Source organism: Rhodococcus sp. OS5, assembly GCF_056837585.1.
The window spans coordinates 6302532-6360202 of record NZ_CM166368.1; the positions used below are offsets into that span (position 1 = coordinate 6302532).

Genomic DNA, 57671 nt, shown 5'->3' on the forward strand with positions numbered 1-57671 from the left:
AGTCGACCTTTTCGAGGGTTACCTCGAGCCTGCGGCCTGATCGTCCAACATTCCGGGCGGCGGTCACGCGATCACAGCGTTTCGCGTGACCGCCGCCTGATCACAGCAATTCTCTCATTCGGAAGGACACTGGAAATCATGGTCGACACACGACTTCCGGTCACGGTGCTGTCAGGTTTCCTGGGCGCCGGGAAGACGACACTACTCAACGAGATCCTGCGAAATCGAGAGGGTCGGCGGGTCGCGGTGATCGTCAACGACATGAGCGAAATCAACATCGACAGTGCAGAAGTCGAGCGTGAGATCTCGCTCAGTCGCTCCGAGGAGAAACTGGTCGAGATGACCAACGGCTGCATCTGCTGCACTCTGCGAGAGGATCTTCTTTCCGAGATCAGTGCCTTGGCCGCCGATGGCCGATTCGACTACCTACTCATCGAATCTTCGGGCATCTCCGAACCGCTGCCTGTCGCAGAGACGTTCACATTCATCGATACCGACGGCCACGCCCTCGCCGACGTCGCCCGACTCGACACCATGGTCACCGTCGTCGACGGCCACAGTTTTCTGCGCGACTACACGGCTGGTGGCCGCGTCGAAGCCGATGCCCCGGAAGACGAACGAGACATCGCGGATCTGCTTGTCGATCAGATCGAATTTGCCGACGTCATCCTGGTGAGCAAGGCCGATCTCGTCTCGCACCAGCACCTGGTCGAATTGACCGCAGTCCTGCGCTCTTTGAACGCATCCGCTGCGATAGTTCCGATGACGCTCGGTCGCATCCCACTCGACACGATTCTCGACACCGGTTTGTTCTCACTCGAAAAGGCTGCACAGGCCCCCGGATGGTTACAAGAACTCCAAGGTGAACACATCCCCGAAACCGAAGAGTACGGAATCAGTTCGGTGGTGTACCGCGAGCGCGCACCCTTCCACCCCCAACGGCTGCATGATTTCCTCAGCAGCGAGTGGACCAACGGAAAGTTACTTCGGGCCAAGGGCTACTACTGGAATGCCGGCCGGTTCACCGAGATCGGGAGTATTTCTCAGGCCGGTCATCTCATTCGCCACGGATACGTCGGCCGTTGGTGGAAGTTTCTACCCCGTGACGAGTGGCCGGCCGACGATTACCGTCGTGACGGAATCCTCGACAAGTGGGAAGAACCCGTCGGAGACTGCCGACAAGAACTCGTCTTCATCGGCCAAGCCATCGACCCGTCTCGACTGCACCGAGAACTCGACGCGTGTCTACTCACCACAGCCGAGATCGAACTCGGGCCAGACGTCTGGACCACCTGGAGCGACCCCCTGGGCGTCGGCTATACCGACCAGACCGTTTGATATTGGGCCGGTTTGCCGTAAGTTGTGCGCAATGGGGGTATCACGCAACCGAACTCGGGCGTTGTTGATCGTCGCGGCGATCGCAGCCGGGACCGTGGCCGCGGTGACGCCGGCGGGGGCCACCTGGACAACCGCGCCGATGTGCGGCGAGTGGCGGGTCGAAACCGTAGCGCAAGGGTTGGAACAGCTCGAAAACCTCGAGCCCGATGACAACGGCGGGTTCTACCTCTCCGGCGAGTCGAAGATCTATCACGTCGACGCCGCAGGACAGGTACGAACTGTCCTCGACGACATGGCTGCCCCTGGCGGTTTGCAACTCGACGGTTCGAGGCTGTCCTTCCTCACCAGACAGGACGGCAAGCTGTGGCACCTGGACACCTCGACGGATCAGCTGTCCGCACCCGTCGACTTCGCGGGCAACGGCCTGCTCCGGCTTCCCGACGGCGATCTGCTGACCACGTGGGTCGGAACAGAAGGAGGTCCGCCAAAGGGCGTCTCGCGCTATCTGCACGACTCCGGAGCCGTCGTGCCCAATTGGTCGACAGTGCCGCGTTCGGAGGGACTCGCGCTCAGTCCGGATCATCGAGCCGTGTACACCGATGACCTGTTCACCGGTCAGATCATTCGAGTGCCCTTGGATACCCCTGACGCGTGGACAGTTGTAGCGACGGTCCCGAGCCTGATACCCGGACTCGACGATCTGACCATGTCGCAGGATGGAATGCTCTACGCCGCTGCTCACGTCGAAGGCTCGATCTATCGCGTACACCCTGAAACCGGCACTTCCTGCGTCGTCGCTTCGGGTCTGTCGAATGGGTGGAACGGGCCGAGTTCAGTGCGTATAGGACAGGACGGCGACGGCTGGGCGCTCTACGTCACCGGCTTCGACGGAACGCTGCGTCGCCTGGTACCTCCGTCGGGCGTCGAACTCGCACCCGTCCGCTGACGCCGATCTCTTCGGCACGAGATTCCCCGACCTGGCGATACTTAAAATCACGCTGATTTGAAGGCATGCCCGCAGCGCAACGGCCCCTTGTCCGAAAACTGTCAACAGTTCTACACGGAGAAATGGCTACCCTTAGGTTTACGCTGCACGCATGTTTTCTTCCGTCGCAGCGAAGATCCGCCTGGTGGTGGCACTGCTCCTCACTGCCCTCCTGGCGCTGACTCTGTCATCGTGCTCGAGTGGCTCGGATTCGTCGGCAGCCCCCACAGACCTGTGTGCACCTCCAGGAGTGGGAGCTGCAACCGCGGCGCCCACCAATCTGGACGCGGCAGCGGGTGCGGGCGCCGAAGACCGCTACACCACGGCCACCGTCACCCCGGTCGATCAGATCGACACCTCGAAGCTGAATCTGATCAAACCCGGGGTCATCACGGTCGGCACGCTCGGTGACGCGCCCCCGAGCATCTGCGTCAACTCCGAGAATCAGTACACCGGATACGACAACGAGCTGCTGAAGGCCGTCGCGGACAAGCTGGGCCTGAAGGTCGAGTTCGTCGGCACCGAGTTCGCCGGGCTTCTCGCCCAGGTTGCCGGTCGACGCTTCGACGTCGGCTCGTCGTCCATCACCACCACGGACGACCGTCGCAACACCGTCGGCTTCACCAACGGTTACGACTTCGGATACTTCTCCCTCGTCGTGCCTAACGGCAGCCCGATCACCGGCTTCGGAGACCTGGACGCATCAAAGCGCATCGGCGTCGTACAGGGAACCGTGCAGGACGACTACGTCGTGAACACGCTCAAGCTCGATCCCGTGAAGTTTCCCGACTACGCCACGGCGTACGCGAACCTCAAGTCCGGACAGATCGACGCCTGGGTAGCTCCGTCTCAGCAGGCCGAAGGTGCAATCGCTCCCGGTGATCCGACCTCGATCATCCAGAACACCTTCTCGGTCAACAACTTCGTCGGCTGGGCGGTGAACAAGGAAAACCAGCCGCTGATCGACGCCCTCAACTCCGGCCTCGACGCAGTCATCGACGACGGAACCTGGTCTCAGCTGTACGCCGACTGGGTACCGCGCCAACTCCCTGAAGGCTGGAAGCCCGGATCCAAGGCCGCGGCCACTCCGGAACTGCCCGACTTCGCAGCCATTGCCGCGGAAAACGCAGCGAACGGCGACGGTGGCGATACCGCGTCGTACCAACCGAAGTCGACGCTCGAACAGCTCAAGGACACGTTCTTCGACTGGGATCTGTACAAGAAGGCATTCCCCGATCTCCTCAAGACCGGTCTTCCCAACACCCTGATCCTTGCGCTCGCGTCCGGCATCATCGGCACGATCCTCGGCATGCTGCTCGCTGTCGCCGGTATCTCGCGCACCCGTTGGCTGCGCTGGCCGGCCCGCGTCTACACCGACATCTTCCGTGGCCTACCCGCAGTCGTCATCATCTTGATCATCGGGCTCGGCGTCGGACCGATCGTCAAGGGAATCACCGGTAGCAATCCGTACTGGCTCGGTGTCGCGGCGCTGTCACTGCTCGCGTCGGCATACATCGGTGAGATCTTCAGATCCGGAATCCAGAGCGTCGAGTCCGGGCAGCTCGAGGCTTCACGTGCCCTCGGTTTCAGCTACCGAAAGTCCATGTCGCTGGTCGTCATCCCGCAGGGTGTACGACGCGTTCTGCCGGCGTTGATGAACCAGTTCATCTCGCTGATCAAGGACTCGTCGCTGATCTACTTCCTCGGTCTGCTCGTCACCCAGCGGGAACTCTTTGCCGTCGGACGTGATCTCAACGCCCAGACCGGCAGCCTGTCCCCGCTCGTTGCGGCAGGCTTGTTCTACCTTGCTCTGACCATCCCGCTGACGCACCTCGTCAACTACATCGACAACCGACTCCGGACCGGACGCGCCGACACTTCAGGCACGTTGGATCCGCTCGAGCAGGCCATCGTCGTGGAAAGGGGCTGAGGACATGACCACCAGCTCTGAACTGAAGTCCGTATCGCTCACCGGCAAGGACCTGCATCTGTCCTTCGGTACCAACAAGGTGCTTCGCGGCGTCAACCTGCACGTCGACGCCGGAAACACCGTCACCGTCATCGGGCCCTCCGGTTCGGGCAAGTCGACGCTCCTGCGCGTGCTGAACCGCTTGCACGAGCCCGAGCAGGGTGACGTGCTGCTCGACGGGAAGTCCGTCCTGAAGGACAACCCCGACGAGCTACGCCAGCGGATCGGCATGGTGTTCCAGCACTTCAACCTGTTCCCACACAAGACCGTCGCCGAGAACATCGCACTCGGGCCGAACAAGCTCAAGGGTTTGTCGAAGGAACAAGCTCGGGCGCTCGCGCTCGAGCAGCTGGATCTGGTGGGGCTCAGGGAGAAGGCCGACTCGCGGCCCGGCAACCTTTCGGGTGGTCAGCAGCAGCGCGTCGCCATTGCCCGCGCCCTGGCGATGAAGCCCGAGGTCATGTTCTTCGACGAGGCGACGTCAGCTCTCGACCCCGAACTGGTCAAGGGTGTTCTGGCATTGATGGCCGATCTCGCGAAGTCCGGCATGACTATGGTCGTCGTGACGCACGAAATGGGTTTCGCGCGTTCCGTTTCCGACAAGGTGCTGTTCATGGATCGCGGTGCCGTTGTCGAAACCGGTACTCCGGAACAGCTTTTCGACGATCCCGAAACAGATCGACTGCAAGCGTTCCTCTCACAGGTTCTCTGACTCAGGGGCGCTTGCAGGAGATCGACGGGCGTTGATCCTGGACGCCTGAAGCATCAGATGGTCGCGTTCGGCGAGGTTGGATGCCTTGTGCGCTGCATCGGCATACAACCTCGCCGCCGACTCGAGGTCTCCGTCGCGTTCACGCAGATAGGCCTCGACTGCGGCATGGCGTGGAAGTGAATCGTCCAGCGCTGCAAGAGCTGCCAATCCGGCGCGTGGTCCGTCTGCCTCGCCGACGGCCACCGCTCGGTTGAGCCGGACAATCGGGCTGTCGGTCAAGGCTGCGAGTTCGTCGTACCACTCCACGATCTGCACCCAGTCGGTCTCGTCTGCTGTGAGAGCGTCGGCATGGAGTGCAGCAATGGCGGCCTGGGCCTGGAACTCACCGAGCCGGTCGCGGGCGAGAGCTGACTGGAGGATTGCGACTCCTTCGGCAATCGAATCGGTGTCCCACCGGCTGCGATCCTGCTCGGCTAGCGGAACCAGACGGCCGTCCGCGGCAGTTCGCGCGGCTCGACGAGCGTGATGGAGCAGCATCAGTGCGAGCAACCCTGCGACTTCGGGGTGATCGATCGCGGCCGCCAACTGCCGGGTGAGCCGGATGGCCTCGGCAGCCAGGTCGACGTCGCCGGAGTACCCCTCGTTGAAGACCAGATAGAGGACACGCAGGACGGTGGCGACATCGCCGGGTTGCTCGAACCGGACGCCGGAGACCGTGCGCTTGGCTCGGCTGATGCGCTGAGCCATAGTCGCCTCGGGCACCAGGTAGGCCTGCGCAATCTGGCGGGTGGTCAGCCCGCCGACAGCGCGCAGCGTGAGTGCGACGGCGGACGACGGCGTCAACGACGGGTGCGCGCACAAAAAGTAGAGCTGGAGTGTGTCGTCCACGCCCGGCACCGACCCGCTGACCGGCCGCTCGCCTGGCTGCTCGTCAGCCAGAAACTCCCGCTTACGGCGAGCCGCATCCGACCGGATCCCGTCGAGGAATCGCCGCCAGGCCACCGTGACCAGCCAGCCCTTCGGGTCCCGCGGCGGGTTGTCCGGCCAGACCCTGACCGCCTCGAGCAGAGCGTCCTGCACGGCGTCCTCGGCCGACGCGAAATCTGCTCCGCGGCGGACGAGGATGCCGAGCACGCTCGGAGTCAGACTCCGAAGCAGGGCGTCGTCCATGACAGGTTTCAGTCCGTGATGGTCGGCGGCTCGGTCAGGAACGGGCGCAGTTCGAGCCATTCGTGAATCGGCTTCCCGCCTGCGCCGGGCGCGGCCGAGAGCTCGCCGGCCAATTGGACGGCACGGTCGTAGTTGTCGACGTCGATCACCATCCAGCCGGCAATGAGGTCCTTGGTTTCCGCGAACGGACCGTCGGTGACCGGCGGGCGACCCTCACCGTCGTACCGGACAAAGGTGCCCTCAGGAGCGAGAGCCTGACCGTCGACGAACTCGCCCGCCTTCTCGAGCCGATCCGCGAAGTCCTGCATGTACTTCACGTGGGCAGTGATCTCGTCCGGCGTCCACTGGTCCATCGGCACGTCGTTGACTGCAGCCGGAGCGCCGCGGTAGTGCTTGAGCAGCAAGTACTTGGCCATCGTGAATCTCCTCTGTGTCGGTGCCACCCATTCTGGTCGCACTTCACTACAGGGACGAAGCAAGTCGGGGATTCTCGACATCGCAGGGCCTTCGGCCCTGTGCGCCTTTTTGGTAGTGCCCGCAACCAGAAAGGCGCACGGGGCCGGAGGCCCTAAATCCACCCCTGCCGGCGGGCGATCACCGCTGCTTCGTGCCGGTTGGCAGCACCGAGTTTGGTGACAGCTGACGACAGATAGTTCCGGGTGGTTCCTGCCGAGAGGTGTGCCCGGGAAGCGATCTGCTCGATGGATGCTCCGTCGGCCGCGTACTCGAGTACGTCCGCTTCGCGCGGAGTAAGTGGTGAGTCGCCGGCGCCGATTGCCTCGGCAGCCAACGACGGATCGACGTACCGCCCGCCCGCGTGGACGCTGCGGACCACCTCGGCGAGCGTCGCCGCAGGCGTCGTCTTCGGCAGAAATCCTCGGACGCCTGCTGACAGTGCCTTCTTCAGATACCCGGGACGCCCGTGGCTCGTCACGATGATCGAGACGCACCCCGAGACCGTCTGCGCAATCTGTTGCGCCGTCTCGATGCCGTCGATACCTGCCATTTGAAGGTCGAGCACGGCTACATCAGGTTGATGTTTTGCAGCAGCGACCACGGCATCCTCGCCGGATTCGGCTTCCGCGACGACAACGATGTCGTCCTCGAGCGACAACATCATGGCCAGAGCCGAGCGAATCAGGTTCTCGTCGTCGGCCAGCAAAACCTTGATCGGCTCGGTCACCGAGACTCCTTCGTTCGGGACGGAAATTGGGCGGTGAGGGTGAAGCGATCTTCGTCCTGCACGGTTTCGACAATTCCTCCGACGGCGCCGACGCGCTCGCGCAATCCGTTCAGGCCGGTTCCGTTGTTCGGCTCTGCGATCCGTGCGCCGTCGTTGGCGATCACGACGCCGTCCGCGAACACTTCGATGCTGCAATTCTCGGCACTGGAGTGCCGGAGAATGTTGGTGACGCCTTCACGGACGACCCAGGCGGCAGCTTCGGCCAGTTCCACCGGCAGCTGATCTGCCGATCCACGTATCGCGGTGGAGATTCCGGCGGCCTCGAGCAGAGACTGCGCACCGGCCAGCTCGGACGCCAAGGCGATGGACCGGTATCCCCGAACCAACTCGCGCGCTTCGTCGAGTGAATCTTGCGCAAGTTCGCGTACTTCGTCCATCTGCGCGGCGGCACGATCGTCGCCGCGTCGTGAAAGAGTAGCTGCAAGTTCACTTTTCACCGCAATTGCAGACAGTGCCCGCCCGACGACGTCATGGAGGTCGCGTGAAAATCGCAACCGTTCCTCGGCGACGGACAGAGCGGCAGCGGCTCCGCGTGCCTCGTCCAATTCGGTGACCATCCGCAGCAGCCACACCGACATGTAGACGGTCAGCCCCATGAAGGCGGCGACGATTCCGACGGACACGCCGCTTTCCGGACCCGCAAGCAGTCCCAGTACAACCCCGGCGGCCACCGAGCCCATGATCAGCCAGCGCAACGACGTCAACCCCGCAAGGGGCACGACAAGGATTGCCGCCAGCCAGAAGTACGGGCCGTTCTCGCCATTGCTTCCCAAGGCAATTCCCGCCGAGCAGAACGCCGACAACGTCATCACGGCAAGAGGAATCTGGACGGGCTTGGCCACGACTCCGCCCAGATCAGGCATCCGAGACACGGCGATGACGCACGCAACGGCACTGATTCCGAGGAAGACACCCGACAGGTACCGAACCGCAACTATCTCGGTGACCGCACCGAAGCCACCGAAAACCACTGCGACCATGATGAACGATTGCCGCGTGTAGAGGCGAACCTTGTCGACGTTCGACGCGGTTCGCCACGTCCGTCTCGGATTCCAGCGTCCGAAGTTCTGCGCGATCATGCCCACTACCTTCTCAGAGTTCTACGAACGCGGTTCCCAGCGGAAGTGGACGTTCGCGATCAGAACCGAACCGACGATCCACGCCAGCATGACCAACAGCGGTTGCGCAGCCGAACCGAAGGTGTCGACAAATCCCGCTGCCGCACCGGGCGCATCGCCCAGATCAGCCAGTTCGCCAGTGGTCCGCCCCAGCCATCCGAGATTGAGAAGGTCCACTACTGCGGCCAGCGGAGTGAAATCGAGAATGCGAGCAACGTTGTCCGGCACGACATTCCTGATCGAGGACATACCTGCCGTCGCCAGAATCAGAATCGGCATGCAGGTGATCTGCGCCGCCTCTGCATTTCGCGTGACAGCCGAAGTGATCAACGCCAGCGCCGTGAAGAGCGCGGCGCCGCCGATCACCGCGACCAGCACCAGGACCGGATTGACCGGAGCACTACCGCCCAGAACCATCACGGCGATTCCGATCACCACCGTCAACAGGCCGGTGAGAACCCACGACGGCACTGCCGGGCCCGCGAGGATCTCGGCGTCGCTGCATTCCCCTGTCCGTAGTCGCTTGAGAACCAACTCGTCACGACGCGTCGCGTACACCGACAGGAGGTTGTAGAAGACTACGAACACGAGCAGGAAGAGTGCAAACACCTCGAGGCCTGCCGACACCGACTTGTCGGACAACCCGCCATCGCGCGACAGGTACAGCATCCCCACGGGAAAGATCAACGGGAGGACGATTGCGTTGAAGAGCAACAGTCGATTTCGTCCCAGGAGCGTGAACTCCGAACGAGACAGGGTTGCTATGCGGTTCATGCCGACGCTCCTTCGAGAGTTGCGTGATGATCGAATTGGTCTGCAATGGAGAGGAATACGGTCTCCAGGGATGCCGCGCGGGCATCCAGGCCGGTCAGCAGGATGTTGTTGTGCTGTGCCCACAGCAGCAGTTCCGTCAGCGTCTCCTGCACTGTGCGAGTGGTGATCACCACCAGATCGTTTTCGACGCGTACCTCGGCGCCGGCCAGCGCTGGGAGCGGAAGACCTGGGCGGTGCAGTTTGATCTGGGCAGGATGATCCGCGACGACGTCCGCCACGGTTCCGCTGCGCACCACCGATCCTCGGTGCATGATCGCCAACTGGTCGCACAGGGACTCGGCTTCGTCCAGGTAGTGCGTCGTCAACATGATGGTGACGCCCGACGCTTTCAAGTCAGCAATCAATTGCCAAGTGTTACGCCGACTTTCGGGGTCCAATCCAGTAGTCGGTTCGTCGAGGAACAGTACGAGTGGCCGGCCGATGATCGCGCACGCCAGATCCAGTCGCCGGGCCTCACCTCCCGAGAGGAACTTCACGCGGGTATCACCACGGTCACGCATGTCCACGCGCTCGAGCACCTCGTCCACGGGCAGCGGATTCGAGCAGGTTCCGGCCCACATCGCCAAACTCTCACGAGCAGTCAGGTCTTGGGGCAAGCCACCCTTCTGGAGCATGATGCCAAGCGACGGGCGAATCTGCTTGCGGTTGCGCACCGGATCCATGCCCAGAACGCGCACCGTTCCGGCACTGGCTCGTGAAAGACCCTGAATCACTTCGAGAGTGGACGTCTTGCCGGCACCATTGGTCCCGAGGAGGCCGAACAGCTCGCCTTCCTGAACACTCAGATCCAGATTGCGAACAGCATCGAACGCCTCCTTACCGGAGCCGTAACGCCGCGACATTCCGACTACGTCGATCACGGGATCGCCCTTCATCGCTGCGCCTCCGCTCGGTTCCAGCCGCGCAGTCCGATCGCGAATCGAATACCCGCATAGACAGCGAGAGCGGCAACAAGAATCCAGAACACGGGATTGGAGCCGATGATCGCGAACAGCACTCCGATGATCGCGATATTCACGACGATCACAACAAGTTCGCGGCCCATCGTGGGTGCGGGTCCGATGTCCATCAGGTCCGTCAGGAGGCTTCCCTCATGTGGTTCTCTCATGCATCCAAGCTTCGCGGGAAGTCAGAGCCGAAAACAGTGCACTGCGTCATCACCTGCGGTGACACCGTCCACGGATCAGCGATGACAAATGTCATGCGACGTCCCCGCGGGGACGCGTCGTAAACCGCGGGTAAGGGTCACCTCGTTGTTTTGCCGTTCATTTTTACGTTCCTTTACCCTTGCTTAGAGCTTCTACGGTTCCCGAAGTCCGTACATCGAATCTCGGGAGTTCACGGTGGCTATCAAGCCTTTGGCCTTGTTCGTCAAACACGACGGCGTGTCTGCGCGCGCGTCGATCACCTGCCAGTACAAGTGCGGAAACGCGTGCTCTCACGAGGTCCCCAACACCTCGGGCGGCGAGTACTTCCGCGACATCGCACGCACAGCGCTGAGTCGTCGCGGCTTGCTCCGGGGCAGCGGCATGGCAGTCCTCGCGGTGGGAGCGGGCAGCGCCCTCGTCGCCTGTTCGGACGAATCCGCAAGTGCCGAACCGGGAACCGGATCGACGAGCGGCAGCAGCGGCGGATCGACACCAACGGGGACGAACTTCAGCGCTGTCGCGCCCAACAAGGAAGACAAGGTCACCGTCCCTGACGGATACGATCAAGCCGTCGTGATTCGCTGGGGTGACGCCGTTCTCGCCGGCGCCCCGGCTTTCGACTTCGACAAGCAGACTGCGGCAGCGCAGGAACTGCAGTTCGGATTCAACAACGACTTCGCCGGATTGCTCCCGGTCGACGGGCAGCCCAACACCTACCTACTCGTGGTCAATCACGAATACTCCACCGAGCCGGCGATGTTCCGCGGCTACGATGCGGAGAACCCGACCGAGGAGCAGTTCAAGATCGGCCTGGCCAGCCACGGACTGTCGGTCGTGCAGGTCAAGGGCGAATCCGACAACGGCAAGCTCGTACCGGAGATCGGATCGAACAACCGCCGCATCACCGGAACCACGGAATTTGTCGTGACCGGCCCCGCTGCAGGCAGCGACTTCCTCAAGACGAGTGCCGATCCCACGGGAACCAAAGTGCTCGGCACCCTCAACAATTGCGCCGGCGGCGTCACACCTTGGGGCACAGTGCTTTCCGGCGAAGAGAACTTCAACCAGTACTTCGCGAACGCCGAGGGTGTCACCGATCCCACGGTCGCAGCGCGACTGAAGCGCTACGGTCTTGCCGGTGCCGCTTCCGAGCGCAAGTGGGAACGATTCGACAAGCGGTTCGATCTGGTCGCAGAACCCAACGAGGTCAACCGATTCGGATACGTCGTCGAGATCGATCCCTGGGATCCGTCGTCGACTCCGATCAAGCACACAGCGCTCGGACGTTTCAAGCACGAAGCCGCCACCATTTACATCACGGCGGACGGCACCGTCGTCGCCTACAGCGGCGACGACGAGCGCTTCGACTACATGTACAAGTTCGTCTCCAGCCGAAAGATGCAGGACGGCAAGAGTCAAGCAGCCATGCGCCACAACATGACTCTGCTCGACGCCGGAACACTGTACGTCGCAAAGCTCAGCGGAAACTCCGCCGGCGAGATCGACGGCAGCGGCAAACTTCCGTCGGACGGCAAGTTCGACGGAACCGGCGAGTGGGTAGCCATCCTGCGCACCGGCGAAGACGGCAAGGGCGAATCGCTGGTCGACGGCATGAGTGCCGAAGAGGTCGCCGTCTTCACCCGCCAAGCCGGTGACAAGGTCGGGGCAACGAAGATGGATCGCCCCGAGGACTTCGAGGCAAACCCGAAGAGCGGCAAGGTTTACGTCGCACTGACCAACAACACCAAGCGCGGAGTCGACGGTGGCGCCGCGGCCGACGAGGCGAACCCGAGGAACAACAACAAGAACGGCCAGGTCCTCGAAATCACCGACGACCACGCCGGCACCACCTTCGGCTGGAATCTTCTTCTCGTCTGCGGAGATCCGGCCACAGCCGATACTTACTTCGGCGGGTTCGACAAGAGCAAGGTCAGCCCCATCTCATGCCCGGACAACCTTGCCTTCGACCCGCACGGCAATCTGTGGATCTCCACCGACGGCAACGCACTCAAGTCCAACGACGGGCTGTTCAGCGTTGTCCTCGAAGGCGAAAACCGCGGTGAGACAAAGCAGTTCCTCACCGTTCCCGTCGGCGCCGAAACCTGCGGCCCCATCGTGGACGAGAAGCGCGTCATCGTCTGCGTCCAGCACCCCGGCGAGACCGACGACGCCAGCATCGAAAGCCCCGCATCCCATTGGCCCGACGGTGGTTCCGCCCAGCCTCGCCCGTCGGTAGTTGCAGCCTGGAAGAAGGACGGATCTCGGCTCGGCTCGTAACACACATGAAAACGACGTGGGGCAGATCGCATACTCTGCGATCTGCCCCACGTCGTTTACCTCAGATTCTCAAGAGAATCAGTTGTCACCGTCCTCGCGACGCTTACGCGTCAGGAGAACAACACCCGTTCCCAGCGCCAGCAGCAGAACCAATCCACCTGCTGCGAGCAACCCGGTGTTCACGCCACTCTCACCAGCGCCACCACCCGAGTTGATCGTCCCGCCCTGAGGAGCAGACGGCTTCGGCTGACCCGGCTGACCCGGGTTTGCTGTCGGCGGCTTCGGCTGTCCCGGAACCGTGCTCGGAACCGGCTGACCCGGAACCGTCGGCGGTACGACGATCGGAGGCACAACGACGATCGGGGGAATGATGATCGTCGGTGTAACCGGCACCGTCGTGTTCGGAACCGTCGTGGTCGGCGGAACTGTCGTGACCGGCGGCGTTGTCGTCGGCGGCGTCGTTGTCGTCACGCCACACGGATCCACAATCTCCTCCGCGACAACTTCTTCTGTCGTGGTCTCCTCTGTGGTGGTCTCCTCTGTGGTGGTCTCCTCCGCTGTGGTGGATTCCTCCGTACCGGTCACATCAGCGTCACCGGCAGTGATCGCGCTAGCCGTCGTCGTCGCAACCGTTGTCGTCGGAACCATCCGCGTGGTCGTCGTCGGAGGAACACAGGGCTCCGTCGTGACCGGCGGCGTCGTGGTGGTCGTCGGCGGCACCGTAGTGGTGGTCTCCGGCGGGTCTATCGGGTGTTCGGTGCAGAGAGCGTCGCCCGGGACACAGTCCACTGGCGGGTTCTCGCCACCAACCACCAGGTAGTTGTTCAGGACACCCGGAGTGAATCCGGGACCTGACAACGTTCCGATCTCAGGATTGACCTTGACGGTGTACGTCACTGTCGCGGTCTCGCCCTTGGCCAGCTTTCCGGTGACCGTGAAGACGTTGTCGACGACACCCGAAACAACCAGCGTGGAAGTGGTAGCCGGATCCTTCGTCATTACTGCATCGTCGAGAACGTCGGTGAGATCGTCGTAGAAGCTGACCTCACCATCCGCGGTGCCCACATTCTTGAACGTGAGCGTGTACGTGATCTCCTGGCCGCCAACCACACGGTTCGTGGTGGACGGAACAGAGGACTTCAGTACCTCGATCGCGGGTGTGCCATCCACCGGATGCTCGGTCGTCACCGGCGGAGGAGTGATATCCGGACCGGTCGGCGGCTTCGCAGTACCGGTGACCTTGTTGTTGATCAGAACCCCGCCGGCAACACCGTCGTTGATCTTCACCTGATAGGTCAGGACAACCGACTTACCGGCCTCGAGCACACCAGTCCACGAGAGCGTCGTCCCCGACAGGGTCGGAGCAGCACCGTCGACACCGTCGACAGTTGCCTTGAGCGAACCGTCCACCAACGTCGCGTTGTCGAGAACCTTCGACAGATCATCGGTCAACACCACCGGATCAAGGGTCGTGTTACCCGTGTTGGAACCGGTCACCGTATACGTGATCGTCTGACCCGCAGCAACATTGGTACCCGACACCGGATCCGCAGCCTTCGCGACCGTGAACCCCGGAACCTTCACCGGATGCTCGGTCGTCACCGGCGGAGGAGTGATCTCCGGACCCGTCGGCGGCTTCGCAGTACCAGTGACCTTGTTGTTGATCAGAACCCCGCCGGCAACACCGTCGTTGATCTTCACCTGATAGGTCAGGACAACCGACTTACCGGCCTCGAGCACACCAGTCCACGAGAGCGTCGTCCCCGACAGGGTCGGAGCAGCACCGTCGACACCGTCAACAGTCGCCTTCAGCGAACCGTCCACCAACGTCGCGTTGTCGAGAACCTTCGATAAATCATCAGTCAACACAACAGGATTGAGCGTCGTCTTACCGGTGTTCGTACCGGTCACCGTATACGTGATCGTCTGACCAGCATTGACGCCGGTACCCGATGCCGGATCCGCAGTCTTCGCGACAGTGAAACCGGGAACCGAGTGATTCGTCTCCACCGGAGGAGGAGTGATATCCGGACCGGTCGGCGGCTTCGCAGTACCCGTGACCTTGTTGTTCAAGACCGTACCCGCAGCGACACCGTCGTTGACCTTCACCTCGTAGGTCAGGACAACCGACTTGCCGGCTTCGAGAACGCCAGTCCACGAGAGCGTCGTACCCGACAAAGTCGGAACAGCCACGGAAGCTCCGTCAATGGTCGCCTTCAGCGAACCAGGAACGACAGCAGCATTATTGAGAACCGCACCCAGATCGTCATTGATCTGTACCGGATCAAGCTTCGTCTTGCCGGTGTTGGTGCCGGTGACGGTGTACTTGATCGACTCGCCGGCCTGAACCGTCGAACCGGAAATCGGATCGGCAGTCTTCGCCAGCGTAAAACCTGGAACCGAGTGATTCGTTTCCACCGGAGGAGGAGTGATGTCCGGACCGGTCGGCGGCTTCGCTGTACCGGTGACTTTGTTGTTCAGAACCGTTCCCGCGACAACGCCGGCATTGACCTTCACCTGGTATGTCAGAACAACAGACTTATCGGCCGGGAGATTCGCGGACCACGACAAAGTGCTGCCCGACAGAGTCGGAGCAGCAACAGGAGCACCGTCGATGGTCGCCTTCAGCGAGCCCGGTACGACAGCAGCATTGTTGAGAACCGCACTCAGATCGTCTTTGATCGTCGCGGGAGTCAGGGCCGTCTTGCCGGTGTTGGCACCGGTGACGGTGTACGTAATGGTGTCGCCGGCCTGAACCGTCGAACCGGAAACCGGATCAGCCGTCTTGGTCAGCGTGAAACCAGGCATGGGATGCGTCGTGCAGAGATTGGTTGCAGGATCACATGTTGTGGGGGGAGTTGTAGTCCCCGGAACCAGATAGTTGTTCAGAACTTTGTTGCCGCCGTCTTTGACAGTGACGGTGTATGTGACTGTCCCCTTGCCGCCGGCCGGCAACGTGCCGCCGACCTTGATCTTGTCGGCGCCGTTCAATGCGGCGGTGAGTCCGCCGGTTGCAGCACCGACCGCAACCGTTCCGTCATCAATGACGTCGGCGAGGTAGTCCGTGTAGTCGATCGTTGCCGGCGCAGTGCCCGGATTCTCGAAATTCAGAGTGTAGGTGATTGATTGGCCGATATTGACAGTCTCACCGGTAGGTGGTGACGACGACTTCTTCACGAGAACCGGGGTGTTCTTGACCTTGCAATACACGTTGTCACCCGGTGTAAGTGCTGCCTGCGCAACGTCACCGACCCTGAGGGCCTGGGTCACGCCGTTTACCTGGCAATCCCACGATGTCGCATAGTTCGCGGTCTTGGTCGCCGAGGTAGTTGGCTTCTCCCAGAACGTGACAGGGGTGGGCGTGGTATCTGCGAGGAGCGTCCGCCAGCCAGTCGATGCCGTCGTATCAGTCGCACCGGTCGTGGTGCTCTTGATCTCGGTTGCTGCAGCGGCGCCTGCATCAGCGTGGTGTCCGGTGCTCATGCCGATAGTGAAATCGTCACCGGGGGTGACGCGCGTGAGGTCCTTGTCGATCTTGACCTTCGACAGCAAAACACCGAACGCCAGACCCTGACGAGAGGTGTCCAGAACAGTATTTCCGAACGTCGCCGCGAAGTTGGTCGGAGCGGTCGATGCCACAACCAAAGTGCCTGGCGAATACTCCTTGTTGTTGACCAGGTTCCACGAATCGCATCGGACGGTGGTGGCGGGCATAGCCGTCAGCCCACCGTCACAAGCCCGAATTCCGGGGTAGCCGGGCGCATCCGCACCAACCGTGCGTGCGATCTGGCGGAGAGGCTTGTCAGAATTGAAGGTCAGGAACTCTTTGTCGGTCGACGTGTTGGCGTCAGTCGACTCGGCGTCAGCAGCGACGAGGCCGTAGTTGTAAATCGGGCCGTTCGGCCCGGTCATCACGATGTTCTTCAGCGACACCGTTCCGCCGGATTGACCATTGTCAGCGGACTTCTGATAGATCGCAGGCTTGATCGTCGACGGCACACCCGTGTACGCAGACGAGCCAAGAGCTGCGTAGTGCAGGGTGGGAAGTTCCCTGGTTTCGATCCCCTGGTGTGTCTTTCCCGCTACCGAGTCGGTGAGGAAGGCCTTGAAGTTGATCTTGTAACCGTCGGTGAGCTGGATTTCCATCGACTGCCCTGCCGCAGAAGCAGCCGTTGCCGCATCGAGCGTCGACATATCGATCCAGCAGATGTTCTGCGAGAACGGACCGGTGCCGGGGGCGCTGAATGCGCAGCCTTTTGCAGGCTGTTCATCCGGAAGAACAGCGGCGCGAGCCGGCGCCTGAGCCTGAACGGGGCCGCCGAGCGTCGCGGCCGGCTGCGCTGACGCAACCACTGCCGTCGCGCCGGAGATACCGAGAATCATCGCGATGGCGGTCCATACCACCGTCCACGCTCGCACCCAGGGCGGGAGCCCTGCGGTGAATATGGCCGACCTTGTCGGCGGTATGTCGTTAGGCATTTCTTACTCCCCAGGATGTGCCTGATCGATGTTCGATGGACGGAGATGCGAGAGCGCTGGCGCGAACTCCCGGTTGATCGGTTGGTTCGGGTCGATGCGCCTGTTTTCGGCTGATCGACCTCACACCGGACGCTGTTGCCGGTCCTGTCATTCGAGCTCCTCTTCGGAAACACCTGCGTGTTGGAAGAGCCGTCCTGAACAGGACCTTGGCCCTCGAAATCCGCGCAAATCGAGAGCAACCTTCCAGTTATCAGAAACAAGATAACAGATAACCGGGAGCTTGCCCATCGAAAGTCGGACAAAGCAGACCGATCGACGTTTTTGTTCGTAGATCGGACAAGCTTCGAGGAGCAGTGTTGTCCGAGCGGACAATTCAGCCCTCGGAGTGCGGCACCGCGGCGAACGCGATGACATTCAACGTTTCCGCTGACCAGATCGGGTGACGACCAACCTCAAGGAAGGTACGGAATCTGGACAAATGCCCAATATGGATAAGGCCTGTTGGATGCGCCACAGACCCTCGAACGGCGGTCGGAAACCCCGTCCTGAATGGAGTCCGATCACCCGTGCGAGCACGTCGAAATTGATCGAATTGATCCAGACCACACTCAGCGACGGCTGCCGGTAACGAAGCATCCCGAGGCTCCGATAATTGGATTGCGAGGCACCAACTTCGCCCGAAACCGGGCGGCCGCCTTCGATTCAAACCCAACTTCAAGTCCGTTTTGTAGCTTTTCAGGCAGAGCAGTTCTGCTCATTTTCTGCCATAGCTATTTTCTGATCCTGCTCAGCTAGTCGAAAGTTCAGCGACCGTGGCTACCGCCCGGCAGAATTCTCGTAACTGACGAGCAACAACCGGACTAACCAGCCAAGCGTCACAAGAGTGCCAAAAAGGGCCCTTCCGCGTGCCTCGAGGCAAATGCATCGAGGGCGAAAGGGCCCGAACCGGGCACCACGGAGCCAAAGGCCCCGCCGCAACCTAGCTGCTGCCGAACCCCACACTGTTGGCGTAGCGATCGAAATCGCCCTGGGCTCCGCTGTAGACGTTGATATCTGTGTTTCCGGTGATTCCGGGGATGCGTCCGGTGCTGGTGTACTGCCAGAAAGTCCAGTTGGACCAACCGCCGGGTAGCGGCCCCGGTGCGTTCTGCCCGTTGTAATCGGCGATCCACAGCGGGTAGTGGTTGAACTCGGTGGTGTTGGCCATCTGAGTACGCCAGAAGTTGGGATACGTGTAAATGATGGGCTGCCGCCCGGTGAGTGTCTGGACTGTATTCAAGTAGCGATGAGTCCAGTCGATGACCTGCCCGGCGGGCAGTCCCTTCGCGTCCTCGAGATCCAGAACGGGCGGGAGGTCACCAGGTCCGTTGATACCCAGGACGATCGCCGAATAGAAGGCGGCCTGGGCTTCGGGGGACTGGCGAACGTCTGCGTAGTGGTAGGCCCCGCGCGAGACGCCGGCAGCACGCATGACCAGGCAATCCTGGATGAAGTACGGATTGACGTAGTTGAGCGACTCGGTGGCCTTGACCATCGCGAACTCGTGCCCTGACGCCTTGACCTGGAACCAGTCGATTCCGGTTCCGTCCACGTGTTGCCACGAAGAGACGTCCGGGCCACGGGGAGCGTCGGCAGCGGCGAGGCCAGGTGCCGTGATCGCGATGGCAGCTGCCATCGCGATCGGGGTGAGCTTGCCCAGTGTCCTGACGATCCGTCGCTCGACCATTTCCCGAGACTAAGGTCGACTAGTCCGTTTTGTCCCCTAATTCAAGGAATGTTCACTCAACCGAGCCAATCGAGAACAGCCGCAGCGGTCCACGACTGTTGCATACTGCCCAGCGGCTCACCGGTGAAAGGCTCGTAGTATTCGGCAAAACTGCCATCGCTGGCCTGCCGCAAACCCTCCGAACGCAACACGTGCGATCTCTCGGCCCACCCCCGACGCGCGAACGCCCACGAGAACAACCACGTGATCACCGGCCACACCGGGCCACGCCAATACTCCCGCGGGCGGAAATCGCCGGAAACCGGAGACGTCGACGGTGGGACAGCAAACCGCATGTCCGGGTGACCACAGAATTTGGGCCCCTCGAAAGTGCGCAACAGAGCGCGCTCGGCATCGCGGCTCAGGCCGCCGCACAGCAACGGCGCAAACATCGCGATGGTCTCGGTATGAACCCATCGCCCGGTGCGAAGATCGAAATCCTTTGCTGCACCTGATCGTTCATCGGTGGTGGCAATCACGCCCTGCCGGAATCGATCTGCCCAACCGCGCAGATCACGGACGTCGGAGTTCGGCCGCGAATGCTCCTCACCGATAGTTGCCAAGACGTCGCATGCCATCGAGAAAACCGCACTGACAAACACGTCCTCGACGGCAAAACTCATGGCAGTGGCGAGTTGAGAATCCTCGTACCGCACGGCCTTCATCTCTTCGAGAAGCCAAAGGTAGCGGTCGTATTCGTTATCCGTGGGCCGCTGAGACAGGTCCGTCACCACAGCGAGATCAGCACGCTGATACGCAGGAACTTGTCCCGCAACAACATTCGCGTACGCCAGATCCCACCGCGGAGAGTTGTCCATCCCAGATTCCCACCCGTGATAGAGCGCGATACGGCCGTTGCCGTCGAGATCGCGGGCCTCCGCCAACCACCGGTGCCACCGAACCAGATCGCTCCAGCGCCGGTCGAGGAACTCTTCCGCGACCGCACGCGTCGTACGTCCGTGCCGACGCGAATGATCGAGAATCCGCTGCACCGCGATCGCGTGAACGGGGGGTTGGGTGATTCCCGATGTAGCGGTACCCAAAGGAGCATGCGCTGCCAACGCATTGACATCCCACCGCGTCGGGCCGGGGAAGTAGCCGTCGACACCGTTCGCGAACACGATGTGCGGAATCATTCCGTTCTTCCACTGAGCCGAGAGCAAGGTATCGAGCTCTACTACCGCCCGTTCGACGCTGAGCGGCGCCAGACCTACCGCCACGAACGCGGCGTCCCAGCTCCACATGTGGGGATACAGCTTCGGGGCAGCGCTGGTCATCGTGCCCAGGTCGTTTCCGCGCAGCAAGTAGGCAGCTCGGGCGGCGAGCTGAGTCGGGGTAAATCCGCGGTCGGCCATAGATGTCTATTTTGCGACGCGTCGAGCCTTTGCGCTCACCGAGCACGAATCCGGCGCTGCAGCCGCAATAATGAAGGAAGTCCGTCAGGTGATCTCGGAGTGGAGGCCTAGTGCGCGAGAAGATCAAAGCACTGCTGTTCGACGTCCAGGGCACAGCGACCGATTTTCACAGCACACTGTGCCGAGAGGCCCGTCGAATCACCGACGCCGACGTGGACTGGCCAAGATTCGTCAATCTCTGGCGCGCTGAGTACTTCGCGAACACCTCCGAGGCCGACGACTCCACAGGCGAATGGGTGACAGTACATTCGGTGTACCGCGAGGCTCTGCGCAAGCTGTTGGCCCGCGAGAGCATCGAACTTTCCGATGCCGAACAGGAAGAACTCACCACCGCCTGGAAATTCCTGGACCCGTGGCCCGACACTGTCGCCGGCCTGACAACCCTGCGCCAGCAGTACACAATCGCTGCCTTGTCCAACGCCGACGTGAATGCCGCAGTCAGCATCTCCCGGCACGGAAATCTGCCATGGCATGCCGTCTTCACTGCCGAAATGGCCGGCGTCTTCAAACCAGATCCGAAGATCTACCACCTGGCCGCTCGATATCTCGGGTACGACCCGGCCGAGATCATGATGGTTGCCAGTCACAAATATGACATCCGGGCGGCCAAAGCTCTCGGATTCCGCACAGCCTTCATAGCTCGACCACTCGAATTCGGAGCCAGGGGCAATCCCGATGTGTCCTTCTCCGACGAGTTCGACATCAACGCCGAGGACTTTCTCGATCTGGCAGCGCAATTGGTCCACTGATCCCGTGCCTGCGCGTCGTTGCTGGTATTCCTACGTGAAGGAATATCGAAACGGACAGGCGGTTTGGAATTCATGGGCACCAAGGAAGACAGCGCTACCCGCGAACGCAAGGCCCTGCGGTACTCGCTCGTGGTCGCAACGGCGTTGGCTGTGCTCGCCGCATTCTGGGGCTGGATCTCGCAGTCCCAGGTGATCCTGCTCGACGGTGTGTACGCCCTCATCGGAATGGTGTTGACGGCGATCTCACTGCGGGTCTCGCGGATAGCCGACTCGGGCCCCACCGCACGCTTCCCGTTCGGCAAGGAGGCATTGATCCCGGTCGTCATCGCTGTCCAGGGCATGGCACTACTGGCGACGCTCGCCTACGCCGCAGTCGAGGCAGTTCGTGTCATCCTCGCGGGCGGAGCCGACGTCACCGCGGGGTCTCTGGTGGCATACGGCGCTGTCAGCGCGGTGGTGTCGATCATCATCTGGCGCTACGTCCGACAAGTCGACCGCACATCTGATCTGCTCGTCGCCGAAGCCAGGCAATGGGGAGCGTCGGCTGCCTTCAGCGCGCTGGTCGCAGTCGGTGCTGTCGTCGCAATGATCCTGGGCCGCACCGATTTCTCCGACGCCGACCGATATGTCGACTCCGTCTTGGTCCTCCTCGGCTGCGCGATGCTGGTCCCGCAACCGTACGCACTTCTGCGAACCGCACTGATCGAACTCCTCGAAGGTGCTCCCGGCGAAAACGTTCAGGCCCGCGTGCACGAAGCCATCGCCGTCGTCCGCGACGAATTCGGCTTGGACGAACCGACTCTCACCATGAGCAAGGTGGGTCGCAAGCTGTATGTCGAAGCGACGTTCATGGTCGCGCCACACAGCTGGGACATCGACGGTGAAGACGCAGTACGACGCTCGTTCGCCACCAGCCTCGCCGATCTCCCCTACGAACCGTGGCTGAACATCGAACTGACTACAGATCCGGCGCTGATGCTCTAGCGACGGAATCTGCTCTCGAACAACAGAATCACGACGGCCGGGCCCACCTCACCTTCTCGAAAAAGCCCTTGACTCGAAAGTATGTTCGAGTATGATGGAAGGCGGAACGGGGGGTTCTCATGACGATCAACATCACCGAAGATGCCGTCACCGACGTGGTCAACAGCTCCGCCGTGGGTGTGCGCGGACGATTGTGGCGGCTTCACCCCAGCGACGTCCGCGAGATCGCCATCACCGCGTCAGCGGAAATCCTTCGCCTGGAAGCCATTCGAGTGGCCGCCGTCGACACCCTGACGTTGAACCCGGACGAACAAGTACTCTGCTACCGCGGCACCGGACAATGGCTCGCGAACCACACCATGCTGCAGATCTCCGCCGGCAGAAGAATCGCAGCCCTGGGCAAAGCGCTACGGTCGTTTCCCGAGATCGAAGACCAATTCGATGCCGGTGACCTCACTTTCGAGCACGCAGCACTGATCGTGGCGTTCTGCGAATCCCCACCCAAGGCAATGCCCGACGCCGCACTACCGTACTGCCGCGACACACTCCTCGCCGCAGCATCCGGAACCGAAGCAACCACCGTCAAACTGCGCTACGCCATCAGCGTCCTCGAGCACATGTTCGAATCCGACGACCCACCACCAAGCGAAGACACCGACCGCAACGAACTGCGCATCTCCCCCACCCTCAACGGAAGAGTCGCCGTTCGAGGCGATTTCGACGGAGTGACCGGCGAAATGCTTCTCTCCGCCCTCTCCAACCTCTCCATGCCCACCCCCGCCGAAGACGGCACGCCCGACAAACGATCCGCCGCCACACGCAACGCAGACGCCATGGCAGAACTCATCCGGCGCTACCTCGACAACGCTGCCACCGGCATCGACGGCGGCCAACGCCCACACCTGAACGTGCACATCAACGCCAAAGACCTGGCCTACCACCGTGAATGCGCCACAACGAGTGATGGCTCAACACCTGTCCCCTCCGAGGACGACGATCCCGGCATGCTCGATCTCGACTTTCACGATCTCGACAAACAAGATCTCGATGTCGGCCACATGCCCTGGATGGGTCCACTGAGCGTCGGCCGCACCCGCATGATCGCCTGTGACTGCATGCTCTCCAGCGTCCTCCTCGACGGAAACGGTGCCCCACTCGATGTCACCCCACTCAAAAGGCTTGTCACCGCGGCACAACGCACCGCCCTGATCGCCCGCGACAAAGGGTGCGCCTTCCCCGGCTGCGACTGCGTCCCCGCCTGGACCGACGCCCACCACATCAAACACTGGGCCAAAGGAGGACCAACCGTCATGGACAACCTGGTCCTACTCTGCCGAACCCACCACACCCTGATGCACCGAAAACCCGGATTCACCGGACAATGGGAAATCCGAATGGGCACCGATCACCTGCCCTGGTTCATCCCACCACCGGGCATCGACCCCGACCGGAAACCCCGCCGCTCCACCACACGACTCTGAACCCGGAGGTCACCGAGCAAACGCCTCGGTGACCCATTCCGGCATGCTCTCAATTGCCTGCCCACTCCAAAAGATCTTCGGCGGTCCAGGTATTGATCACCCGATCGGCTTCGACACCGCACGTTTCGGCCCGGTCACAGCCGTAGCCCTGCCAAGCCAGCTGACCGGGGGCATGGGCGTCAGTGTCGATGGAGAAAAGACAATCGAGATCGCGGGCCAACTCGATCAAACGCGAAGGCGGGTCACGACGCTCCGGTCGGGAATTGATCTCAACGGCTGTGCCTGATTCGCGGCAGGCCTCGAACACTTTCTCCGCGTCGAACTGCGACTCGGGCCGGGTTCCGCGAGCACCCTCGACAAGACGCCCGGTGCAGTGCCCGAGAATATCGACACGCGGATTTCGCACTGCAGCAAGCATTCTGCGGGTCATCGCCTCGCGTTCGGACCGCAGCTTGGAGTGGACGCTCGCCACCACGATGTCGAGTTCGTCGAGCAGATCGGGATCCTGGTCGAGTGAACCGTCCTCGAGGATGTCCACCTCGATTCCCGTGAGAATGCGGAAGGGAGCCAGTTCGGCATTCAACCCGGCTATCACGTCGAGTTGAGACCGTAGGCGCTCCGCGGACAGCCCGTTTGCAACTGTGAGGCGAGGCGAATGGTCGGTGAGGGCGCAGTAGTCATGGCCGAGTGCTGCTGCGCGTCGCATCATCTCTTCGATGGGGCTTCCACCATCGGACCAGTCGGAGTGGGTGTGGAGGTCGCCGCGGAGGGCTTGTCGCAATGGGCTGTCGCCGATGGGCTCAGCCTGCCCCCGCAGTTCCTCGAGATACTCGGGGATGCCGTCGTACGACTGAGCGATAATCGTGGCAGTCTTCGGCCCGATGCCGGTAAGGGCCTTCCAACTGTCGGCTTTCCGGCGAGACTCCTTCTGCTCGTCGGACAATCCTGAAAAGACCTCCGCAGCTCGGCGATAGGCCTTGACGCGGTGCGTTTCAGCGCGTGATCGTTCGAGCCAGTAGGCGATCTCCCGAAGCGCTTCATCCGGTTCCATGAGACCACTGTTCCGTCAGCAGCGGCTCGCGGCAACCCTTGATCCCCTTACGCTGTGAATATGGACGACCCGAGAGCACGATTTGAAGCCGCGCGGGTGGCTCACCTGGCAACGGCAGATGCGGCCGGCGTTCCGCACATCGTGCCGCTGGTATTCGTCTTGGTCGGCGGCACCGTCTATTCCTGTGTCGACCACAAACCGAAAACCACGACCGCTCTTCGCAGGCTCCGGAACATCACCGAGACGGGGCGCGCAAGCCTGCTGGTCGATCATTACGACGACGACTGGTCCGCGCTCTGGTGGGTCCGCGTCGACGGACATGCGGAGGTTCTCGACCCCGGCACCAAGGAGTCCGAGAGCGCGATCGATGCTTTGGCCGCAAAGTATCCGCAGTACGTAGATCACCGACCGCACGGACAGGTCATAGCTGTCCGCGATGTGGAGTGGTCGTCGTGGTCCGCAGCAGCCTAAGGTTCTGTCCTAGTGTTCAAGGAGCGAAAGTGATTGCAACACTCTCAATTCGGACAAATTGGTGGGGGATCGATGAAACGACGGCAGTTACTTCAGCGCGCAGCCACAGGTCTGGCGCTGGTAGCGGGACCTCAGGTGATCGACATGGGTAGCAGTTCCGGAAGCAGTCAAGACGCAACAAGTCCGTTGAACGAACAGTTGTCGGTTGTTTCGCTCTCACACGTGAACGACCCGGCGACGACGCCGGTTTTTCCAGGCGACCCCGAGTTCACTCTCGACACAGCGGCCACCATCGCAGACGACGGCTACTACCTCCAGTACGTCAAGGAAGGTGAGCACACGGGCACGCATTGGGGCGCACCCGCACACTTCCAGGAAGGCGGCCTCACAGCCGACCAACTCGATCCGGCGGACCTCTTCCTCCCCGCAGTGAAGATCGACATCCGGGACAAGGCTGCCGCCGATTCGGACTATGCGCTCACGGTCGCGGACCTGCAGGAATGGGAAACGCGCAACGGCAAGATCCCCGATGGAGCGGCCGTAGTTCTCTGGACCGGGTGGGAATCGCGCTGGGGTAGCGAAGAATATGCCAACTCCGATGCCGAGGGCGTCACCCACCAGCCCGGCTTCTCGGTGGACGCGGCGCGGTGGCTGATAGACACCGGCCGTTTGGGCACCCGCGGAGCATTGGGAACCGACACGTTCGGTCCCGACCTCGGAAACGACGAAACCTACCCCGTCTCGACAATCCTGTACGACAAGCATCGAATCAGCCTGGAGAACTTGAACAATCTTGCCGCCCTGCCAACCACCGGGGCCGGCATCCTTGTCGGTGGTGCGATCAACAAGGCCGGATCGGGTTCACCGGCAACGATTTTCGCACTACTACGGCGATAACCATTTGCGGCGGTCGCCGTAGACAACGACCGCGCCCTTCCCACTTCTCTTCGCCTCGTACATCGCCGCATCGGCCTGGCGAAGAAGAGTGTGCGCGCTGAGCGGTTCGTCCCCGAACTCGAACTGCGCGGACTCGAAATGCGCGACACCAACGCTCGCACCCACCGACACCGATGTGTCTGCAGTCTGATCGGACCTGAGCGCGTCGACGATCCGGCGAGCCACGACGACGGCGTCGTCGATCGTGCCCTGCAGGAGCACCGTGAATTCGTCGCCACCGAATCGAGCGACAAACGCACCCTCGGGAACCGCTTCGCGCAGACGCGCCGTGAGAGCAACCAGTAACCGGTCACCGGCCGGGTGCCCGTAACGATCGTTGACCTGTTTGAAGTCGTCCAGATCGACAAGCATCAGCACCCAATCGGAGTTCGTCTGGCGATAGTTTTCGATGGCGCTCGCAAAGTGTTCGTCGAACGCGGCCCGGTTTGCAAGCTCGGTGAGTGGGTCGTGATGTGCTCGGTACCTCAGCTCGTCCTGGGCAGCGGAGATCTGTTGGAGGAGCGCGTCGTTCTCGAGGAGCGTGAGTATTTGGCGCACCAGCGCGAGAACCAACACGCCGACGCCGAGTATCACGACCACGGCATCGAGGTTGCCGACGATCAGCGCCTGAACAGTCACGATCGTCGCGATCACCGCGATCAACAGATACGGCAGCAGCAACTGAGTCCGATCGCTTCGCCACTGCTGCGGCGCGTTGCGGTTCCGAGGCTCGGTTCGCTTCGTCAGCGCCGCCAAGGCGATCAACGGCGGCCCCGCGATGAACCCGGCATCGGCGATGGTCGGCATACTCTCGGCGCCGATCGCCACCAAGTACGCGTACAGGCTGTCCGATAGGGAGAGCATCACCAACCCGCACCCGAGGAACGTCAGCGGTTCACGGATCTCTGCTACGGCCTTCGGTCCGATGACCATCAGCAAGACCATGGCGATCAGAACGAAGTCGGTGATCGGATACATCACCGCGACAAGGAACCCGAGAGATCCCGTCGGACCGGTATGAACGACGGCGCCCAGGGCCGTTGTCCACGTGAGGATGAACAATCCACCGACAACGACAAGGCCGTCGAGCGTCAGCACGAGCCAGAGATGGATCGGACCGATCGCCTCACGCCGGGGCGACTGACGCACCAACGACAGAAGCGCCGGCACGGCGAACACCGGGAACATGAAGAAACCGATGTCCGCGATCGACGGCGACGGAAGTGGAACGTGGAGAACCGAGCGGTAGAACGCCCAGAAGAACATCCCGAGAGTCCAGCCGGCCATACCCAGAGCCATCAGAGTTCGCCAACGCCGCTCGACGCCGTGATAGCGCCGCGATGTCCACCAACAGACCGCAGTTGCGGTGGCTCCGCCGACGAGCTGGGCGATATCGTCCACCAGAACCGAAGTTCGTGGGCTGAGCAGCCCGGATCCGGCGAGAGCGATGACCGCGACAACGACGCCGAGAACCAGCCACGTGCGTCGCGCTCGGAACTGCGTCATCGAAGAACCCATCGGTGTTCAAGGCGTCACCACCGATCGTCTTGCAGCCGGCATCGTTGCGGCCGGAATGTTGTGGTGACGAATGCCCGTACGAACCTACCCGATTTGGTAGCGGATTGTTAACTGGACGAACGATCAGGAAGGCTCGTACGCCGCGGCGCTGTACTCCGCTCGGGTCCTACGCCGCTGCGAAGTCCATTTCGCGATCACCCCTTGCGACGGGCTGAACAGGTACACCAGAGCGAACACGATGCCCTGCGTCATGACGACCATGCCACCGGAAGCCGTGTCGAGGTAGTAGCTGACGTAGATACCGGTAATCGCGCAGACTGCGGAAACGACGGGAGCTATCACCAGCATCCGTGAAAACTTGTCGGTGAGGAGGTAGGCCGTCGCGCCGGGGATGATCAGCATCGCCACCACCAGCACGACGCCGACGGCTTGCAACGCCACAACAGACGTGAGTGCGAGGACGCCGAGTAGCAGCGCACCCAGGCGCTTGGGCGAAAGACCTATCGCGTTCGCATGGATCGGGTCGAAGGCGAACAACGTCAGATCACGACGCTTGATCAACAGAATGCTCAACGCCAACGCGCCGAGTATCGCGACCTGCAGAAGATCGGACGAGCTCACCCCCAGCAGGTTGCCGAAAATGATGTGGTTGAGATCGGTCTGGCTGGGGGTCACCGAGATGAGAACCAAACCGAACGCAAAGAGAGTCGTGAAGACGATACCGATCGCGGCGTCTTCCTTGACGCGACTGGTGTTACGGATCAGTCCGATCAGCGCTACGGCGATCAACCCGAAGATCAAGGCCCCGATGGCAAATGGTGCGCCGACGACGTAAGCGAGGACAACACCCGGCAGCACGGCGTGCGAGACGGCGTCGCCCATCAACGACCACCCGATGAGCACCAACCAACAACTGAGCACCGCGCAGACAACCGCTGCCACAACCGCAACGGCCAACGCTCGCACCATGAATCCGTACTGGAGAGGATCAAGTAGCAGTTCTACGAGGTTCATCGATCAGGTCCTGTCCATCACGTCGAGACCGAAAGCCAGGGCGAGGTTTTCCGGTTGCAGCACGGTGTCCGGGTCGGAATGCACCAGGACCTTGCGCATGAGCAGTACCGCTTCGTCGCAGAGTTTCGGCACAGCGTGGAGATCGTGGGTCGAGACCAAGATCGACCGGCCGTCGGAAGCCAACTCTCGTAGCAGCGTAGAAATCGTTGCCTCGGAACGCTTGTCGACGCCCGCAAACGGCTCGTCCAGCAACAGTATCGACGCGTCCTGCGCGATGCCGCGTGCGACGAACGCGCGCTTCTTCTGACCACCCGAGAGCTGACCGATCTGACGATCCGCAAATTCGGTGAGTTCCACCCGCTCGAGGGCCTCTGCCACCGCCTCGCGATCTGCACGCCGCGGACGTCGCAAGAATCCGAGGTGGCCGTACCTGCCCATCATCACGACGTCACGGACGCTGATCGGGAAGGTCCAGTCGACGTCTTCACTCTGCGGCACGTATCCGACGCGGCCGCTCTTGCGCGCAGTGGCTGCGTCGAGACCGGCGATTCTGACAGAACCGTTGTCCGGCTTGATCATCCCCATGATCACTTTGAACAGAGTCGACTTTCCTGAACCGTTCATACCGATCAGTCCGCAGACGCTACCCGAGTTCAACGTCAGATCGACGTGGTCCAGTGCGTGGACCTCGCCGTAGTGAACACTGACGTCTTCGACGCGAATGGCTTCGTTCATGATTTACCGCCGGTCAGACCGCCGAGGATGACGTCGGTATCGTGGCGAATCATGTCCAGGTAGGTGGGCACGGGACCGTCGGCTTCGGACAGCGAATCGACGTACAGCGTTCCGCCGAACTTCGCACCGGTCGCCCCGACAACCTGCTGCATGGGGGCATCCGAGACCGTCGACTCACAGAAGACGGCGGGAACGGAATTGGCTCGGACGAAGTCGATCGCGGCGATAATCTGCTGCGGCGTCGCCTGCTGCTCGGCATTGACCGGCCAGATGTACGCCTCGCTGAGTCCCGCGTCCCTGGCCAGATAGGAGAACGCACCCTCGCAACTGACAAGTGCGCGCCGACCTGCGGGCAATGCCGCCAGGCCGCTGACCAGGCCATCCTGCACTGCTTGCAGTTCCGCTTTGTACTTCGCGCCGTTCTCCGCAAATGCCGAGGCGTTGTCCGGGTCGAGGTCGCTGAAAGCAGTCACCATGTTGTCGACGTAGATCTGTGTATTCAGCGGAGACATCCATGCATGCGGATTGGGCTTGCCCGCATACGCGTCGCCGGCGATCGGAATGCCTTCGACGCCGTCGCTGACCACGACGTGTGGCACGTCCAGTCCGTTGACGAATTTCGCGAACCACGCCTCGAGGTTCATGCCGTTGTCGAGGATCAGATCGGCTTCGCTCGCCCGCCGAATGTCTCCGGGCGTCGGCTCGTAGCCGTGAATTTCGGCCCCCGCCTTGGTGATCGACTCGACGCGAAGATGATCGCCGGCAACGTTCTGGGCGATGTCCGACAGCACGGTGAACGTGGTGAGCACCACCGGGCGGTCGTCGTCGGAGCCAGAACTCACCGCAGAACAGCTGGACAGAAGCAGGGCGGCGAGGGCGGCAATTCCCAGGCGGCGGAAGTTCTTCGCGTCGCGTGTCGTCATGGTCGAACTCTAATATGTGGGTAAACAAATACACAAGTTCGTATGGCCGAACAATCCTCACTCGATAGGCTCGCACCATGCGTCCTACTGCTTTGATCACCGGTTCCAGTCGCGGCCTCGGAGCTGCCATCGCACGCGAACTGGCGCCGACACACGACCTGCTGCTCGGTGCACGATCCGCACAGGCCCTCGAGCCGATCTGCGCCGAACTGCCCGGATCGACGCCCCTACCCCTCGACCTCACGGACTACGACGCCGTCGCCGCCGCCGCCTCGTCCATCACGACGCTCGACGTGCTGGTACACAACGCCGGCGTGGCCGACATCGGAACCATCGAGGAATCCTCGGTCGATCAGTGGCGACGCACCCTCGAGGCAAACGTCATCGCCGTCGCCGAACTCACGCGGGTTCTCCTGCCCGCGCTTCGTGCGGCTGGAGGTCACGTCGTGCTGATCAATTCGGGTGCCGGACTGCGCGCCAACGCCGGTTGGGGCTCGTATGCGGCCAGCAAGTTCGCCCTGCGCGCTTTCGGAGATGCGTTGCGCCTGGAAGAGCCGGCACTTCGGGTCACCTCCATTCACCCCGGACGGATCGACACCGACATGCAGCGCGACATCGTCGCGGGTGAGGGCGACGAGTACGACCCGGAGCGCTTCCTGAAAGCCTCCACTGTGGCGCGTGCCGTACTCACTGCCGTCGAAACACCGTCCGACGCACACCCCACGGAGATCGTGCTTCGACCTACCGGCCGGTAAATCCCCAGTTCGGCGGTAACGGAATGGTGACGATGGCAATCCGGATATCGCTTTTCCGGGCACTGGCCCGATACTGACATCAGTTGTCGGACAAAGAGACTGGACTTGTCTCAGGAGTTCATCGAGAGGTGGTGTGCGATGCATGATCATACGGATACATGGGGGATCCCCAGCCAGACTTTCCTTCAGTGGTACCTGGTGGCGGCTGCCGTCGCGATCGGACTCTCGCTGTACAGCCGAATGACTGCGCGCCGGTCACCGGTGGTCGTCGACGCTGTCCGTCGGCCGCTCACTCCTCCCGAGATCGGTGCCTTGACCAGTGACTACCAAGCGGTGCTGGCGTCGATGGCTATTCTGCGCAGCGCCGAGCTGATCAGCACCGAAGGCAAGACCAAGCTGGCACTCACTGCGGAGGACAAGAATCGTCTCGACTGGTTCACCCGTACGGTGCACAAGCGGCTCGGCAACGGAAAGGTCCCGCTGCGGCAGGTGCGTCTGATGGGACGGCTGAACGTCGCACTCGCACAACTACGTACGACGTTGATCGACGAGGGATATTTGCAACGCCAGCAGGACGGTCTGACCGCTGCCCTTCGGACCGTTCCGATCGTGGCGGTCATTGCTCTCGGCGTAGTCCGTCTCGTCGCCGGAATCGCCGGCGGTAAGCCGGTCGGGTTCCTGCTCCTCACCATCATCGTTCTCGCTCTGATGATTCCACTTCTTCGCATCAAGCGTCGTCGGACAGCTTTGGGAGACAGCGAGCTTCGACGCCTCAAGCACGAAAACTCTTACCTCTCACCGAAACTGCGGCCCGCGTACACGAGCTACGGTCCCTCGCTCGCCGGGCTGTCGGCGGCGCTCTTCGGTGCGGGCGCTCTGGTTCTGATCGATCCGGCGCTGGCGGGAGCGGTAGCTGCGGGCGCCGCGTACAGCCCGGGTGGCGGAAGTTCGAGCTACTACAGTTGTGGCTCCTCATCCGGATCATCCGGTTCGGACGGCGGTGGCGGCAGTGGGAGCAGTTGCGGCGGCGGGGGGTGTGGGGGATGAGCACGCATGCAGTCGACACTTGGGGGATCCCCAGCGAGGATTTCCTCAACGGCTACATAGCCGTTTCGGCCACGCTCATGGTTCTCACTCTGGGGTGGCGTCTGATGATCCGGGCACGCCGGCACGGGTACTCAACCGAGCACGGGTATTCCGCCGAGCAACTGACGCCTCCGGAAGTCGGAATGCTCACCGGCGAGTCACGCGCCATCGCAGCATCATTGGCAATCCTGCGTAGCGCTGACCTGATCACCACCGACGGCGCTGTCCTGCGCCCGTTGGGCCCTGGCGACGAGACCCTGGACTGGTACACCCTCACCGTGTACCAGCGCCTGGCCCAGCAGGCTCTACCCCATCGTCGGCGCCAACTCGCCGAGCGTATGACGGTGGAAACAGCTCGCCTACGAAACTCTTTGGCGGACCGGGGATACCTGACCTCCGACAGCGCCAGGCGTTCAATCTTTCTCTCCACAGTTCCGCTGAAGATCCTGGTGGCCGTGGGTATCGTCCGCATTACTTTCGGACTGCACAACGACAAGCCCGTCGAGTTTCTGATTCTCGCCGTACTCGTCACCGGGTTCAGCATCCCGCTGCTCGGGCTCAACTTCGATCGAACCACCTCTGGCAAGGCGGCACGTTCGGAACTGACCACGGCACACGCCTACCTGTCCCCGCGCAACAAGCCTGCCTTCTCCGCCTACGGACCACGTTTGGCGGGAATGTCCGCCGCTCTCTTCGCCGGTTCGGCGATGCTGATGATCAATCCCGCCTTGGCCTCCGCCGCCGGAATCGGTGCCGACGGCAGCGGAAGTAGCGGGGGTTCGGACGGTGGCGGTTCAGGCGGGGGAGGCAGCAGCTGCAGCGGGGGCGGCGGATGTGGCGGCGGCGGCGGTGGATGCGGGGGATAGCCGCGCCCGGGCGAGCATAAGCGCTGCAGCCTCGGTAGTGATGCCACGTTCCTCGCTCAACGAGTACACCTCGTCCAAGGTTCGACCGATCCCGCGGGTTCGTTCGACGACGTCGTCTTCGTTCCACCCCAGGACTTCTCGCCCCACGAGGTGAAAGGCTCCGCCTGCGTTCGCGACGAAATCAGGGGCACAGAGAACACCGCGGTCTCGCAGAACCTCACCGGCAGCGGCATCGGTCAAGATGTTGTTTGCTGCGCCCGCCACGGCCAGAGTCGGAATCGACGCAGCCGCAGCGAAATCGATGATGCCTCCCATCGCGCAGGGGGCAAAGAGGTCACACGGTGTTCGGAGGACCTCGCCGGCAGGAACGACCGTGTGCCCCGCGAGAGAAGCCGCCTCGAGGCGCTGCGGCTCCGTATCGGCAACCAGCAGACGTGCGCCGGCCTGCGCTGCGAGACGGACGACGTCGCCGCCGACGGCGCCGAGCCCCTGTACCAGTACCGTTCGGCCGTCGAGTGTTCCGAGTCCTCGGCGACGCGCCGTGGCCTTCATCGCTTCGAACACACCCAGAGCGGTGGCGTGCGCGCTGGAACCGGCGCCACCGTTGTCAACCGAACGCCCGAAGACGTATCTGGTGGTGCGGCTGAGCTGATCCATGTCGGAAGAGTTGGTGTTGACGTCGGGACCGGTCCAGTAGTTTCCTTCGAGCTTGTCGATGTTCTCGGCGTGGATGTCGAGGATACGGGTCCAGGTTGCGGCGTCGATCTGATTGCGCGGTGCAGGTAGCGCTATTACCGACTTCCCGCCACCCATCGGCAGATCGGAGACCGCCATCTTCAAAGTCATTGCGCCGGCCAGCTTCCCGGCGTCCGCCAATGCGTGACCGATGGAGGGATAGTGAGCGGCCCGCGTGCCACCCGACGCCGGTCCCAGACGGGTGGAGTCGATTCGAATCACGAAAGTCGTGCCGGTCTCCCGATCATGGCGTGTGACGGTCAGTTCACCGTCCCAGCGCAGTTCGTCGTCGATACTCATTGAATCTCCTTTTCTGTCTCCGGGTCAGTTGTGGGCGTGCAGTGGTGTTCCCGCGAGTGCGAGCATGGCCTCGCCCAACGCTTCGTTCTGACTGGGGTGCGCGTGGATGAAACGCCCCACTTCATCGGGAAGTGCTTCCCAGGCAACGGCCAACTGCGCCTCACCGATCAGTTCGCCGACGCGGTCTCCCACCAGGTGAACTCCGACAACAGGGCCTTTCGTTCCGCTTCGAATCACTTTGATTCCGCCGGTAGTTCGCAGGATCTGACTCTTGCCGTTACCTGCCAGGTCGTAGATGACGGTGGAGACGTCGGCGTACTGCGTGCGCGCCGCCTCTTCGTCGAGTCCGATCGATGCAACTTCGGGATGTGAGTACGTCACGCGAGGAATCAGGTGTTCGGCGACCGGTATCGGATCCTTGCCGGCAATCTGTTCGGCCACAAAGATTCCTTGTTGGAAACCTCGGTGCGCCAACGCAAGACCGGGCACGATGTCGCCGACCGCGTACACACCGTCCACGGACGTACGGAGGCGTTCGTCGGTGACGACAAATCCCTTGTCGAGGCTGATTCCGTTTTCTTCGAAACCGTTACCGTCCGTGCGAGGTCCGCGGCCGACGGCGACCAACAGTAGGTCGGTGTCGAGTTTCGTTCCGTCGCTTAGTTCGATGCGGACGGAATCGGCTGCTTCTTTCGCGGAATCGACCTTTGTGTCTGTCTTACAGACGATTCCACGTTTCCGGTATGCCCGCTCCAGCTGCTTCGACGACCACGGATCCTCGGCGGCGATCAGTCGGGGGAGTGCCTCGACGATCGTTACTTCGGCGCCGAACGAGCGCCAGAGGCTTGCGAACTCGACGCCGATGACACCGCCACCGAGTACCGTTGCGCTGGTGGGCACCCGGTCGAGTTCGAGTGCCTGGTCGCTGGTGACGATCCGTCGGCCGAGTTCGATGCCGGGGAGTTCCCGCGGATACGAGCCGGTGGCCAGAACGAGTGATGTTCCGGTGTAGCGGGTTCCGTCGACGTCGATGCTTCGCCCACCGACATACGTCCCGTATCCGTTGACGATGGTGATCTTGTGTTGCGCCAACAAGCCTTGCAGACCGCTGTACAGCCGCTCGACTGTCCCGTTCTTGTAGTCGTGCACCTGCGCGACGTCGATGCCGGCAAAAGATGCCCGGACACCGAATTGCTCACTGGTGCGTGCCGAATCGGCCACCTCGGCGGAATGCAGCAGTGCCTTGGTCGGGATGCATCCGCGGTGCAGGCACGTTCCGCCGACCTTGTCCGCTTCGATCAGCGTGACCGACAATCCGAGTTGAGCGGCGCGGATGGCGCAGGCATAGCCGCCCGATCCTCCACCGAGGATCACGACGTCGCTGTGGGGTTCTGCAGTTGTCATCAGAGCCTTCCCAGGACGCGGATCGGGTTCTCGATGTAGTCACCGAACAGCCTGAGGAATCCGCCGGCCTCGCCCCCGTCACAGACGCGGTGGTCGAAGCTCAACGAGATCTGAGTGACCTTACGAACGGTCAACTCGCCGTTCACGACCCACGGCTTGTCGATGATGCGTCCGATCCCCAGAATTGCCGCCTCGGGGTGATTGATGATCGGAGTCGATCCGTCGACCCCGAATACCCCGTAGTTGTTGAGCGTGAACGTGCCGCCGGTCAGGCGGGCGGGTTCGAGTTTGCCGTCGCGCGCAAGGTCGGTGGTCACCCGAAGTGCTTGTGCGAGTTCGACGGTGCTCAGGGCGTCCGCATTTCGAATGACCGGTACCATCAATCCCTTCGGTGTCTGCGCGGCGATCCCCAGGTGGGTGCGGGCGTGTCGAACGATCTCGCCTCGAGCAGTATCGACCGACGAGTTCAGTTCGGGGTACTGCGCCAACGCCGCGATGGTCAGCCGAGCCAGGAGCGCCATCAGGCTGATCTTGTCGGAATCGGGCAGTGACTTGTTGATCTCGGCTCGCGCCGCCAACAGTTCGGTGGCGTCGACGTCGACCCAGGTTGTCGCGTCAGGGATCTCGCGGCGGCTGGTGGACAGCTTGTCGGCAACTACCTTGCGTAGCCCCTTGATCGGAATTCTTTGGTCGGTCGCGTGTGACGTTTCCGTTTCCGGGCCGAAGTTTGCCCCGGCCTCGACGTCGGCGCGCGTGATGACTCCGCCAGCGCCCGATCCGGAAATCGTGGCTAGGTCGATACTGTTGTCAGAGGCCAGTTTACGAACAATCGGCGAGATCACACGTACCGACGGAGCCGCTCTGCGGCGGCGCAGAGGAGCATCCTCGCTGGTGCCGTAGCCGATCAGGACGTTGCCCGAACCGGCGCGTTCCTCTTCGCGGTAGCGCTCGTGGTTGGCCGAAACGACCGCGTCGACACTCTCGCCACCACTCACAGTGATCAGCGGTGTGCCCACCTTCAGGGTGTCTCCGTCTTTGCCGTGTAGTTCGATCACGGTCCCGGCGAACGGGATGGGCACATCCACAGCAGCTTTCGCAGTTTCCACCTCGACGACGATCTGATCGATGGTAACCACGTCGCCTACCTTGACGTGCCACTCCGCGATGTCGGCCTCCGCCAGTCCTTCGCCGAGGTCGGGGAGCATGAAAACCTGATTGCTCATGCCGTCACCGCCCAACGGGTGTCCGGAGTGTCGTTCCACTGCAGACGGTCGAGGGCGTCCAGGACACGGTCGACGCTGGGCAGGTGGTGACGCTCGAGCTTGGGAGCGGGGTAGGGGATGTCGAAGCCGCTGACCCGGAGCACCGGGGCATGGAGATGGTGGAAACACCGTTCCTGCACTCGGGCAGCAATTTCTGCACCCACACCGGCAAAACCTTGCGCTTCCTGGATGACGATGCAGCGTCCGGTCTTTCGCACCGATGCGGTGACCGTCTCGTCGTCGAACGGCACTATCGAGCGGATGTCGATCACCTCGATATCCCGGCCCTCGGCTGCAGCGGCCTCGGCGGACCTCAGTGCAACATCCACGGACGGACCGTAGGCAATGAGCGTCGCGTCACGACCGCGGCGCCGGACGACGGCGCGACCGATCGGCTCACGTGCGGTCAGGTCGACATCTGCTCGCGCGAAGTACAGCTTCTTGGGCTCGAGGAAGATCACCGGGTCGGGGTCCTCGATCGCCGAACGTAGCAGCGAGTACGCGTCTTCCACCGTGGACGGCGCCACAACCTTCAGTCCGGGTGTGTGCGCGTAGTAGCCCTCACTGGAATCACAGTGATGCTCCACCCCGCCGATACCGCCGGCAAAAGGAACACGAATGACTATCGGAATCGACAGCGCGCCCTTGGTGCGGTTGCGGATCTTCGCGACATGGGAGGCGATCTGCTCGAATGCCGGATAGGCAAACGCGTCGAACTGCATTTCCACGACCGGACGAAAACCGGTCATGGCCATGCCGATTGCGAATCCGATGATGCCGGACTCGGCGAGGGGAGTGTCGAAGCATCGGTCGTCGCCGAAGTCGCGGGTGAGGCCGTCGGTGACGCGGAAAACGCCGCCCAGGGTGCCGACGTCCTCACCGAAGACGACAACGTTGTCGTCCGCAGCCAGAGAGTCGCGTAGCGCGGTGTTGAGGGCCTGAGCCATCGTGAGCATGGGCATGGTCAGTGTCCCCCTGTGTCAGCGGCTTCGGCGGCAAGTTCGGTTTCGAGTTGGGCTTGTTGCTCACGCAATTGCGGTGTCTGCTCGGCGAAGACATACCGGAACAGATCGAGCGGATCGTGTGGGCGGTCGACGTTCATGCCGGCGCGTAGTGTGGCGGCCTCTGCTTCTGCCTCTGCGGTCAGTGATTCCACGAACGCGTCGTCGATCAGATCGTGTGCGCGCAGATACTTTTCGAGACGCGGCAACGGATCTCGCCCGAGCCAGGCTTCCACCTCGGCGCTGTCGCGGTAGCGGGTGGCGTCGTCGGCATTGGTGTGTGCGTCGATGCGATAAGTGTGTGCCTCGACGATCACCGGTCCGTTTCCGCTGCGGACGAAGCGTGCCGCCTCGTCCATGACGGCCAGCATCGCAACGGGATCGTTGCCGTCGACCTGCTCGCTGCCGATCCCGTAGCCGACGCCCTTGTGCGCCAACGTCGGTGCTGCGCTTTGGCGCGACAGTGGCACGCTGATCGCAAATCCGTTGTTCTGCACCAGAAAGATCACCGGCGCCTTGAAGACGGCGGCGAAGTTCAGCGCCTCGTGGAAATCGCCCTCACTGGTGGCGCCGTCACCACAGAGCGCCAAGGCGACGGTGTTCAAGCCCCGTCGAGACTCCCCGTAGGCCACCCCCGCTGCATGCAGCAATTGCGTTGCCAGCGGGGTGCACTGCGGCGCACTGCGCAGTGCGACCGGGTCGTATCCGCAGTGCCAGTCGCCGGCGAGCATGCTCAGAATCTGCACCGGATCGACACCCCTGGCGGCCAACGCCATCGAATCCCGGTAGGTGGGGAAGAGCCAGTCACTCGGCTCCAGACTCATCGCTGCCGCGATCTGACATGCCTCCTGCCCTCGCGAGGACGGATACACGGCCAGGCGCCCCTGTTTGGTCAGTGCCGTCGCCTGCTGGTCGAAACGCCTGCCCAGGAACATCTTTCGATACATCGCGATCAGGCGATCGTCGCTCGGTTTCGCGTAGCGGGCCTCGCTGCGCGTCAGTTCTCCGGCAGGGTCGAGGTACTGCACCGCGGAATCGGCCGGCAGGAACTTCCGATACCGCAGTTCCCCCAAGGGTTCGACAAGTGTCACTTCTACCTCCAGAAGACGTTGTGTCCATCAGTATTCGCACTTCGGCGACGTAATGGCAGCAAGCGTCGAGGATTCAAGACAAACGGCCTATCATGAGGATTCGGGCAGCAATATGTCCATCAACCGACTCGACTACCGAAGCAGGAATGGACAGATGGCCACCGAACCGCACACTCTCGATGCGATCGACCGCCGCATCATCGCCGAACTGGTCGCAGACAGTCGCATCTCCATGCGTGCACTGGCTGAAAAGGCGCACATATCCCGCGCTCACGCCTACGTCCGCATCGAAAGGCTCGAGGACGCCGGAATCATCACCGGATTCACGACGCGGATCGCCCATGAGAAGGCCGGACTCGGCTCCTCGGCATACGTGGCACTCTCGATCAGGCAGCACTCGTGGCGAGGTCTGGCGGCGTCCTTGAAGGCCCTGCCGTTTGTCGAGCACTTCTCCCTCCTCGGCGGCGACTTCGACGTTCTGGTGCTGGTTCGAGCCCCGGACAACCAGGAACTACGCCACACCGTTCTCGAAGAACTCCAGGGACTCGACGGGGTTCTCTCGACCAAAACGTGGCTGATCTTCGAAGAAGGCAACGGTCCGGGACCCAACTGGTTGCCCGGCTGATCCGTCTATAGTCGCCGTTAGCAGTTGCACACGGGAGGTGACTCGAATGACCCTGCACGGCCTGGGAATCGGTTGGCGCCCCGAGGTCTCCGGAATCATCGCGCAACTCGACGGCCTGGCATTCTGCGAAGTCATTGCCGAATCCGTCGGAAACGAGATACCGCCGCACCTCGGCTCGCTGGGAGTTCCGGTGATCCCGCACGGAATCTCGCTCTCACTTGGCGGGGCCGAGGCGGTAGATCAGGCACGGATCGATCACCTTGCGCGTGCATCCCAGCTACTGGGCGCTCCCTTGGCGAGCGAGCACATCGCATTCGTGCGTGCAGGCGGCATCGAGGCCGGGCACCTGCTCCCACTTCCGCGCACCTACGAAGCCGTCGACGCCCTGGTACGCAACATCACCCGGACTCAGGACGGTCTACCGGTGCCGTTCGCCGTCGAAAACGTTGCCGCCCTGTTCGACTGGCCGGACGACGAGTTGACCGAAGGGGAGTTTCTCGCGGAGATCGTCGAGCGCACCGGAGCCCTGCTGGTTCTCGACATCGCGAACGTCTACGCCAACGCTCTCAATCGCGGGCGTGATCCCTGGACCGAGCTGAGCCGGCTGCCACTCGAACGAATCGCCTACTGCCACATCGCCGGTGGCAGTCTCAGCGACGGAAAATACCACGACACGCACACCGACCCGGTGCCCGAAGCCGTGCTGGAACTCCTTGCGCAGTTCACCGCCGCCGGTCACCATCCCGCGATCATGCTCGAGCGCGACGGAAACTATCCGCCGGCACTGGAATTGCTCGACGAGCTCGATGCCATCGCCGACGCAGCTGGTCTGGATCGCATCACCGCGGGCACCGACTGGTCACGCACATGAGCACGCTCGGTGAGCGTCAAGAGGCGCTGATTCGCGCACTGGTGGCGGGTGGCGAACTGCCCGAAGGCTTCGACAAAGACGAAGCCGCCGTTGTCTCGGCGGCACTGCTCCGAAAGCGCGCAGGAGAAGTGGCGCACCACCTTCCGGTCGTGCGCCACACTCTCGGCGATCGTTATCTTCAGTTGTTCACAGCGTGGGCGGACGGACGACCGAAGTCGTCTTCGCATGCGGATGCCCAGGCCTTTGTCGCCCATCTCCAGGACATCGGCGAACTGCCTCGCCCACCCTGGTATCAGAGGTTTCGAAAGGTCTCACGCAAGTGAGACAACAGCTTCGCTGGTGTACATGAGGAACGTCATCGATTCCTGGAAGTACAGCTCGACGGAGTTCGCATCGTGCGAGAGATAGCCGATGGACAGGTCCTGGCCTAGATGCAGTTCGTAGTCACCGCCACGCGTCGACAGCAGGAAAGCGCCGTCGATGGCCGGGGCCCAGATGATCTCGCCGTCGAGGACGCGTCGCAGGTGCTCGCGGATGGGGTAGCCGTGATCGGAGGTCTCGTTGATCGCGGTGAACGCATCTGCATTCAAGAGCAGTGAGTACGGTCCGTTGACACCGGCCAAGCGCAGCGACGTGATCGCCTGGCTGATGGCTTCCGGGTAGTCCTTGGCGTCGATGGGTAGCTTCAGTTCCGGGTTGGAACCGCTGGCCCGCACGCCGGTGATGCTGGCTGCGGGGTATCCCTCGAAGATGGCGCGGTCCTCGGCGAACGCGATCTGCTTGGCCGCGTCCTTGACGGGCTGCCAGTCGGAGTCCTTGGCGCCGCGTTCGACGTCGTCGATGGCCTGGCGGCTGACGGTGAACGGGACCCGCAGTTCGATGATCGGCTGGGACTGACGAGCATGTGCGATGACGCCGTCGGCCAAGGGATTGATCGGCACCTGATGCCCGAGTGGGATGGCCGCGAGATCGTCACCCGACGGTCCCTCCACATCCACGACACGACGACCGGCGACGTGACGCTTGAAGGTACGGCTCGCCTCTTCCTCGATCTCGGCCCAGGCTGCTGCCGAAATGGGTGCTAGGTCGCGGTGCAGGTTTGTCATTGCTGGGCACTCCTTTTGAGGCTGCCGATTCCGAGAGAACCGTCAGAGATGGGCGCTGTGAACGTCGCTTCGGGAACGAGCCTGGTCGGCAAGTCCGGGGGATCGTCGAGAAAGTCCGCCGTCGGAACGAAGAAATTGATTCCGGTGACGGCGGTGGAGAAATCGAGAATGCGGTCGTAATTGCCGACGGGATTCCCGATGAACATGTTGGTGAGCATCTGCTCGGTGACCGTCGGCGACGCCGAGTAACCGATGAAATAGGTACCCATCTCAGCGGAGCCGACGTGGCCGAACGGCATGTTGTCCCGCAGAATCTGGATCTGCTCACCGGATTCGTCCTCGATGACGGTGAGTGCGGTGTGGGAGTTGGCCGGCTTGGTGTCGTCGTCCATCTCGAGATCTTCGAGCTTGGAGCGTCCGATGACGTTCTCCTGCTCCTCGACGGGCAGGGAGTTCCACTCCGACATGTCGTGGAGGTACTTCTGGACGATGACGTAACTGCTGCCTGCGAAATCCGGATCCTCGTCACCGACGGTGACCGCGACGTAAGCGGCCTGCCCGGACGGGTTCTCGGTACCGTCGACAAAACCCATGAGGTCGCGTTGCTCGAAATACTTGAACCCGTGGACCTCGTCGATCACCGACGCGGCCCCGGCCAACCTGTTGGTCACGACCGTGGCGAACTCGAAGCACAGGTCCATCTGACGGGCCCGGATGTGAAACAACAGATCGCCCGGCGTGCGCGGGGCGTGGTGTTTGTCACCGGTCAACTCGACGAACGGATGCAATTCCGCCGGCCGTGGACCGTCGAAAAGTCGGTCCCACGCATCCGAACCGATGCCGACGACGGCAGCCAAGCCACCGGCGGGAACCCGGAATCCGATCGAGCGTTGCAGCCCGGAAATATCCGCCAGAACGTCGTGAACTGCCTGCTCACCACCCTCGTCGATGGTGAAAACCAGGAAGATCGCAGCTTCCGTGAGCGGGGTCAGCAACGGCTGCGGTATCGCGGGAAGGGCCACTTCGGCCTCGTCGATCTCACTCGTTTCCGCCATGCAGACCAGTATGGACGATTCCGGCAGTCCCGGCATCAGTAGTGGGTAAGTCGCGTCAGGGTGTCGCGTCAGGGGGTTGCGGCCTGGGCGCCCGCGTCGAAGCCGGCCGGAATCTCGACGATCTTTCCGTCGAACCCGGCGCGGTAGAGATGCCCGGCCGCGAAACCGGAATTGCCACGCCCGTAGGTCAACACACTCGACGCTTGCAGTCCGCTGGTGAGCGAGCAGTACTGGCCGGGTCCGTCGATCCGCCACACCTCACCACTGATGTCCGTGGGAACAATTGCGCGATCTCGCGAGTCCAAGGTCAAACCATCTGGAGCAGAGAAGGTTTCGAAGCCGCCGAGGTCGACCAACGACTCCGAATATCCCGGATTGTCGACGGAGATGCGGCTGACACCCGGGTTTGCGAACGTGCGCGAGACGTAGAGCCAGCGATTATCGGCACTCAGGGCAGCGCCATTTGCACTCGGGAAGGTTGCCCACGCCGGGTCGACGGAACCATTCGGGCTGACCTTTCCGATCAGCGAACCGAAATCGTTGGTGGCGTAGATCGTTCCGTCGTGCGCGACGGCGAGGCCGTTTGCAGCGCTCAGACCACCGGCTATCGGCGTCACGGCACCCGAGTTCACGTCCACCCGCGCGACCGACGCAGCACGCGTCAGATCGCCGATCAGCACGCCGGCGTTTGCTCCGGTACCCACCAGCAGTGAACCGTCCGGGCTCCACGCGAGTGCGCCCGCACCGCCGGGAACCGTCGCGATCGGAACTGCGGCCTGACCAGGCCCGTCGACGCGGAAGATCCGCCCACTCACCAGGTCGGTCGTATACAGGCGCCCTTGCCCGTCCACCGTGACACCCTCGAGGGCCGCACCCGGAATCTGGGCGCTGAGTATGGCGGGTGACGATCCAGGGCAAGGCGGAGCGGCGGCGGCACCGGACACGCCCAGAGCCAGAAGCGAACCGGCAACAAGAGCACCGGTGATACCTACCCGAATACCGCGATCGAAGATCCTGGTGCGCATCTGCGCAACGCTAGACCTTCGGCCCGATTTCGCCTAGAGCGACCGAAGGAAAGAGATCAAAAGTTCATTGACCTCGGCAGCGTGTTCTTGTTGTACGAAGTGCCCCGCACCGCCGAGGAGATGTACACCCCGCAGGTCGGGGACGGTGTCCTTCATTCGGTCCAATGCCTTGGGACCGCTCATCGCGATGACCGGGTCTTCCGCGCCCGCAACGAAGAGCGTCGGGACCTCGATGTGCGCTCCGTCCAGATCCGCGCTGCGTTCCCAATTGGCGTCATACGCTCGGTACCAGTTCAAGCCACCGGTGAAACCTGTTGCAGTAAAGGCCTTTACATAGACATCCAAATCATCCTCGGTGAGCCACGACCACGGCAACGCCGGCGCCTCGGGAAGTACGTCGAGATAGCCGTTTCCTTCGGAGGGGTTCTTCCACACATCGAGGTACCGGTAAGCCCCGGACAAGGCGTGGAAGAGCCGCTGAAGGAATTCACGTGGACGGGCGTCGAGTTCGCGCTCCGCAACACCCGGTTCCTGAAAATAGTGAATGTGCAGAAAGTGCTTGCGCGCCAAGGCGGCGTAGATGGCCGAGGGCTTGGCCGGGAATCTGTCCGGCGCATAGGGAACCGCCAAGGAGACCAGTCCCGCAACGCGATCGGGGTGACGAAGCGCTGTCGTCCACGCAACCGGAGCGCCGAAATCGTGTCCGACGAACACCGCTTTGTCGATTCCGAGAGCGTCGAGTAGGTCGATCAGCCGGTTCGCGACGGCGTCGTTGGTGTAGTCCTCGATCGCGTCGGGGCGGGTAGTGCCGCCGTAACCGGGCATGTCGAGTGCAATCGACCGAAAACCCGCTTCCGCCAACGCTGCCGACTGATGGCGATAGCTGTATCCGAGGCCGGGAAAGCCGTGGCACATGACCACAGCTGTCCCGGAACCGGAATCGTCGATCTGCCAACAGAATCCGTCGACGTCGATCGTCTTGACCGTCATGTCAGGCGGTGATCATGTCTTCCTGGTTCCAGAATGCACGCATCGACAGGATCTTTCCGTCGTCGTCGAAGGTCATGACGTCGATGGGTGCGATGGTCAGAGTCTGCTCGCCGAGCTTGGTGATCAGCGAGAAGTGGAATGCCGCTTCGTTTCCGGCAATGCGGAGGGTCTGAAGGTGAGCTTCCTGGTCGAAGTTCTCGATCACGGAGTAGAACTCGAGAATGGACTCGCGGGTGGTGCGCACGTCGGTACCAACCGGGTCTTCAACCGTTGCACCCTCTGCGTACAGGGCCACAACCTGGGCAGCAGTGCCCGTCGCAACTGTCTCGATGTAGGCGTCGACGGTCTTGCGGATTACCTCTGCGGACGGTGCCATGGTCTACCCCTCGTAGTTAGAACAGGTTCTAATTCTGAGGATAACCTACGACTCTGTTCCACGGGTCAGCTTTCGAGCACCTTGCGCAGGCGAGCCTTCTTCCGGTTCTCCCGCACGATCCAGACGACATCGGTGTCGTCCGACGCCCCCAGGGAGACGAATGCCGGCAGGGCATTCTCCGGATCCGCCGCAACCGCGACACTCCAGCAGTATCCGAGCGCCTGCCGGAGAGTCCGTGTGTCGGCGTCACGACGGGAATCAGCCGGTTGCGAGACGATCCACTTGGTAGCGTCTCGGCACACCTGAACGGCCAGCGCAGCGTTGGTCTTGTCCTTCAGCAACCGTGGCTCGCAGATCCCCGCAGCCGCTGCGCGCAGCGTCAATGGATGAGCGGAGCGTGACCACTGCTCGATGATCGCCCGCAATAATTGCGGATCCGTGTCGCCTATCGCCTGAACGGCCATCGCGGCAGCTTCACGTGCACGCCACGACGCACTGGTGGTTGCCTCCGTGAGACTGTTCAGAACAGCCTTGTCGCGTGAACGAACAAGGATGAATCCGAGCCCGACGATCCCACAGCAGCGGATGTATTCGTCCTCGGACTCCGCCGCCAGCAGGATGTCGTCGTCATCGGCGCCGCGCGCGAACTCGAGCATGAGCCCAAGGTTCGCGCGCGGGCCGGGCAATCCTGAACGCTCCGTCAGGTAACTCCACAGTTCGTCACCGTCCAGATCCGCGAACGTCATGGGAGTCCTGCTTTCTCGAGTGCGGGTGCACCCATCATTTCACCGAAAGCCCTCTCACGACGGGAGTTCGAAGCTCACTTGCTTCCGTCGTCGCGCATAGAGGAATCCACCGACAAACGCGAGCACCAGCACCCCGGTCATCACCACGGCCAGAATGTTGCCGCCCAGTAGGAGCGGAAGGTTTCCGGCAATGGCGATCGCGAATCCGATCAGCCCGACAAGGCCCAAGCTCGGGGCAAGTTTGTTGTGCCAGAATCGCTGATCGACCTTCGTACGATGAAAGAAGACGAGCACCGCAAGGCACGTGAGCAACATGAGAGCCACGATCCCCACCGTTGCAACGCCGGCGAACCACGCGAAGATCTGTGTCATCGGATCCAGACCGATGACGATGCAAGCTCCGAGAAGTACCAGAGCACAGCAGGATTGCACCACTGACGCGATGTGCGGCGAACCATGCACGCGGTGCGTCCGCCCACCTGCGCCCGGCAGAACGCCGGTGTTCGACAGAACGAAGATGTATCTGGCCAAGACATTGTGGAGAGACAGAACTGCGGCAAAGAGACTGGACACCAACAGAATTTGAATCAGGTGGGCTGTCACCGTTCCGGCAAAGTCGGTGGCAGTGGTGATCAGCATGCCGTCGGGGTCAGTACCCGCAATGTCCACTGCACCCTTGTCGCCCCAGGCTGTCACAACCGCCCAACTGGAGAGAGCGTAGAAGCCGCCGATGAGTATCAAGGCGGCGTATGTCGCTCGCGGGATAGTCCGCGCGGGATCCTTCGCTTCGTCACGGAAGATCGCCGTCGACTCGAACCCGATGTAACCGGCAAGCGCGAATACCAATGCGACGCCGGGGGATCCGGAGAATATTTCCGACGGAGAGAACATTGCTGTCGACGGGCCTTCCGGACCACCGTCGGCGATGATGAAAGCGTCGAGTACGACTACGATCCCGACCTCTGCGATCAACAGGATGCCGAGCACCTTGCCCGACAATTCGATATGACGAAATCCGAGGACGGCTACCAGAGCCAACGAGGCGAGCGAGAAGATCCACCACGGCACCTCCGGACCACCGTAGGAGGTGATCAACGAACTCATTGCCGGGCCGAGGTAGCCGTATACGGCCAATTGCACTGTGCTGTAACTGACGAGGGCCAACATCGCACTGCCGACGCCGGCACCACGGCCGAGACCATGTCCGATGTAGAGATAGAACGCTCCGGTTCCCGGGATGTAACGCGACATCGCGGTGAACCCGACGGCGAAGAGCAGAAGTACACCGGTTGTCACGGCGAAGGTCATGGGGAAGCCCGCACCGTTGCCACCGGAAATACCCAGCGGCACAAGACCACTGATCACAGTCAGGGGAGCAGCTGCGGCAACGACCATGAGGACTATCGAGCCGGTACCCAGCGAGCCTCGAAGAGTTCGGTCATCGCCGGATGCATCACGTGAAGCATTGACGGAAGTATGGGTCATACGGGCGATGTTAGAACCATTGAAGTCGATTCGGGACCCAATTCACAAAACTTTTACTTGCGAAAAACGGGACGAACCGTCCGTTCGTCGCGCTCCCGTCAGCCTTCTTCCTGCAGCGCCAAGCGTTTGAGCTCGTCTTTTGCGTGCAGAATGTGACGTTCCATTGCCTCCGCCGCGCGAGCGCTGTCGCCCCGCTTGATCGCCTCGAAGATTTCCTTGTGCTCCACCCTCGAAGCCTCGACCTGATCCTCGAACACGAGATGATCGACGGGGACGAACATTTCGCCGCGAGCCTCGACCACAGCGGCCTCCAACCTGCTGTTTCCCGCCGCTCTGGCGATACCGCCGTGGAACCTGGCGTCACAAGCCCGGAAGGATCCCCGACTTCCGGAAACCCCCAATTGCTCAATGGATTCGAGCAACTCGAGAAGATGACGATCGGTTCGCCGGACCGCCGCGAGGCTTGCCGTGCGCATTTCCAACCCGATACGGAGGTCGACGATCTCGTCGATGTCTGCTTCTCGCGCTTTCAACTGGCCAACCCAGTCTTCATAAGGCCTGGTCAACTCCGAAACGAACGATCCGCCCGTGGCTCCTCGCCGCACCTCGATGTATCCCATCGCCTGAAGGATTCGGACCGCTTCTCGCACACTGACTCGACCGACTTCGAGTTGCTGAGACAGTTCACGCTCGGATGGCAGGCGATCACCGGGGCTGAGCGCGCCGCTGTGAATGAGCAGTCGCAAGCGTCGAGCGATATCCTCCCCCAACGTCGGTGCACTGACCATGAATTCGATGGCCGGCAGCTTGTCGATCTGCACGTCTCGTACCCCCTACTCGGTGCCTGGACCGACACTTACGCTTCGTCTTGACCTACGAAATCGAACGCTCCCATTCGCAACTGTCCTTGAATAGATACAGCAGCGCGCGGCACTTCGAACCCGTTACCCCAACTTTACAAGCCAAACTCTAGCGAAAAGCCATTCTATGGTTCTATGCTCGCTCCTATGACCCAATTCACGATGACGGCGGAGGCACTCCCCGCCATGCCCCTGATCGGAGTCACCGGCCGCGTCGACCGCGGCGGGCCGTCACTACCCAACGTCGTCGGCGACGCGTTGATGGAAATGTTCTTCACCGATTTTCCCTCGAAAATCCGCGCTGCCGGTGGTCAACCGATCCTGCTGAGCATCCACAGTGATCCGCGCCGAATCGTCGAGCATCTCGATGCCCTCGTCCTCAGCGGTGGTTCCGACGTGGACCCCAGGCGATACGGCCGCACCCCCGGACCCAACTCGTCACCCATCGACCCCGCTCGGGACGAATTCGAGTTTGCCCTGGTCGATGCGGCCTGGGAAATCGGACTGCCAATCCTGGGAGTGTGCCGAGGACACCAAGTCGTCAACGTCGCCCGCGGCGGCACACTGATTGCCGACCTTCCGACCGACGCCGGTGAGGCGCACAGCTTCTTCGGCTATCCGCGTTCCTACCGACCACAACAGGTCGCCCTTGAATCCGGCTCCATCCCATACAGTCTGTACGGCAACAGCATTCACGTGAACAGCCTTCACCACCAAGCAGTGGATGCCCCGGGGAACGGACTCCGGATCGTCGGACGCGCGCTCGACGGCGTCGCCGAAGCCATCCAGGCCGCCGATCGCCCCGTGGTGGGCGTGCAGTGGCACCCCGAATTCTTCGTCGAAATCGACCCGCTCTTCTCGTGGCTCGTCGACGCTGCAACCTCCCGTCGGACCGATTCTTCTCACCAGACCGATCATCACAGAATGGAAGACAACAATGTCACGTACGCATGAGAACAAGGTCGCCCTCATCACCGGTGCAGGTTCCGGAATCGGCCGCGGCATCGCGCTGCGTCTCGCCTCCGACGGTGCCCGCGTTGCGGTCGTGGACCTTCACATCGAAAGTGCAAAGGAGACCGTCGCACTGATCGAATCACAGTACGGCACAACTGCGCTCGCCCTCGAAGCCGATGTGCGCGACCGCGCCGCAGTGAGCGCCGCCTTCGAAGCGACCGTCGCCGAATGGGGACGCTTCGACTACCTCGTCAACAACGCCGGCCTGATCACGATGAGTTCTCTCGAGAACCTCACCGACGAAGAGTGGGACCTCGTCCTCGACGTCAACCTCAAGGGCATGTTCATCGTCACGCAGATCGCCACCCCGTACTTCCGCGACGGCAACAGCGGCGCTGTGGTGAACTTGTCGACGGTGGAAGCGGACGTGGTCGTGTCCTCCCAGGGCTTCGCACAGGTCCACTACAACGCGTCGAAGGGTGGAGTGAAGATGCTGACGAAGGCTCTGGCCGTCGAACTCTCGCGGTACAACGTACGAGTCAACGCGATCGCCCCCGGGCCGGTCCCCACCGCCTTCCTGCCTGGCATCGACGTCTCCTCCGGCGAAGTTCTCGACTTCATGAAGTCCAGGCTCCTGGTGCCGCGCGTCGGCCGCCCCGAGGACATGGGTGCTGCAGTCTCCTTCCTGCTCTCCGACGACGCCTCCTACATCAGTGGAGTCCAGCTGCCCGTCGACGGCGGATGGCTTGCCCGATGAAAGGCCGGCTCACCACGGCCGAGCTCGCCGAGTCCGACATCGACACCGTCCTCATCGCCGGTATCGACCTCTACGGACGGTTGATCGGCAAACGAGTCCCGACGCGAATTTTCCTCGCGAACATCGACGAGGGTCTGCATGTGTGCACCTGTGTGTATGCCTGGGATGCCAGCCAACGCATGGACAAACTCGTTGTCGACTACGCCGGCGGACACACCGGCTGGCATGACTTCCGCCTGCAACCTGACCTGGGAACACTGCGACGCGCGTCGTGGCTCGAGTCCACTGCCATCGTCATCGCTGACTCGGTCGACGAACATACCGGCGAGATGGTCCCGATCGCACCGCGCACGATCCTGCGCAAACAGATCGACAAGCTCGAAGCTGACGGCCACACCGTCTACGCGGCAACGGAACTCGAGTTCCACCTCTACCGAGGTACCCCCGACACATTGCGGCGCAGCGGCTATCGGGATCTCGAACCCACCACCTTGGTGCCCTCGGACTACACCATCACCGCCGGCAACGCAATGGAACCCTTCTTCCGCAAGGTACGAACCGCGTTGGAGGAGAGCGCGATTCCCGTAGAGGTCTCTCAGGTCGAATACGGTCTGGGCCAGTGGGAGATCAACCTCGAATACGGAACCGCCCTCGAGATGGCCGACCGCCATGTGCTCTTCAAGCAGGTGGTCCACGACGTCGCTGCGGCAGAAGGGCTCACTGCTACTTTCATGGCACGTCCGAGCACCGACGGCATGGGCTCGTCGTGTCATATTCACGCGTCCATGCGGAGCGACGACACCTTCCCGTTCCACGACGAAAGCGCAGAAAACACGGCGAGCGCCGAACTGCTGCACGCCGTCGGCGGAGTTCTCGAGCACTGCCCGGAACTCATGCTGTTCTACACGCCGACCATCAACTCGATGCGGCGGACCCGAGCCAGTCACGATTTCTCGGGGAACGGCTTGACCTGGGGTTTCGACAACAGGACCACCACCTGCCGACTCATCACCGGGGCACCGTCCGCCAACCGTCTCGAAATGAGACTGCCTGGGGCGGACGCAAATCCGTATCTCGCACTCGCCGCCGTTCTGGCGTCGATGAACGACGGTCTGACACGAAAGCTCGATCCCGGCGCACCGGTACGACGCGACGGGTACAGCGACACAGACACACTCGAGAAGGTGAAGCAACAACCGCTGCCCGGCACATTGGACGAAGCGGCGCGTGCGCTCGAGGCCAGTGAGTTCGCACTCGCGGCGTTCGGCGCCGAGGTCGTATCGCACTATGCGGCGGTCGCCAAGGACGAATGGGATTCCTTCATGTCCGCGGTCACCGACTGGGAACGCGAACGCTACCTCGACAACATCTGACCTACAAACGATTTCGCCACGAAGGACAGTCATGACCACTTCATGCTCACTCGTGCCCCAGAACAACACGATCGACGGAAACGTCGAAACACCGGCTATCGAACTCGGCGAATTTCTCACCGATCCCGACACCGGAGAGAAACTGCAAGCCCAACTCTCGTCCTCCACCGAACAGGTGGAGAGGGCGATCACCGCCGCGACAGAACTTCACCGATCGGGTGTCTGGACCCGTCGATCGGTCGCCGACCGGGTGCGCCTACTCGAGAGAACTGCTGAACTTGTCGAAGAACGGACTGCGGCGATCGCTCGTGAGGACTCCAAGAACAACGGCCTTCCGCTTTCGATCAGCACACTTTTCGCCGGCGGGCTTCCTGATCTATTCCGCAGTGCTGCAAAGCATCTGAAGAACTCCTCCGGGTTCGAGCAGTTGCCGTCAGGTGCACATTTACATCGGCTGGCGTGGGGCCCGACCGCTGTGATCGCACCGTGGAACGCACCGAGCTTCATCACCGCCAAGAAGACCGCATTCGCTTTGGCCGCAGGCGCTCCTGTCATCGCCAAGCCCTCCAACTGGGCTCCGTCAGGACCCAATGTGCTTGCAGAGGCGATCTCGCGTGCCATCGCCGAACTCGACGCACCGAAAGCTCTGTTTCAACTCGTTCACGGAGGCGGGGACGTCGGGCATCTACTGGCCTCCGATCGACGAATCCGAGCACTGGCGTTCACCGGCGGCCGAGCAGCCGGTAGTTCCATCGCCGCTGCAGCTTCTACCGATTTCAAGGCTCTTCAACTCGAGCTCGGCAGCAACAACCCCGTGATCATCCGCGCCGACGCCGACATCGATCTGACTGCCACCGCACTCGTCGACGGGTTCACCAAACTCAACGGGCAATGGTGTGAGAGTCCGGGAAGCGTCTTCGTGCCGCCGCACCTTCACGACCGGCTTGTCGACGCAATACTCGACCGCACGGCCGAAATCGCACTCGGCCGAACCGATGACGACAACACCACGATGGGTCCGCAGGCGAACGAGCCTCAACTCCAACGGATGCGGGCTACCGTCGAGTTCCTCCGAGACGTGGGCGGCACGGCCGTCTCGAGCACCCCCGTGCCTGACGATCCCGGATGGTTCTTCCCACCGACAGTGGTGCACGGAATCTCGTCGGAGCACACCAAGACGGAGACCTTCGGGCCGATCCTGACCGTGCACCGAGCATCTACCGACGAGCAGGCGCTGCTCGAGGCCAACGCTCTCGATACCGGCCTGGCCGGATACGTGTTCGGCGCCGACGTGGACGGCGCTCGTGAACTTGCGACCCGAATCGATTGCGGTGAGAACAAGATCAACAGCACCAGCCTCCTGGACCTCGACGACCACTCGACCCAGAGTTTCTGGGGCGGAAGCGGTATCGGCGCACACGGCGACAACGAGCTTCTCGACTTCTTCCGCGGATCGAGAATCGTCGGGGTCGATGCGCCCGGACTTCCTCTCTAGTCTAGGCGGAGGAGGTCGAGGAAATGGGTGAAGCGGCTCGGGTGGGCACCGATACGAGTCGGGTGGGCACCATGGTGGTCGAATGCCACGATACCGCGGCAGTTCTCGCACGTATTTCGTCGCTGGGGTGGAAGCTCGGCGTCGAGGTCGTCAGCCTGTCTACATGGGTATCCGTGACATCGCCGGGAGTCACCGGAATGTCGATCGCGTACCGTTGCCCGGCAACGATCTCCGACGCCATGTTGATCAAGCGTCTCAACAAGATCATCGGGATAGTTCGCATCAAGACGGACCACGGCCCGTTCGTTCCGGTGACACCACAGGTCGGCCTACACGTCACCGCGACTTTCCAACGCGTCGATCCAGTGGCGCTGGTGGCGTACCGGCACGGCGCAACTGTGTGCAGTCAAGCGAACAATGTTCTGTCGGTACAACTCACCACCACCCGATCGATCGCGGACACATTCGTATCTGATCTGGCACAGGTCGCAGAGCGTCCGCTGCGGGGTGAGATCTCGCTGCAGGAGATTCATCTTGCATGACGTCGAAGTGCACCACGGCGATGTGCGGCTACGGACGTTGGCCAGTAGCCGCACATCATCGTGTGATCAGTGAGCCGGGAGGAGGGACGTCTCCTGCTGCACACCGTCTTCTGCGCCGATCTGGACGATGTTTCGCGGCAGGAACACGGCCGCGATCGCGCCGAGAACTGCTGCAGCAGCACCGATCAGGAACGCGATACGCATGCCCTCGTCGGTGTAGAAGACAGCGCCCTCCATCGCCATCGCGATGTGCGAGTTCAAGACCGTGAAGGCGATGACGGGAAGCACTGCGGGGAAGATGCTCTGGAAGACCGCAACCATGCTCGCCGTGGTTGCCTGCAACTGCGGCGGCACTGCCTCGATGAGCAGGTTCGAGATGGAGGCGTAGCCCATACCCATACCGACACCGAAGATTCCGGCAAAGATGATGAGCAGAGGCTTGTTGTCGTGAATGGTGGCCGTCAACGTGAATCCGACTGCCATGAGGATCATTCCGATGATCATCAGCAGACGGGGCCGGATGTTGCGCCCCACGAGGAAGCCCACGATCAAACCACCGACCACCACCATGCCGCCAAGGGGCGCCTGGAAGATCGCGAATCCCTCTGCCGTCACGCCGAATCCGTATCCCAGGCCGAGAACTGCTGGGGTCATCACCATCATCGGCAGCAAAATCGTGAAGACTCCCGATGCGCCGTAGCAGAAACCGGCACCGACGGCGGTGAGCATCACCGAACGCTTGCCGAAGTAGCGCAGGTCGATCAAGGGCTCGCGGATGGCTCGGGCAGAGGCAACCCAAGCCACCAACAGTGCGACGCCGCCGATCAGGTAGGCCAGTGTCGAACCGTTCTTCCAGCCCCAGGTCGGTCCGAAGCTGACGCCGATCAGAATTCCGGCGATGCCCGACCCGAGCAGTACCGCACCGATCAGGTCCAGCGAAGAGCGAAGTCGGACAGTCGATTCCGCCGTCGAAGCGAAGATCATGCCGCCGAGGAGAACCAGCCCGACGACAAAGAACCAGAAGATGCTCCGGAACCCGTGGTTGTCGATCAACCAACCGGTGAGGAACGGCGCCGGGATCGCAATCAAACCCATACCGGAAGTCGCGATACTGACGGCCAAGGCAACAGTTTTCGGCGGAAAAACATCTCGAATGAGGGAGTAACTCAGGAACAGGCAGGGAACCAGCAGACCCGTCAGCGACCGGCCCAGAATCAGGATCGCGTAGCTCGGCGCTATCGCCGAAATGAAGGATCCGACCGCCGCGCCGGCGACAGCCAAGAGCAGGACTTTTCGTTTGCCGTACATGTCGGCGAGCTTGCCGAGCAGAGGAGACGCGACCGCCCCCAGCAGCAAGAACGACGTGAGCAGCCAAGCTCCCTGCGTCGTTTGATAGTGCACCGAGATCGCAGGGAGAGCAGTGGAGATCATCATGTAGCTCACTGCGAGCATCTCGAGAAGTAGAACAATCGACGCCAGGGAGAACACCAGTCGCGGAGTCCACCGCTCCGGTATCGATGTCGGTTCGGGCAAACTGGGAGACGAACCGTCGCTGTGGACATGAGACGCCATGGCTGGAAGATCCTTTCGGGAACACCTACGAATTCGATTGACCCTCTGTCGAATACCGTCGACGGGGGCCTAGCCGGGAAGTGCAATGGAACGACAGCTACCGCTCTCGGCAACGTGTTACGTGCATCACAGCCCTCACATCGAACACGCGCTACCAAATGTTCCGTGGAGCGGGACATTCAGGACAACGACTGATTGGCGTCACAAACTCCAACCTGGCCTTGGATTATGAGCAACGGCAACGATTTTCGGTTCGAACTTGAACGTGGAGCCATTCCCATCTTCGAAATACCGACTACCCCGTACTTGACGATCCCGCCTTTGAGGTTCCCCCCTCGGTGTCAACGTCGGGAATCATCCCCCAGAAACGACTGTGCGCCGTTTCGGTAGCGGTAACTACCAAAACGGCGCACAGGGGCCGAAGGCCCTACAGAACTATGTTCACCATCTTGCCCGGCACAACGATCACCTTGCGGGGTGCGTTGCCCTCGAGCAGAGCGACGATCTTCTCGTCGGCCAGCGCAATCTCTTCGACAGCCTTGCGATCGGCATCCGCCGGGACGCTGATGCGGCTACGAACCTTGCCGTTGACCTGGATCGGGTACTCGACGGTATCCTCGACGAGCCACTTCTCCTCGACTGCCGGGAAGGGTCCGTGCGCAAGGGATTCCGTGTGACCCAGACGCGACCACAGCTCTTCCGCGAGGTGCGGCGCCAGGGGAGCGAGCATCAGCACAAGCGGCTCGACAGCAGCACGCGGCGCACCGCCCGGGAACGCCTTGGTGAGGTGGTTGTTGTACTCGATCAGCTTCGCGGCGGCCGTGTTGTCGCGCAGCGCCGTGTAATCCTCGATGACACCGGAAATCGCCTTGTTGAGCGCACGCAAAGTCTCTTCACCAGGAGCTTCGTCGGTGACACGGGGCTTGCCGGTCTCCTCGTCGATGACGACGCGCCACACTCGCTGCAGGAATCGCGCAGCACCGACGACGTCCTTGGTAGCCCACGGACGCGAGGTGTCCAGCGGACCCATCGACATCTCGTACACACGCAGAGTGTCTGCACCGAACTCGGCGCAGATCTCGTCCGGCGCAACGGCATTCTTCAGGCTCTTGCCCATCTTGCCGTACTCGCGGTTGACCTCGGCGCCTTCGTAGAAGAACTTGCCGTCACGCTCGACGACCTCCTCTGCCGGCACGTAGACGCCGCGGGCATCGGTGTACGCGAATGCCTGGATGTAGCCCTGGTTGTACAGGCGGCGGTACGGCTCGCTCGAGGACACGTAGCCCAGGTCGAACAGAACCTTGTGCCAGAAGCGCGAGTACAGCAGGTGCAGCACTGCGTGCTCGACGCCGCCGACGTACAGGTCGACTCCACCGGGATCGTTGGGGCCGTGCAGTTCCGGACGCGGGCCCGTCCAGTACGCCTCGTTCTGCGGGTCGCAGAAGGCGTCCTGGTTGGTGGGGTCGATGTAGCGCAGCTGGTACCACGAGCTACCTGCCCACTGCGGCATGACGTTGGTGTCGCGGTGGTAGGTCTGCAGACCGTCACCGAGATCGAGCTCGACGTTGACCCAGTCGGTCGCCTTGTTCAGCGGGGGAGAGGGCTCGGAGTTGGCGTCGTCCGGATCGAAGGACACGGGTGCGTAGTCCTCGACCTCCGGAAGCACCACGGGCAGAGCCGAATCCGGCAGAGCGTGTGCGTTGCCGTCCGCGTCGTAGACGATCGGGAAAGGCTCACCCCAGTAACGCTGACGCGCGAAAAGCCAGTCGCGCAGCTTGTACTGGATGGTGCCCTTGCCCTGGCCGCTCTCCTCGAGGCGGCTGATGACGGTCGCCTTGGCCTCGGCAACGTCCAGCCCGTCGAGGTAGTCGGAGTTCACCAGCGGGCCGTCACCGGAGTACGCAGCCTCCGAAACATTGCCACCGGCAATAACTTCGAGAATATCCAGACCGAACGCGTTCGCGAACTCCCAGTCACGGTGATCGTGTCCCGGAACTGCCATGATCGCACCGGTGCCGTAACCCGTCAGAACGTAGTCGGCGATGAAGATCGGAACCTTGTGTCCGTTGACCGGATTGACGGCGTAGGAACCGAGGAAGACGCCCGTCTTCTCCTTGTTTTCCTGGCGCTCCAGGTCGGTCTTGGCGGCAATCGACTTACGGTATGCAGCAACAGCTTCCGCCGGAGTCGTGGCACCGCCAGTCCAGCGCGCGTCGACACCTTCGGGCCACTCGTCCGCGACGAGCTTGTCCACCAAGTCGTGCTCAGGAGCCAGCGTCACGTAGGTGGCGCCGAACAGCGTGTCCGGACGGGTAGTGAACACATCGACGCCGTACTCGCCTGCAGCAAAGGTAACTTCGGCACCGTACGAGCGTCCGATCCAGTTGCGCTGCATGGCCTTGACCTTGTCCGGCCAATCCAGGTACTCGAGGTCGTCGACCAGGCGGTCGGAGTACGCGGTGATGCGCATCATCCACTGCTGGAGATGCTTACGGAAGACTGGGAAGTTTCCGCGGTCACTACGACCGTCGGCGGTGACTTCCTCGTTGGCCAGGACGGTACCCAAACCGGGGCACCAGTTGACCATCGAATCCGACTGGTAGACAAGGCGGTACGAGTCCAGAACCTTGGCCTTCGCGGCCACGTCCAACGAAGCCCACTCGCGTCCGTCTTCCAGAGCGCGCTCACCGGAATCGAACTCGGCTTCCAACTCGGAGATACGACGCGCCTTGCCGGCAGCCTTGTCGTACCAGGCGCCGTGGATCTGCAGGAAGATCCACTGCGTCCAGTGGTAGAAGTCGACATCCGTCGTCGCGAGACTACGACGCTCGTCGTGGCCCAGACCCAGGCGTCGCAGCTGGCGCTTCATGTTGGCGATGTTGGACTCGGTGGTGGTCCGTGGGTGGGTACCCGTCTGCACGGCGTACTGCTCGGCCGGGAGACCGAAGGCGTCGTAACCGAGGGTGTGCAGGACATTGCGGCCCTGCATGCGATGGAAGCGCGCGAAGACGTCCGTAGCGATGT

At 62.1% G+C, this 57671-nt stretch carries 52 protein-coding genes (2 of these 52 cut by a window edge); 22 read left to right on the forward strand and 30 right to left on the reverse strand.

Annotated elements, in window-relative coordinates:
- The 5 genes from nthB to ACVZUB_RS29530 all read left to right on the forward strand — a co-directional run.
- Positions 1-40 carry the end of a nitrile hydratase subunit beta gene (gene nthB, locus ACVZUB_RS29510; protein WP_042450645.1) on the forward strand. It extends 599 nt beyond the left edge of the window, so only the last 40 of its 639 coding nucleotides appear in the window; the start codon falls outside the window, past its left edge; its stop codon occupies positions 38-40.
- 98 nt (positions 41-138) lie between these two features.
- Positions 139-1338: a zinc metallochaperone GTPase ZigA gene (gene zigA, locus ACVZUB_RS29515; protein ID WP_050655935.1), complete on the forward strand. Its 1200-nt coding sequence runs from the start codon at positions 139-141 to the stop codon at positions 1336-1338.
- 31 nt (positions 1339-1369) lie between these two features.
- Positions 1370-2284: an SMP-30/gluconolactonase/LRE family protein gene (locus ACVZUB_RS29520; RefSeq protein ID WP_042924343.1), complete on the forward strand. Its 915-nt coding sequence runs from the start codon at positions 1370-1372 to the stop codon at positions 2282-2284.
- Positions 2285-2435: 151 nt separating this feature from the next.
- Complete coding sequence (locus ACVZUB_RS29525; protein WP_003946057.1) at positions 2436-4253, forward strand: ABC transporter substrate-binding protein/permease; 1818 nt, start codon at positions 2436-2438, stop codon at positions 4251-4253.
- Between the two features lie 4 nt (positions 4254-4257).
- Positions 4258-5004: an amino acid ABC transporter ATP-binding protein gene (locus ACVZUB_RS29530; RefSeq protein WP_003946070.1), complete on the forward strand. Its 747-nt coding sequence runs from the start codon at positions 4258-4260 to the stop codon at positions 5002-5004.
- Here ACVZUB_RS29530 and ACVZUB_RS29535 read toward each other — a convergent pair.
- The 7 genes from ACVZUB_RS29535 to ACVZUB_RS29565 form a co-directional block, all read right to left on the reverse strand.
- Complete coding sequence (locus ACVZUB_RS29535) at positions 4990-6174, reverse strand: RNA polymerase sigma factor (RefSeq protein WP_064689018.1); 1185 nt, start codon at positions 6172-6174, stop codon at positions 4990-4992. The genes ACVZUB_RS29530 and ACVZUB_RS29535 overlap by 15 nt on opposite strands.
- Before the next feature lie 8 nt (positions 6175-6182).
- On the reverse strand, positions 6183-6590 hold the full coding sequence (locus ACVZUB_RS29540) for a YciI family protein (RefSeq protein WP_003945999.1): 408 nt from the start codon (positions 6588-6590) through the stop codon (positions 6183-6185).
- Positions 6591-6742: 152 nt separating this feature from the next.
- Positions 6743-7357: a response regulator transcription factor gene (locus ACVZUB_RS29545; protein ID WP_003946002.1), complete on the reverse strand. Its 615-nt coding sequence runs from the start codon at positions 7355-7357 to the stop codon at positions 6743-6745.
- On the reverse strand, positions 7354-8496 hold the full coding sequence (locus ACVZUB_RS29550) for a sensor histidine kinase (protein ID WP_482628037.1): 1143 nt from the start codon (positions 8494-8496) through the stop codon (positions 7354-7356). The genes ACVZUB_RS29545 and ACVZUB_RS29550 overlap by 4 nt, the downstream gene beginning before the upstream one ends.
- Positions 8497-8517: 21 nt before the next feature.
- Positions 8518-9309, reverse strand: coding sequence for an ABC transporter permease (locus ACVZUB_RS29555; protein WP_003946064.1), 792 nt, complete (start codon positions 9307-9309; stop codon positions 8518-8520).
- Positions 9306-10244, reverse strand: coding sequence for an ABC transporter ATP-binding protein (locus tag ACVZUB_RS29560; protein ID WP_003945975.1), 939 nt, complete (start codon positions 10242-10244; stop codon positions 9306-9308). Before ACVZUB_RS29560 ends, ACVZUB_RS29555 begins: the two co-directional genes overlap by 4 nt.
- On the reverse strand, positions 10241-10477 hold the full coding sequence (locus ACVZUB_RS29565; protein ID WP_234552183.1) for a hypothetical protein: 237 nt from the start codon (positions 10475-10477) through the stop codon (positions 10241-10243). Before ACVZUB_RS29565 ends, ACVZUB_RS29560 begins: the two co-directional genes overlap by 4 nt.
- A gap of 235 nt (positions 10478-10712) precedes the next feature.
- On the opposite strand from ACVZUB_RS29565, the gene ACVZUB_RS29570 reads away from it, so the two are divergent.
- Positions 10713-12794, forward strand: a complete 2082-nt coding sequence (locus ACVZUB_RS29570) for a PhoX family protein (protein ID WP_217018143.1) — start codon at positions 10713-10715, stop codon at positions 12792-12794.
- 78 nt (positions 12795-12872) lie between these two features.
- Here the strand turns inward: ACVZUB_RS29570 and ACVZUB_RS29575 are convergent, their stop codons facing one another.
- The 3 genes from ACVZUB_RS29575 to ggh all read right to left on the reverse strand — a co-directional run bounded on the left by ACVZUB_RS29575 (position 12873) and on the right by ggh (position 20393).
- On the reverse strand, positions 12873-17273 hold the full coding sequence (locus tag ACVZUB_RS29575) for a DUF7927 domain-containing protein (RefSeq protein ID WP_482628038.1): 4401 nt from the start codon (positions 17271-17273) through the stop codon (positions 12873-12875).
- Between the two features lie 979 nt (positions 17274-18252).
- The gene (locus ACVZUB_RS29580) at positions 18253-18948 is read right to left on the reverse strand and encodes a glycoside hydrolase family 25 protein (RefSeq protein WP_371714689.1); all 696 of its coding nucleotides are present in this window, start codon (positions 18946-18948) and stop codon (positions 18253-18255) included.
- A gap of 107 nt (positions 18949-19055) precedes the next feature.
- Positions 19056-20393, reverse strand: a complete 1338-nt coding sequence (gene ggh / locus ACVZUB_RS29585; RefSeq protein WP_042449890.1) for a glucosylglycerate hydrolase — start codon at positions 20391-20393, stop codon at positions 19056-19058.
- A 110-nt stretch (positions 20394-20503) separates the two neighbouring features.
- Between ggh and ACVZUB_RS29590 the strand changes: the two genes are divergently transcribed.
- From ACVZUB_RS29590 to ACVZUB_RS29600, 3 genes are all read left to right on the forward strand, one after another.
- On the forward strand, positions 20504-21202 hold the full coding sequence (locus ACVZUB_RS29590; RefSeq protein WP_007735269.1) for a haloacid dehalogenase type II: 699 nt from the start codon (positions 20504-20506) through the stop codon (positions 21200-21202).
- A gap of 72 nt (positions 21203-21274) precedes the next feature.
- Positions 21275-22186: a cation efflux transmembrane domain-containing protein gene (locus tag ACVZUB_RS29595; protein WP_234552178.1), complete on the forward strand. Its 912-nt coding sequence runs from the start codon at positions 21275-21277 to the stop codon at positions 22184-22186.
- Between the two features lie 119 nt (positions 22187-22305).
- Positions 22306-23667 carry an HNH endonuclease signature motif containing protein gene (locus tag ACVZUB_RS29600; protein ID WP_482628039.1) on the forward strand — a complete coding sequence of 454 codons (1362 nt, stop codon included), beginning with the start codon at positions 22306-22308 and terminating at the stop codon, positions 23665-23667.
- A gap of 49 nt (positions 23668-23716) precedes the next feature.
- Here ACVZUB_RS29600 and ACVZUB_RS29605 read toward each other — a convergent pair whose 3' ends face one another.
- Complete coding sequence (locus tag ACVZUB_RS29605; RefSeq protein WP_063315367.1) at positions 23717-24718, reverse strand: PHP domain-containing protein; 1002 nt, start codon at positions 24716-24718, stop codon at positions 23717-23719.
- A 60-nt stretch (positions 24719-24778) separates the two neighbouring features.
- Here ACVZUB_RS29605 and ACVZUB_RS29610 point away from each other — a divergent pair, with 60 nt between their 5' ends.
- Positions 24779-25189 carry a TIGR03668 family PPOX class F420-dependent oxidoreductase gene (locus ACVZUB_RS29610; protein WP_030537452.1) on the forward strand — a complete coding sequence of 137 codons (411 nt, stop codon included), beginning with the start codon at positions 24779-24781 and terminating at the stop codon, positions 25187-25189.
- A 144-nt stretch (positions 25190-25333) separates the two neighbouring features.
- The gene (locus ACVZUB_RS29615) at positions 25334-26086 is read left to right on the forward strand and encodes a cyclase family protein (RefSeq protein WP_482628557.1); all 753 of its coding nucleotides are present in this window, start codon (positions 25334-25336) and stop codon (positions 26084-26086) included.
- Here the strand turns inward: ACVZUB_RS29615 and ACVZUB_RS29620 are convergent.
- The 4 genes from ACVZUB_RS29620 to ACVZUB_RS29635 all read right to left on the reverse strand — a co-directional run bounded on the left by ACVZUB_RS29620 (position 26075) and on the right by ACVZUB_RS29635 (position 30315).
- Positions 26075-27631 (reverse strand): GGDEF domain-containing protein, encoded by a 1557-nt coding sequence (locus tag ACVZUB_RS29620; RefSeq protein ID WP_328599641.1) that lies wholly within the window; start codon positions 27629-27631, stop codon positions 26075-26077. The genes ACVZUB_RS29615 and ACVZUB_RS29620 overlap by 12 nt on opposite strands.
- Positions 27632-27766: 135 nt before the next feature.
- Complete coding sequence (locus ACVZUB_RS29625; protein ID WP_064113147.1) at positions 27767-28657, reverse strand: metal ABC transporter permease; 891 nt, start codon at positions 28655-28657, stop codon at positions 27767-27769.
- A gap of 3 nt (positions 28658-28660) precedes the next feature.
- Entirely contained in the window at positions 28661-29392 is a 732-nt protein-coding gene (locus ACVZUB_RS29630; protein WP_372025693.1) for a metal ABC transporter ATP-binding protein, read from the reverse strand.
- Complete coding sequence (locus ACVZUB_RS29635) at positions 29389-30315, reverse strand: metal ABC transporter substrate-binding protein (RefSeq protein WP_482628040.1); 927 nt, start codon at positions 30313-30315, stop codon at positions 29389-29391. The genes ACVZUB_RS29630 and ACVZUB_RS29635 overlap by 4 nt, the downstream gene beginning before the upstream one ends.
- 77 nt (positions 30316-30392) lie before the next feature.
- On the opposite strand from ACVZUB_RS29635, the gene ACVZUB_RS29640 reads away from it, so the two are divergent.
- The 3 genes from ACVZUB_RS29640 to ACVZUB_RS29650 all read left to right on the forward strand — a co-directional run bounded on the left by ACVZUB_RS29640 (position 30393) and on the right by ACVZUB_RS29650 (position 33022).
- The gene (locus ACVZUB_RS29640; protein ID WP_007729052.1) at positions 30393-31070 is read left to right on the forward strand and encodes an SDR family oxidoreductase; all 678 of its coding nucleotides are present in this window, start codon (positions 30393-30395) and stop codon (positions 31068-31070) included.
- A 138-nt stretch (positions 31071-31208) separates the two neighbouring features.
- Positions 31209-32117, forward strand: coding sequence for a TIGR04222 domain-containing membrane protein (locus tag ACVZUB_RS29645; RefSeq protein WP_064113141.1), 909 nt, complete (start codon positions 31209-31211; stop codon positions 32115-32117).
- Positions 32114-33022: a TIGR04222 domain-containing membrane protein gene (locus ACVZUB_RS29650; protein ID WP_482628041.1), complete on the forward strand. Its 909-nt coding sequence runs from the start codon at positions 32114-32116 to the stop codon at positions 33020-33022. The genes ACVZUB_RS29645 and ACVZUB_RS29650 overlap by 4 nt, the downstream gene beginning before the upstream one ends.
- On the opposite strand, the gene ACVZUB_RS29655 is transcribed toward ACVZUB_RS29650, so the two are convergent.
- Genes ACVZUB_RS29655 through pdhA form a run of 5 tightly spaced genes read right to left on the reverse strand, consistent with a single transcriptional unit; the run spans position 32951 to position 38815 of the window.
- Positions 32951-34057: a Glu/Leu/Phe/Val dehydrogenase family protein gene (locus tag ACVZUB_RS29655; protein WP_482628042.1), complete on the reverse strand. Its 1107-nt coding sequence runs from the start codon at positions 34055-34057 to the stop codon at positions 32951-32953. The genes ACVZUB_RS29650 and ACVZUB_RS29655 overlap by 72 nt on opposite strands.
- 24 nt (positions 34058-34081) lie before the next feature.
- The gene (lpdA, locus tag ACVZUB_RS29660; protein WP_482628043.1) at positions 34082-35461 is read right to left on the reverse strand and encodes a dihydrolipoyl dehydrogenase; all 1380 of its coding nucleotides are present in this window, start codon (positions 35459-35461) and stop codon (positions 34082-34084) included.
- Positions 35461-36684 carry a dihydrolipoamide acetyltransferase family protein gene (locus ACVZUB_RS29665; protein WP_081558899.1) on the reverse strand — a complete coding sequence of 408 codons (1224 nt, stop codon included), beginning with the start codon at positions 36682-36684 and terminating at the stop codon, positions 35461-35463. Before ACVZUB_RS29665 ends, lpdA begins: the two co-directional genes overlap by 1 nt.
- The gene (locus ACVZUB_RS29670) at positions 36681-37685 is read right to left on the reverse strand and encodes an alpha-ketoacid dehydrogenase subunit beta (protein ID WP_058037574.1); all 1005 of its coding nucleotides are present in this window, start codon (positions 37683-37685) and stop codon (positions 36681-36683) included. The genes ACVZUB_RS29665 and ACVZUB_RS29670 overlap by 4 nt, the downstream gene beginning before the upstream one ends.
- Positions 37686-37687: 2 nt before the next feature.
- Entirely contained in the window at positions 37688-38815 is a 1128-nt protein-coding gene (pdhA, locus tag ACVZUB_RS29675; protein ID WP_081558713.1) for a pyruvate dehydrogenase (acetyl-transferring) E1 component subunit alpha, read from the reverse strand.
- Positions 38816-38969: 154 nt separating this feature from the next.
- Between pdhA and ACVZUB_RS29680 the strand changes: the two genes are divergently transcribed.
- The 3 genes from ACVZUB_RS29680 to ACVZUB_RS29690 are packed head-to-tail and all read left to right on the forward strand — an operon-like array spanning position 38970 to position 40634.
- Entirely contained in the window at positions 38970-39440 is a 471-nt protein-coding gene (locus ACVZUB_RS29680) for an Lrp/AsnC family transcriptional regulator (RefSeq protein WP_058037572.1), read from the forward strand.
- A gap of 46 nt (positions 39441-39486) precedes the next feature.
- Positions 39487-40311: an MbnB/TglH/ChrH family RiPP precursor modification enzyme gene (locus ACVZUB_RS29685; protein WP_058037571.1), complete on the forward strand. Its 825-nt coding sequence runs from the start codon at positions 39487-39489 to the stop codon at positions 40309-40311.
- Positions 40308-40634, forward strand: coding sequence for an SCO6045 C-terminal-like domain-containing protein (locus ACVZUB_RS29690; protein WP_007729071.1), 327 nt, complete (start codon positions 40308-40310; stop codon positions 40632-40634). The genes ACVZUB_RS29685 and ACVZUB_RS29690 overlap by 4 nt, the downstream gene beginning before the upstream one ends.
- Here the strand turns inward: ACVZUB_RS29690 and ACVZUB_RS29695 are convergent.
- The 8 genes from ACVZUB_RS29695 to ACVZUB_RS29730 all read right to left on the reverse strand — a co-directional run bounded on the left by ACVZUB_RS29695 (position 40623) and on the right by ACVZUB_RS29730 (position 47915).
- Positions 40623-41417, reverse strand: coding sequence for a family 1 encapsulin nanocompartment shell protein (locus ACVZUB_RS29695; RefSeq protein WP_003942478.1), 795 nt, complete (start codon positions 41415-41417; stop codon positions 40623-40625). The genes ACVZUB_RS29690 and ACVZUB_RS29695 overlap by 12 nt on opposite strands.
- Positions 41414-42472 carry a Dyp-type peroxidase gene (locus ACVZUB_RS29700; RefSeq protein WP_042447536.1) on the reverse strand — a complete coding sequence of 353 codons (1059 nt, stop codon included), beginning with the start codon at positions 42470-42472 and terminating at the stop codon, positions 41414-41416. Before ACVZUB_RS29700 ends, ACVZUB_RS29695 begins: the two co-directional genes overlap by 4 nt.
- A gap of 68 nt (positions 42473-42540) precedes the next feature.
- Positions 42541-43497 carry an SMP-30/gluconolactonase/LRE family protein gene (locus ACVZUB_RS29705; protein ID WP_482628044.1) on the reverse strand — a complete coding sequence of 319 codons (957 nt, stop codon included), beginning with the start codon at positions 43495-43497 and terminating at the stop codon, positions 42541-42543.
- 33 nt (positions 43498-43530) lie between these two features.
- The gene (locus tag ACVZUB_RS29710) at positions 43531-44487 is read right to left on the reverse strand and encodes an alpha/beta fold hydrolase (protein ID WP_083058112.1); all 957 of its coding nucleotides are present in this window, start codon (positions 44485-44487) and stop codon (positions 43531-43533) included.
- A 1-nt stretch (position 44488) separates the two neighbouring features.
- Entirely contained in the window at positions 44489-44863 is a 375-nt protein-coding gene (locus ACVZUB_RS29715; RefSeq protein ID WP_003942502.1) for a nuclear transport factor 2 family protein, read from the reverse strand.
- Positions 44864-44928: 65 nt separating this feature from the next.
- Positions 44929-45609 (reverse strand): hypothetical protein, encoded by a 681-nt coding sequence (locus tag ACVZUB_RS29720; protein WP_083058109.1) that lies wholly within the window; start codon positions 45607-45609, stop codon positions 44929-44931.
- 54 nt (positions 45610-45663) lie between these two features.
- Positions 45664-47094, reverse strand: coding sequence for an APC family permease (locus ACVZUB_RS29725; RefSeq protein ID WP_482628045.1), 1431 nt, complete (start codon positions 47092-47094; stop codon positions 45664-45666).
- Between the two features lie 98 nt (positions 47095-47192).
- Complete coding sequence (locus ACVZUB_RS29730) at positions 47193-47915, reverse strand: FadR/GntR family transcriptional regulator (protein WP_021332595.1); 723 nt, start codon at positions 47913-47915, stop codon at positions 47193-47195.
- Between the two features lie 186 nt (positions 47916-48101).
- Here ACVZUB_RS29730 and ACVZUB_RS29735 point away from each other — a divergent pair, with 186 nt between their 5' ends.
- From ACVZUB_RS29735 to ACVZUB_RS29755, 5 genes are read left to right on the forward strand one after another with little or no spacing between them, the layout of a single operon-like run.
- On the forward strand, positions 48102-48908 hold the full coding sequence (locus ACVZUB_RS29735) for a gamma-glutamyl-gamma-aminobutyrate hydrolase family protein (RefSeq protein WP_482628046.1): 807 nt from the start codon (positions 48102-48104) through the stop codon (positions 48906-48908).
- Positions 48892-49665 (forward strand): SDR family NAD(P)-dependent oxidoreductase, encoded by a 774-nt coding sequence (locus ACVZUB_RS29740; RefSeq protein ID WP_063315354.1) that lies wholly within the window; start codon positions 48892-48894, stop codon positions 49663-49665. The genes ACVZUB_RS29735 and ACVZUB_RS29740 overlap by 17 nt, the downstream gene beginning before the upstream one ends.
- A complete protein-coding gene (locus ACVZUB_RS29745; protein ID WP_083058104.1) occupies positions 49662-51038 on the forward strand; it encodes a glutamine synthetase family protein in 1377 nt (458 codons plus the stop codon). The genes ACVZUB_RS29740 and ACVZUB_RS29745 overlap by 4 nt, the downstream gene beginning before the upstream one ends.
- A gap of 31 nt (positions 51039-51069) precedes the next feature.
- Complete coding sequence (locus tag ACVZUB_RS29750) at positions 51070-52533, forward strand: aldehyde dehydrogenase family protein (RefSeq protein WP_172403475.1); 1464 nt, start codon at positions 51070-51072, stop codon at positions 52531-52533.
- Between the two features lie 23 nt (positions 52534-52556).
- Complete coding sequence (locus ACVZUB_RS29755; RefSeq protein ID WP_007729094.1) at positions 52557-53075, forward strand: hypothetical protein; 519 nt, start codon at positions 52557-52559, stop codon at positions 53073-53075.
- Positions 53076-53141: 66 nt separating this feature from the next.
- On the opposite strand, the gene ACVZUB_RS29760 is transcribed toward ACVZUB_RS29755, so the two are convergent.
- Both ACVZUB_RS29760 and leuS read right to left on the reverse strand, forming a co-directional pair.
- Positions 53142-54647, reverse strand: coding sequence for an MFS transporter (locus ACVZUB_RS29760; protein WP_482628047.1), 1506 nt, complete (start codon positions 54645-54647; stop codon positions 53142-53144).
- A 427-nt stretch (positions 54648-55074) separates the two neighbouring features.
- On the reverse strand, positions 55075-57671 hold the 3' portion of the coding sequence (gene leuS, locus ACVZUB_RS29765) for a leucine--tRNA ligase (RefSeq protein WP_162114253.1). It continues 250 nt past the right edge of the window; only the last 2597 of its 2847 coding nucleotides appear in the window; its start codon lies off the right edge, out of view — the gene reads right to left on this strand; it ends in the stop codon at positions 55075-55077.

Bases quoted from the DNA above. Each gene is read 5' to 3' on its own strand.
- zigA (WP_050655935.1), top strand. From the start codon at position 139: ATGGTCGACACACGACTTCCGGTCACGGTGCTGTCAGGTTTCCTGGGC.
- ACVZUB_RS29520 (WP_042924343.1), top strand. From the start codon at position 1,370: ATGGGGGTATCACGCAACCGAACTCGGGCGTTGTTGATCGTCGCGGCG.
- ACVZUB_RS29525 (WP_003946057.1), top strand. From the start codon at position 2,436: ATGTTTTCTTCCGTCGCAGCGAAGATCCGCCTGGTGGTGGCACTGCTC.
- ACVZUB_RS29530 (WP_003946070.1), top strand. From the start codon at position 4,258: ATGACCACCAGCTCTGAACTGAAGTCCGTATCGCTCACCGGCAAGGAC.
- ACVZUB_RS29535 (WP_064689018.1), bottom strand. From the start codon at position 6,174: ATGGACGACGCCCTGCTTCGGAGTCTGACTCCGAGCGTGCTCGGCATC.
- ACVZUB_RS29540 (WP_003945999.1), bottom strand. From the start codon at position 6,590: ATGGCCAAGTACTTGCTGCTCAAGCACTACCGCGGCGCTCCGGCTGCA.
- ACVZUB_RS29550 (WP_482628037.1), bottom strand. From the start codon at position 8,496: ATGATCGCGCAGAACTTCGGACGCTGGAATCCGAGACGGACGTGGCGA.
- ACVZUB_RS29555 (WP_003946064.1), bottom strand. From the start codon at position 9,309: ATGAACCGCATAGCAACCCTGTCTCGTTCGGAGTTCACGCTCCTGGGA.
- ACVZUB_RS29560 (WP_003945975.1), bottom strand. From the start codon at position 10,244: ATGAAGGGCGATCCCGTGATCGACGTAGTCGGAATGTCGCGGCGTTAC.
- ACVZUB_RS29565 (WP_234552183.1), bottom strand. From the start codon at position 10,477: ATGAGAGAACCACATGAGGGAAGCCTCCTGACGGACCTGATGGACATC.
- ACVZUB_RS29575 (WP_482628038.1), bottom strand. From the start codon at position 17,273: ATGCCTAACGACATACCGCCGACAAGGTCGGCCATATTCACCGCAGGG.
- ACVZUB_RS29580 (WP_371714689.1), bottom strand. From the start codon at position 18,948: ATGGCAGCTGCCATCGCGATCACGGCACCTGGCCTCGCCGCTGCCGAC.
- ggh (WP_042449890.1), bottom strand. From the start codon at position 20,393: ATGGCCGACCGCGGATTTACCCCGACTCAGCTCGCCGCCCGAGCTGCC.
- ACVZUB_RS29595 (WP_234552178.1), top strand. From the start codon at position 21,275: ATGGGCACCAAGGAAGACAGCGCTACCCGCGAACGCAAGGCCCTGCGG.
- ACVZUB_RS29600 (WP_482628039.1), top strand. From the start codon at position 22,306: ATGACGATCAACATCACCGAAGATGCCGTCACCGACGTGGTCAACAGC.
- ACVZUB_RS29605 (WP_063315367.1), bottom strand. From the start codon at position 24,718: ATGGAACCGGATGAAGCGCTTCGGGAGATCGCCTACTGGCTCGAACGA.
- ACVZUB_RS29610 (WP_030537452.1), top strand. From the start codon at position 24,779: ATGGACGACCCGAGAGCACGATTTGAAGCCGCGCGGGTGGCTCACCTG.
- ACVZUB_RS29615 (WP_482628557.1), top strand. From the start codon at position 25,334: ATGGGTAGCAGTTCCGGAAGCAGTCAAGACGCAACAAGTCCGTTGAAC.
- ACVZUB_RS29620 (WP_328599641.1), bottom strand. From the start codon at position 27,631: ATGACGCAGTTCCGAGCGCGACGCACGTGGCTGGTTCTCGGCGTCGTT.
- ACVZUB_RS29625 (WP_064113147.1), bottom strand. From the start codon at position 28,657: ATGAACCTCGTAGAACTGCTACTTGATCCTCTCCAGTACGGATTCATG.
- ACVZUB_RS29630 (WP_372025693.1), bottom strand. From the start codon at position 29,392: ATGAACGAAGCCATTCGCGTCGAAGACGTCAGTGTTCACTACGGCGAG.
- ACVZUB_RS29635 (WP_482628040.1), bottom strand. From the start codon at position 30,315: ATGACGACACGCGACGCGAAGAACTTCCGCCGCCTGGGAATTGCCGCC.
- ACVZUB_RS29640 (WP_007729052.1), top strand. From the start codon at position 30,393: ATGCGTCCTACTGCTTTGATCACCGGTTCCAGTCGCGGCCTCGGAGCT.
- ACVZUB_RS29645 (WP_064113141.1), top strand. From the start codon at position 31,209: ATGCATGATCATACGGATACATGGGGGATCCCCAGCCAGACTTTCCTT.
- ACVZUB_RS29650 (WP_482628041.1), top strand. From the start codon at position 32,114: ATGAGCACGCATGCAGTCGACACTTGGGGGATCCCCAGCGAGGATTTC.
- ACVZUB_RS29655 (WP_482628042.1), bottom strand. From the start codon at position 34,057: ATGAGTATCGACGACGAACTGCGCTGGGACGGTGAACTGACCGTCACA.
- lpdA (WP_482628043.1), bottom strand. From the start codon at position 35,461: ATGACAACTGCAGAACCCCACAGCGACGTCGTGATCCTCGGTGGAGGA.
- ACVZUB_RS29665 (WP_081558899.1), bottom strand. From the start codon at position 36,684: ATGAGCAATCAGGTTTTCATGCTCCCCGACCTCGGCGAAGGACTGGCG.
- ACVZUB_RS29670 (WP_058037574.1), bottom strand. From the start codon at position 37,685: ATGCCCATGCTCACGATGGCTCAGGCCCTCAACACCGCGCTACGCGAC.
- ACVZUB_RS29680 (WP_058037572.1), top strand. From the start codon at position 38,970: ATGGCCACCGAACCGCACACTCTCGATGCGATCGACCGCCGCATCATC.
- ACVZUB_RS29685 (WP_058037571.1), top strand. From the start codon at position 39,487: ATGACCCTGCACGGCCTGGGAATCGGTTGGCGCCCCGAGGTCTCCGGA.
- ACVZUB_RS29690 (WP_007729071.1), top strand. From the start codon at position 40,308: ATGAGCACGCTCGGTGAGCGTCAAGAGGCGCTGATTCGCGCACTGGTG.
- ACVZUB_RS29695 (WP_003942478.1), bottom strand. From the start codon at position 41,417: ATGACAAACCTGCACCGCGACCTAGCACCCATTTCGGCAGCAGCCTGG.
- ACVZUB_RS29700 (WP_042447536.1), bottom strand. From the start codon at position 42,472: ATGGCGGAAACGAGTGAGATCGACGAGGCCGAAGTGGCCCTTCCCGCG.
- ACVZUB_RS29705 (WP_482628044.1), bottom strand. From the start codon at position 43,497: ATGCGCACCAGGATCTTCGATCGCGGTATTCGGGTAGGTATCACCGGT.
- ACVZUB_RS29710 (WP_083058112.1), bottom strand. From the start codon at position 44,487: ATGACGGTCAAGACGATCGACGTCGACGGATTCTGTTGGCAGATCGAC.
- ACVZUB_RS29715 (WP_003942502.1), bottom strand. From the start codon at position 44,863: ATGGCACCGTCCGCAGAGGTAATCCGCAAGACCGTCGACGCCTACATC.
- ACVZUB_RS29720 (WP_083058109.1), bottom strand. From the start codon at position 45,609: ATGACGTTCGCGGATCTGGACGGTGACGAACTGTGGAGTTACCTGACG.
- ACVZUB_RS29725 (WP_482628045.1), bottom strand. From the start codon at position 47,094: ATGACCCATACTTCCGTCAATGCTTCACGTGATGCATCCGGCGATGAC.
- ACVZUB_RS29735 (WP_482628046.1), top strand. From the start codon at position 48,102: ATGACCCAATTCACGATGACGGCGGAGGCACTCCCCGCCATGCCCCTG.
- ACVZUB_RS29740 (WP_063315354.1), top strand. From the start codon at position 48,892: ATGTCACGTACGCATGAGAACAAGGTCGCCCTCATCACCGGTGCAGGT.
- ACVZUB_RS29745 (WP_083058104.1), top strand. From the start codon at position 49,662: ATGAAAGGCCGGCTCACCACGGCCGAGCTCGCCGAGTCCGACATCGAC.
- ACVZUB_RS29750 (WP_172403475.1), top strand. From the start codon at position 51,070: ATGACCACTTCATGCTCACTCGTGCCCCAGAACAACACGATCGACGGA.
- ACVZUB_RS29755 (WP_007729094.1), top strand. From the start codon at position 52,557: ATGGGTGAAGCGGCTCGGGTGGGCACCGATACGAGTCGGGTGGGCACC.
- ACVZUB_RS29760 (WP_482628047.1), bottom strand. From the start codon at position 54,647: ATGGCGTCTCATGTCCACAGCGACGGTTCGTCTCCCAGTTTGCCCGAA.